The organism is Tabrizicola soli (assembly GCF_015999335.1).
Lineage (GTDB): Bacteria > Pseudomonadota > Alphaproteobacteria > Rhodobacterales > Rhodobacteraceae > Tabrizicola > Tabrizicola soli.
Genome location: NZ_JAEACP010000009.1, coordinates 55671 through 112247 on the forward strand (window position 1 = coordinate 55671; position 56577 = coordinate 112247).

Here is a 56577-nt window from a genome sequence, read left to right on the forward strand (position 1 = left end):
GCGGTGCCCGTCCTTGATGATCTCGGCGTCCAGCGTGTCCGGCACCGCATTGCGCGGCTTCGTCCGGTCATAGGTGATCGAGCGCGAGCCATCGACCGCGATCAGCAGCGGGTTCAGGTCGAGGTCGTCCAGGTTCGCCGCCCCGCGGCTGACCTGGGTCAGCAGGTCCGCCCGGCCGATGATCTCGTCCAGCGACCGCGCGCCGATCTGGGCGAGGATTTCCCGCACTTCCTGCGCGTAGAAGGTGATCAGGTTCACCACCTTGTCGGCGCTGCCGGAGAACTTGGCCCGCAGCTTCTCGTCCTGGGTGCAGACGCCCACCGGGCAGGTGTTCGACTGGCACTGCCGCACCATGATGCAGCCCATCGCGATCAGCGCGGCGGTGCCGATGCCGTATTCCTCGGCCCCCATCATCGCCGCCATCACGATATCCCGGCCCGTCCGCAGGCCGCCGTCGGTGCGCAAGGTCACCCGCTCGCGCAGGTTGTTCATCGCCAGCACCTGATGCGCTTCGGTCAGGCCCATCTCCCATGGCAGCCCGGCATATTTGATGCTGGTTCCGGGACTGGCCCCCGTCCCGCCGTTGTGGCCCGAGATCAGGATCACATCCGCCTTCGCCTTCGCCACCCCCGCCGCGATGGTGCCCACGCCGCTGGAGGACACCAGCTTCACCGTAACCTTGGCGCGCGGGTTGATCTGCTTCAGGTCGTAGATCAGCTGCGCCAGATCCTCGATGGAATAGATGTCGTGGTGCGGCGGCGGGCTGATCAGCGTCACCCCCGGCGTCGAATGGCGCAGCCGCGCGATCAGCGCCGTGACCTTCATCCCCGGCAACTGCCCGCCCTCACCCGGCTTGGCGCCCTGAGCGACCTTGATTTCCAGCTCCTCGCAGGCGTTCAGGTATTCCGCCGTCACGCCGAACCGCCCGCTTGCCACCTGCTTGATCTTCGCCGAGGGGTTGTCCCCGTTCGGCTCCGGCAGGAAATGCGCCGGGTCCTCGCCGCCCTCGCCGCTGTCCGACTTCGCCCCGATCCGGTTCATCGCCACGTTCAGCGTTTTGTGCGCCTCGGGCGACAGCGCGCCCAGCGACATGCCCGGCGTCACGAACCGCTTGCGGATCGAGGTGATGCTTTCGACCTCCTCGATGGGAACGGGTTTCCCCAGCGCCTTGATGTCCAGAAGGTCGCGCAGGTGGATCGGCGGATTGGCCCGCATCGCCGCACTGAACTGCTTCCAGATGTCATAGGACGCCCGCTCGCAGGCCGATTGCAGCATGTGCATCGTCTGCGCTTCCCAGGCGTGCTTCTCGCCCGACCGCCGCGCCTTGTAGAAGCCGCCGATGGGCAGCACATCCGCCCCGCCCAGCCAGCCGCGCTTGTGCACTTCCTCCAGCTTCTGCTCCACGCCCGTCAGGCCGATGCCCGAGATGCGCGACTGCATCCCCGGGAAATACTCCGCCACCATCGCGCGGCTCAGCCCCACCGCCTCGAAGTTCAACCCGCCGCGATAGGAGGAGATCACCGAGATCCCCATCTTCGACATGATCTTCAGAAGCCCCGCGTCGATGGCATCGCGATAGTGCCGCATTGCATCGGTCAGCGTGCCCTCGATCAGCCCCTTTTCGATCCGGTCCGCGATGGAATCCTGCGCCAGATAGGGGTTCACCGTCGTCGCCCCGCAGCCGATCAGCACCGCGAAGTAATGCGGGTCGATGCATTCCGCCGCACGCACGTTCACCGAACAGAAGGTCCGGAGGCCCTTGCGCGTCAGCCAGCTGTGCACCGCCGAAGTGGCCAGGATCATCGGCATCCCCACCTTCTCCGGCCCCTGATGCTCATCCGTCAGCACCAGCTGCCCCGCGCCCGAACGCACCGCATCCTCGGCCTCGGCCCGGATCCGCTCCAGCCCCAGCCGCAGGTCGTCCAGCCCCTCGCCCACCGGGAAGGTGCAGTCGATGAAGGCCACCTGGTCGCCGAAACGCTCCACCATCACCTCGAACTCGCGGTTGGCGATGAAGGGGCTTTCCAGCACCAGAATCTCGGTCTGGCTGTTGTTCTCGTCCAGCACGTTGCGCAGGTTGCCGAACCGCGTCTTCAAGGACATCACGCGCCCCTCGCGAAGCGAGTCGATGGGCGGGTTCGTCACCTGGCTGAAATTCTGCCGGAAGTAATGGCTCAGCGGCCGGTAGACCGAAGACAGCACCGCCGGCGGCGTGTCGTCGCCCATCGAGGCGACCATTTCCTTGCCGTCCTCGGCCATCGGCGCCAGCACCTGCTCCAGCTCCTCGACGGTGAACCCCGCCGCGATCTGCCGCTTGCGCAGGTCGGCGCCGCTATGGGTCCGCGTCTCGGGGATGTCGCGGAGCAGGCTGTTCAGGTCGACGATCTTTCCCACCCACTCGCCATAGGGCTGGCTCGCGGCAAGCCGGTCCTTCATCTCGGTGTCGCGGTAAAGCTTGCCCTCGGCCATGTCGACCGCGATCATCTGCCCCGGCCCGAGGGCCCCCTTCTCGCGCACCGTCGCCTCGTCCACCGGCACCATCCCGGCCTCGGAGCCCGCGATCAGCATGCCGTCGCCCGTCACCACAAAGCGCATCGGCCGCAGCCCGTTCCGGTCCAGCCCGCCGCAGACCCAGCGCCCGTCCGTCATCGCCAGCGCCGCCGGACCATCCCAGGGCTCGATGACCGAGTTGCAGTAGGAATACATGTCCGCCCAGGCCTTGGGCATGTTCACCGTCTGCTTCGACCAGGCCTCGGGCACCAGCATCGTCTTGGCCATCGGCGCCGAGCGGCCCGAGCGCACCAGCACCTCGAACACCGCATCCAGCGCGCCACTGTCGCTGGTCCCGCCCGGAATGATCGGCTTGATATCCTCGGCCGCCGCCCCGAAGGCCTCCGACGACATGCGGATCTCGTGGCTCTTCATCCAGTTGACGTTGCCCTTCAGCGTGTTGATCTCGCCGTTGTGGGCCAGCATCCGGAACGGCTGCGCCAGCCACCATTGCGGGAAGGTGTTGGTCGAATACCTCTGGTGATAGATCGCGAAGGCGGACTCGAACCGCTCGTCCGTCAGGTCGGGATAGAAGGTCGCCACCTGCTCGGCCAGCATCATCCCCTTGTAGATGATCGACCGGCAGGACAGCGAACACAGATACATCCCCTGGATGCCCGCCGCCGTCGCCGCCTTCTCGATCCGGCGGCGGATGATGTAGAGCTCGCGCTCGAACTGCTCCTGGTCGATGGATTTCTCGCAGCGGATCAGGATCTGCTCGATCTCGGGCCGGGTCGCATTGGCCTTGTCGCCCAGGACCGAGGTGTCCACCGGCACATGCCGCCAGCCATAGATGTAATGCCCCATCCGCAGCACTTCGGTCTCGACGATGGTCCGGCACCGCTCCTGCGCGCCGAAATCGGTCCGCGGCAGGAAGACCTGGCCCACGGCGATCAGCTTCTGCGCGTCCGGCTCATGCCCCGTCCGCCGCACCTGATCGTAGAAGAACTTGACCGGGATCTGCACATGGATCCCCGCCCCGTCGCCGGTCTTGCCGTCCGCGTCCACCGCGCCCCGGTGCCAGACCGCCTTCAGCGCGTTGATGCCGTTCTCCACCACCTTGCGGCTGGGCTTGCCGCTGATCGACACCACCAGCCCCACCCCGCAGGAGGAATGTTCGTCCTCGGCCTTGTAAAGCCCGTTGGCATCCAGCCAGGCGCGCTTTTCTTCCTCGGCCTTTACCCAGGCGGCATCATATTTGGTCATGGCTCACTCCTTCAGGCTGGCGGGAAGAATGTCGGCAAGGGGGCGCGCGGCCTCGGCCGTCAGCGCGTCGCAGTCATAGATCGGCTGGGTGGCAAGAAAGCCCTTGTCGCCGGGAAAGACGAAATCGACCGGGCTGCCGTCGATCGGCAGCCACTGGCCGTCGCCCAGATCGGTCTCGCCCGGCCCGGCGAAGAACAGCCGCCAGTCCGGGTGCAGGTATTCGTTGCCGCGCGAGCGGCGCAGGACGCTGCCCGCGCCGTCGTATTCGGTGAACTCCACCTCGGTCTGGCTTAGGGTCACGCCGTCGATCACCACGCTCTGCCCGGTCAGCCGGTCATAGCCCGTCGCCCGGCTGCCCTGCCCGTCGTCGCGGCTCAGCGTGAAGTCCCAGGTGTCGATCCCCTCGGCCAGAAGCTCCGAGAAGCTGGCGGCATCCGTCGCGCCGGGGTCCAAAGTCTGGCGCACCGGATCGAAGCTTTCGACCCATTGCCCCTCGCGGTCGATGCGCGAGAAGAAGAACGCCCCCTCCTGATCCATGTCCACCCGCCACTGGTCGCCGGGGGCATCCGCGCCGCATTTGTAATAATGCGAGACGCGGCAGGATTTCGACTGCACAGTCAGGAAGGCATCGCAGCCCGAAGGCGCGGTCCAGGTCCCGGCCAAGGCAGGGGCGGCGGGGGCGGTCAGGCAGGCAAGGATCAGAAACTTCCGCATCTTCGGTTCACCCTGAATCAGGTCATGGGTCCTGACGTTTCACTCTTTCGGGCCGGCCTGTCGCGCCAGACGCTTGCCGGACCGATGCCAGACATCTGCCAGACGCTTCACCAACCGTTCACTATTCCGCCGCGACGGCCTCGGTCTGGGCCAGATAGGACAGGATCGCCTCGGCCGCCTCGCGCCCGTCGCGGATCGCCCAGACCACCAGAGAGGCCCCTCGGACGATGTCGCCGGCGGCATAGACGCCCGCCAGGCTGGTCGCATGGCTGCGGAAATCGGCCTTGATCGTGCCCCAGCGGGTGACGGCCAGTTCCGGCACGCCCCAGAGGCCCGGCAGGTCCTCGGGCTCGAAGCCAAGGGCCTGGATCACCAGCTCGGCGGGTTCGACATAATCCGCGCCCTCGATCACTTCCGGCGCCTGGCGGCCGGTCGCATCCGGCGCGCCAAGGCGCATCTTCTGCACCATCACGCCCTCGACCTCGATCCCGCCCGTGAACGCCTTCGGAGCGGAAAGCCACAGGAATTCAACGCCTTCCTCCTCGGCGTTCTGCACCTCGCGCTGGCTGCCCGGCATGTTCGCCCGGTCGCGGCGATACAGGCACTTCACCGAAAGCGCGCCCTGCCGGATCGCCGTGCGCACGCAGTCCATCGCCGTATCGCCGCCGCCGATCACCACCACGCGCTTGCCCAACGCGTTCAGCTCGCCGCTGTCGAATTCGGGCACGTCATCGCCAAAACCCCTGCGGTTCGAGGCGGTCAGGTAATCCAGCGCCTTCACCACGCCGCGCGCGCCGATGCCGGGGGCTTCCATGTCCCGCGCCTTGTAGACGCCGGTGGCGATCAGCACCGCGTCATGCTGGCCGCGAATTGCATCGAAGGCGATATCCTCGCCCACGTTGCAGTTCAGCACGAATTCGACGCCAGCCTGTTCCAGCTGCGCATTTCGGCGTTCGACCACCTCCTTCTCCAGCTTGAAGCCGGGGATGCCATAGGTCATCAACCCGCCCGCGCGGTCGTGGCGGTCATAGACCGTGACCTGCACCCCCTGCCGCCGCAGCATGTCCGCCGCCGCAAGGCCCCCCGGCCCCGCGCCGATGATGCCGACGCTTTCCGGGCGTTCGGCATGGGGACGGATCGGCTTCACCCAGCCCTCCTCCCAGGCGGTGTCGGTCAGGTATTTCTCGACGCTGCCGATGGTGACAGTGCCGTGGCCGGATTGCTCGATCACGCAATTGCCTTCGCAGAGGCGGTCCTGCGGGCAGATCCGGCCGCAGATCTCGGGGAAGGTGTTGGTGGCCTGGCTGAGTTCATAGGCCTCCTGCAGGCGACCCTCGGCGGTCAGCTTCAGCCAGTCGGGGATGTTGTTGTGCAGCGGGCAATGCGACTGGCAATAGGGCACGCCGCACTGGCTGCAGCGGCTGGCCTGCTCGGCGGCCTTGCGGTCGGCGAACTCGCGATAAATCTCGTGGAAATCCTGAGAGCGTAGGGATGCCTCGCGCTTCTCGGGCATCTCGCGCCCGAGGGTGACGAATTTCAGCATCTTCTGCGTGGCCACGGCTGCGCCTCCCAACGATCCTCACGGGTTTCGATGGGTACAGCGGATCATTTCGTAATAAAAGTCAGTATGGTTTACCTAATTGCAGGTTTTTTCGCAGTTAGGGCAGAAAAGGTGACCATTAACTCTAAAAATAGGTCAGCATAATTTCCATATATCCCTAAAATCCTAGCCAAAGGGCCAGCAAAGCCGCTGTTCCGACGATGATTCGCCACCAGCCGAACAGGGCATAACCCCTGCGGCTGATGAAATTCAGCACCCACCGGACCACGAGGATCGCGGTCACGAAGGCCACGGCAAAGCCGATGGCGATCTCCCAGACCGCGCCGAAATCCAGCACCTCGCGGTTCTTGAACAGGTCATAGGCCACCGCCGCGCCCATGGTCGGCAGCGAGAGCAGGAAGGAAAACTCCGCCGCCGCCCGTTTCTCCACGCCCATCAGCAGCGCCCCCACGATGGTCGCACCCGAGCGCGAGACGCCCGGCACCATGGCAAGGCACTGGCAGACGCCGATGGCCAGCGACTTGCCGAAGGGCAGCGCCAGCGCGTCACGATGAACGGGCGTGGGCGCGATCCGGTCGATCACCAGCAGTACCACGCCGCCCAGAATCAGCATGACGGTGATCAGGGCCGGGGTTTCGAACAGGACCTCCTTGATGAAGTCATGCGCCAGCACGCCCACCACCACGGCCGGAAGGAAGGCCAGGAGGACCGAGACGATCGACCGCCGCGCCGCGTCGTCATGTCGCGCGCGCAGGAACAGACGCAGCACCAGCGCGGCATAGACCGAGGTCAGGGCCAGGATCGCGCCCAGCTGGATCACCACCTCGAAGGTCTTGCCCTTCGATTCGAAGCCCAGGAAATGCCCCGCCAGCAAGAGGTGCCCGGTCGAGGACACCGGCAGGAATTCGGTCAGCCCTTCGAGAAGGCCCAGAAAGGCGGCGATAAGCGTCTGGTTTTCCATGTCCTGCCCCACCGGCTCTCAGGCCGGGATCTGCCGCCGATGACAAGGATCACGCGGCAGTCGGCGGGCAGCGCGTCAGGGGTCCTGCGCGCCGGCAGGACCGGATGCATCAGGCTTTCTTCAGGTTCTTGGCCGAAGCCTTGATCGCCGCATATTGCCCCGAACGCCGGAAGCGCCAGAGATATTCCGGCAGCACGGCCTCCATCGCGACAGGGGCGATCCCCAACTCGGCAAAGCCCTTCGCGCCGGGCGAGACCACGTTGTCGCGCCGCAGGTTCCGCACCTGGTCGACGGTCAGCATCTTGTTCTCGACCAGGCCCAGCGTCACCGCCTGCACCGCGTCGAAGGCAAAACCGATGACGCTGGCGAGGAAGAAGGGGATGTTGACCACCGCCCGACGGCGCTGGATCACCTCGAGCATCCGGTCCATCAGGCCGCGGAACGTGTCGACCTCCGGCCCGCCAAGCTCATAGACGCCGGGAGCGGCCTCGCCCAGCACGCCCTTGACGGCCGCGCGGGCGACGTCATCGACATGGACCGGCTGGAACCGCGTATCCGCGCCGACGACCGGCAGGATCGGACCCACCCGGGTCATTCCGGCGAAACGGTTGAAGAACTGGTCCTCGGTCCCGAATATCACCGAGGGGCGCAGGATCACCGCATTGGGGAAAGCCGCCAGCACGGCCGCCTCGCCCTCGCCCTTGGTGCGGGCATAGGTGCTATCCGACCCCTTGTCGGCCCCGATGGCCGAGACATGGACCAGATCCCCCACCCCTTCCGCCGCGGCGATCCGGGCGATCCGGCCCGCGCCTTCGGTCTGCACCGCGGCAAAGGTGTTCTTGCCCGAGCGGACCATGACGCCGACGCAGTTCACCACCGCATCAGCGCCGCGCAGCGCCGCGCGGACGCTGGCATCGTCGCGGATGTTGCAGGCGATCGGCTCGACCTGGCCGACGACGCCGTAGGGGCGGACGAACAGGGCCTCGTTCGGCCGCCGCACCGCCACCCGCACCCGCCAGCCCTCTTTCGCCATGCGGCGCGCGATGTAGCGGCCGACAAAGCCCGAACCGCCGAAGATGGTGACAAGCTTGCTCATGTGCGCACCCCTGCGAAAGCGCCGAAAAGACACCGGAACCTTCCGGATCAATACCCCCGGCACCGGGGGCGGGCAAGGCGAAAGCGGCATTGCATTTTTTCCATTCGGGGGCCGTTGACTCTGCCGGAAGGGGCCGCTACATCGCCCTCACGACATCGCCCAGATGGCGGAATTGGTAGACGCGCTGGTTTCAGGTACCAGTGCCGCAAGGCGTGGAGGTTCGAGTCCTCTTCTGGGCACCACTACCCCAAGGCCGCGTTCCCGCAAGGGGCGCGGCCTTCGGTTTTCCGGGCCTATACAGCACCGCCGCTTTCGGATAGGTGCCCCGGACGGTCGAGATTCCACGACTGTGGGCGAGGAGGCCCACACCAGGGGGACAGGGGCCGTTTGGCTTATTCGGGCGCTGGCTTCGCCCCCCTTTGGAAAGACATCCATGACGATCGAGAACGTGGCCTCGCCGCTGGCGCAGGCTTTGGCAGACAAGGGCTATGAGACGCTGACCTCGGTGCAGGAGGCGGTGCTGGCGGACGGCGTCGCGGGCCGCGATGCGCTGGTCTCGGCGCAGACCGGCTCGGGCAAGACGGTGGCCTTCGGCCTGGCGATTGCGCCCGAGATCCTGGGCGGGCAGGACGTGCTGCTGTTCGCCGACAAGCCCATCGCGCTGGCCATCGCGCCGACGCGGGAATTGGCGCTGCAGGTCGCGCGCGAACTGGAATGGCTTTACGCTGGCGCCCAGGCCAGGCTGGCCACCTGCGTCGGCGGGATGGACTACCGGACCGAACGCCGCGCGCTGGAGCGCGGGGCGCATATCGTTGTCGGCACTCCCGGCCGGTTGCGCGACCATATCGAGCGCGGCAGCCTCGACCTGTCGGGTATTCGCGCCGTGGTTCTGGACGAGGCGGACGAGATGCTGGACCTGGGCTTTGCCGAGGACCTGGAGTTCATCCTGGCCGCCGCACCCGAGGACCGGCGGACGCTGATGTTCTCGGCCACTGTGCCGAAAGAAATCGAGAGGCTCGCCGGCGAGTTCCAGAAGGACGCGCTGCGGATCGTGGCGCAGGGCGAGGCGAAGCAGCATGTCGACATCGAATACCGCGCCTTCTCGGTCGCGGTGCGGGACCGGGAACATGCGATCTTCAACGTGCTGCGCTTCCATGAGGCGCGGACGGCAATCGTCTTCTGCAAGACGCGGGCAAACGTGAATCACCTTCTGGCGCGGATGGGCAACCGGGGCTTTCAGGTCGTGGCGCTCTCGGGCGAACTCAGCCAGCAGGAACGCACCCACGCCCTGCAGGCCCTGCGCGACGGTCGCGCACGGGTCTGCATCGCCACCGACGTGGCCGCGCGGGGCATCGACCTGCCGGGGCTGGAGCTGGTGATCCATGCCGACCTGCCCTCCAACTCGGAAACGCTGCTGCACCGTTCCGGCCGCACCGGGCGGGCGGGCAAGAAGGGCGTCTCGGCGCTGATCGTGACCCCGGCCGAGTTCAAGAAGGCCCAGCGCCTGCTGTCGGGCGCGAAGGTCGTGGCGGAATGGGGCGCGGCCCCCGGCGCGGACGACGTGCAGGCCAAGGATGACCTGCGGATTCTGGAGCATCCCGCCCTGACCGCCCCCATCGGCGACGAGGCCGGGATCGCGGGCGATCTCTTGCAGCAGTTCGGCGCCGAGGCCCTGGCCGCCGCCTTCGTCCGGCTGTGGCGCGAGGGTCGCTCGGCCCCCGAGGTCCTGTCCACCGACCTGCCGGTCCCGCCGCCCTCGGCCCCGCGCGAACGCGGCGAATTCGGGCCTTCGGTCTGGTTCCGGATCTCGGTCGGCCGCGCGGGCCGAGCCGAGGCGCGCTGGCTGCTGCCCAAGATCTGCGACGCGGGCAGCATCGCCAAGGACGGCATCGGCGCGATCCGGGTGCGCGAGGACGAGACCTTCGTGCAGATCGCCGAGGCGCTGGCCTCGCGCTTTGGCGGCGAGGTCGAGCTGGACAAGGGCCTGACGATGCAGCGGGTCGAGGGCGAGCCGGAATTCGACAAGCCCCGTTTCCCGCGCGCCGAGAAGCCCCGGTTCGAGCGTCCCGAACGGCGCGAGCGGGCCGAGAAACCCGCCTATACTCCGAAACCGCCGCGCGTGGTCGAGGAGGGGGACGAGGCCCCGTCCGAGTACCGGCCGAAGCCGAAGGCGAAATACGACGACCGTCCCCGCCCGTCCGAAGCGCGGCCCGAGTGGAAGGACCGCCCGGCGCGCGACGACGACCGCCCGGCGCGCAAGCCCTATGCCCCGCGTCCCGAGGGCGAGACCGAGGACCGCCCGCGCAAGCCGCGCTGGTCGCCGGACCAGAAATCCGCTCCGCGCGCGGCCGGCTACAAGAGCCATGGCGGCGCGTCCGACAGGCCCGCCCGCGCCGGCGGCTACAAGAGCCATGCCGCCGAAGGCACCGGCTTCAAGCGCCGCGACGAGGGCTACAAGCCGCGCGAGGAGGGCGACCGCCCGGCCCGCAAGCCCTATGCGCCGAAGCCCGAGGGATTCCGGCGTGACGAAGGCGACCGTCCGGCGCGGAAACCCTATGCCCCCAAGGGCGAGGGCTACCGCCCGCGTGAGGAGGGCGACCGGCCGAAAAAGACCTATGCGCCCAAGGGCGACGAGGCGCGGCCCTTCGTGAAACGTGAGGGTCCGGGCAAGCCCGGCGGGTTCAAGAGCCATGCGGCCGGGGGCAAGAAGCCGTTCGACAAACCCCGGGCCGAAAAGCCCCGGACCGATGCGCGCGATACCTCCAAGCGGTTCGTGCCGCCGAAGGGGCCGAAACGCTGATGCAGAGGGGCCGGGACTTCCCGGCCCTTTTCACATGGTCAGCCCAGCAACCGGCGCACCGCCTCGGCATGGGCGGCGGGCGGCAGGGCCAGCACCCCCTCGGCCATCGCGCCCGGCGTGTTGAAGTGCAGCGCCTCTCCCTTGCGATCCGAGACCACCGCCCCCGCCTTGGCCGCGATCAGGCTGCCCGCCGCGATGTCCCATTCCCAGGCATCGCGCAGGGTCAGCATCCCATCGAACCGCCCCTCGGCCGCAAGGCACAGCCGCCAGGCCAGCGAGGCGCGGAAATGCCGCTTCAGGTCGGGCACCCCGCCGGGCCATTTCTCGGGCAGCAGATTGGCCTTGGTCGTCAGCACATCCGAGCCCTCCAGCCGATCGCTACGACTGACAGAGATCGGCTGGCCGTCGCGCAAGGCGGGCGAGCTTTCCGAGGCGACGTAGATCCGGTCCATCGCGGGCAGGAAGACCACCCCGGCCGTCACCCGCCCCTGATGCGCCACGGCCAGCGAGTGCGAGAAGGATTCCTCTCCGGCGATGAAGGCGCGGGTGCCGTCGATCGGATCGATGATGAAGACCGTATCGCGCGACAGGCGGGCGGAATCGTCCGGCGTCTCCTCGCTGAGCCAGCCGTAGTCGGGCCGGGCGGCCAGCAGCCGGGCCTTCAGCATCTCGTTCACGGCAAGGTCGGCCTCGCTGACCGGGCCATGCTCGCCGCCCTTGTCCCAATGTTTCACGTCGCGCCGCCAGTGGCGCATGGCGATCCGCCCCGCCTCGCGCGCGGCGTCGGTCAGAAGCGCGAGGTCACGCGCCGGCAAGGGTCATTCCGTCGATCAGGATCGAGGGCACCCGCGTCGACAGATGCGCCCGCGCGTCATTGGCCGGAACCAGCCGCAGAAGCATGTCGCGCAGGTTGCCGGCGATGGTGCATTCGTGGACCGGATAGGCCAGCTGGCCATTCTCGACCCAGAACCCGGCCGCCCCGCGCGAATAATCGCCGGTCGTCGGGTTGATGGTCGAACCGATCATCGAGGTCACCAGGAGGCCCGTCCCCATCTCGCGGATCAGGTCGGCGCGGCTGCGCGCGCCCTGGGTCAGGTCGATGTTGGTGGTCGAGGGCGAGGGCGGCGCGCTGGTCCCCCGGAAGGCATTGGCGGTCGAGGGCATCCCCAGCTTGCGCCCGGTCGCAAGGTCCAGGACCCAGCCGGTCAGCACGCCATCGGCCACGATCTCGCGCCGGCGGGTCGCCAGCCCCTCGCCGTCGAAGGGGCGCGAGCTGCCGATGCGGGGACGGTGCGGGTCCTCGATCAGCGAGAGGCCAGCGGGCAGCACCGGCTTGCCCAGCAGATCGCGCGCCCAACTGGAGCCGCGCGCAATGGAGGTGCCGTTGATCGCCGACAGCAGATGCCCGACCAGCGAGGCCGCCACCCGTTCGTCATAGACCACCGGAAAGGTCCCGGTCCGGGGCTTCACCGAGCCGACGCGCTGCAGGGCCCGTTCCGCCGCCAGTCGCCCGATCTCCTCGGCCCCCGGCATGTCGGAGGCGTAGACCCGCCCCTCGCCCGCGTAATCGCGCTGCATTTCGTTGCCCTGGCCGGTGAAGGCCACCGCCGAGAGCGAAGTGGAACTGCGCCCGTAGCCGCCGGAAAAGCCGTTCGTCGCGGCCATGTGCAGGGAGCGGCGGCCATAGGCGGCGGCGGCCTCGACCTGGGTGATGCCCGGCGCCGCAAGCGCCGCGGTCTCGACGGCGCGGGCCTGCGCCTCCAGCGTGGCGGCGCCCGGCTCTCCGGCGGGATCGGCAAGCTCCAGCGCCGCAAGGTCCCAGCCCTGCGCCAGTTGATCCGGGTCGGCAAGGCCCGAGGTCGGATCCTCGGGCGCCTCGCGCGCCATCGCCACGGCGCGTTCCGCCAGCGCCCGGATCGTCGCCGCCGATGTGTCCGAGGCCGAGACGCAGGCCTGCCGCCGCCCGACCAGCACGCGCAGCCCGATCTCCACCCCTTCCGAGCGTTCGGCCTGTTCCAGCGCGCCCTTGCGGATCTCGATCGAGAGCGCGGCGCCCGCGACGGCCAGCGCATCGGCGCTCTCGGCGCCCGCCTTGCGCGCGGCGTCCAGAAGCGAATGGCTGAGGTCGGCAAGGCTGGGGGTCATGGTCGGCTTCCGTTGGGTCTCCCGCCATGAGGTAGCCCTGCCCGCCCCCCGCTGCAAGGCCGGGCTATCCGCGCAGGGGTCAGAGAAGCTGCATCCCGTTGGCGAAGACGCCGCCATCGCGGAATTCGATCTCGGAAACCAGCTCGTCCGGCCCGGCGGGACGGGCGAACATCGCCAGCCCCATGCGGAAGCCCGTCGCCTCGTCCTCGCCCAGCAACCCCAGGGCGATCAGATTCTCGACCAGCTTGTGCACGCCCCTGATCTTCACGTTGAACTTGCCATCCGGGCGCGGCACGCCGTCGAAGGTCACAAGGTCGGTGTTGTCGAAGGTGACCCCGCCGGTGGCCGAAACCTCGGCCCCCGCGCCCTTGGTCAGAAGCTCTGTCAGCTCCAGAGAATGCAGCTCGCCCGGTGGGGTCGGCGCGTCCAGATCGACCGCGGGATCCATGATGTCCCTGGTCCAGAGGCCGGTGCCCTTCGTGTCCAGCACGAAACTGGCCGGTTCGCGCGAGAGACGGGCGCCGGGGTCGAACAGGTCCCAGAGCTCCTCCGAGATGGTGAAATCGACCAGGCGGGTGAGGAAGGCGAAGTCCTGCGGCCTGTCGGACTTGCTGACCGGCATCACGAGATTGAACCCGCTTTCGGCAAAGGCCATCTCGACCTGCGGGAAGGGAAGGTCGTGCGACGACAGCGTGAACCTGGCCCCGGAGAGCGAGGTGCCGTAGTTCATCCGGCTCTTGTCCAACGCCAGGACAAGACTGCCGCCGGCGGCACGGGCGGCCATCTTCGTCGGGCCGGCCGCCTCGGTCAGGTCGAAGTCCAGGCTGGCCGCGCCGAAGGACAGGCTGGTGTCGACGCTGAAGCCGCCGTTCAGCGCCACGGCGAGGTTCGCCATCAGATCGGCGTTCAGCAGATTGCCCTTCGTCGCGCCGCCGATATCGGCCAGCGTGACCGCGACCCTGCCGTCCGAGCCGGTTTCGGGGTCCTTGCCCGCGATGTCCAGCGCCAGGTCTCTGGCGGCAAAGCTGGCGTCCAGCGCGGTCCGGTCGCCGTCCCGGGTCACCAGATAATGCCCCGTCGCCTCGGTCACGACCATCTCGGCCGTCGTGTCCAGGACCTTGCCGGTCTCGTCCGTCACCTCGTCCAGCGTCACCGTGACCTTCGGCGCGGTGAAGTCATAGCTGGTCTCGCTCGCGCTGCCGCCCGCGATGATCGCCATGCCCGGCTGGCTGATCGTCAGCTTCAGCGAGCCCGGCCCGTCCACCCGCTCGGGGAAGGCCATGGCCAGCGGATAGCTGTCCGGCAGAGTCACCGTCACCGTGCCGTCGCCATTGCCCGTGAACACCAGCCTGTCGAAGGTGGCCGAGGCGGTTCCGGCCAGCGGGTCCTTGTGGGTCAGGACGAGATCGGTCACCTCCAGCCGGTCGCCCTCCTGCGCCGTGCCGCCGACCGTCAGCTCTTGCCCGGCCGCGGTCGCCATCGCCTGCCAGCTTTCCCAGACCTCGGCCGGCGTCACGTCGGCCAGTGCGGCGGCGGGGGCCAGCACGAATGCCAGGGCCGTGGAACGGACAGCGCGGGACATGGAACCGGCCTTTCGGGTTGAAATCGCGTCGTTCAACCTTTCAATCTGATCCCCGAGGCGTCAAGGGATTCCGGGCGCGGGTCGGGAAAGCCGGAGGGATGGATGATCAGGGTGGAACAGATGGGCGGCGCTTGCACGATCAGGCTTTGCCGGCCCGAGAAGGCCAATGCCCTGACCGGGGCGATGCTGCGCGACATAGCCCAAGCCGCAGCGGGGGCAGCGGAGACGGCGCGAGTCCTGATCCTGACCGGCGAGGGCAAGGTCTTTTCCGCCGGAGCGGACCTGGAGGAGATGCAGGCCGGCCTTGGCCTGTCGCCGGCATGGGAGGCGGCCTCGGGAGCCATCGCCCGCTTCCCCGGCCTGAGCATCGCCGCGCTGAACGGCACGCTGGCGGGCGGCGCGATGGGCGTGGCGCTGGCCTGCGACCTGCGGATCGCGGTCCCCCCGGCCCAGTTCTTCTACCCTGTCATGCGGCTTGGCTACCGGCCGCAGCCCTCGGACCCGATCCGGCTGGCGGCGCTGGTCGGCCCGGCCCGCGCCAAGATGATCCTTCTGGCCGGGCAGAGGATCGCGGCCGAGGAGGCGCTGGCCTGGGGGCTGATCGACCGCGTCGTCCCGCCCGAGTCCCTGACCGACATGGCAATGTCGCTGGCCGAGCATGCACTTGCGGCCGATCCGGGGCATGTTGCCGCCCTGAAACGCATGAGCAACGGGGAACCAGCATGAGCAACGGATACGGAAGCGGCCGCCTGAACCTGCCCTTCGTGGGCATCTCGACCTTCGGCAAGAACCCCTACCAGCCCGACTGGTCGAAGATCGACGCCGACTTCGCCATCCTCGGCGCGCCCTTCGACTTCGGCACCCAGTTCCGCGCGGGCGCACGCTTTGGCCCGCGCTCGATCCGTGAGGCCTCGACCCTGTTCTCCTTCGGCCACGCCGGGGCCTATGACCACGAGGACGACGTGACCTATCTGGAGGGCGTCCGCATCCTGGATATCGGCGACGCCGACATCGTCCACACCGATACCGAAACCAGCCACGCCAACATCGAGACCGGCGTCCGCGCCATCCTCGCCGCCGGGGCCGTCCCCGTGGTCCTCGGCGGCGACCATTCCATCAACATCCCCTGCATCCGCGCCTTCACCGGCCGCCCGCTGCATATCGTCCAGATCGACGCGCATCTCGACTTCGTCGACGTGCGGCACGGCGTCCGCCACGGCCACGGCAACCCGATGCGCCGGGCCGCCGAACAGGACCACGTCAAGGGCATCACCGCGCTGGGCATTCGCAACGTCTCCTCCACCGCCAAGGACGGCTACGATGCCGCGCGCAGGATGGGCGACGACATCCTCTCCGTCCGCCAGATGCGCAAGCTGGGGGTCGAGGCGACGCTGGCCCGCATCCCCAAGGGCGTCGACTACTACCTGACGCTGGACATCGACGGCTTCGATCCCTCGATCGCGCCCGGCACCGGGACACCCTCGCATGGCGGTTTCCTGTATTACGAGGTGCTGGAGCTGATCGACGGGTTGACGAAACAGGGCAACATCATCGGCATCGACCTGGTGGAAGTGGCGCCCGACTACGACCACTCCGGCATGACCGCGATCCTTGCGGCGCAGATCCTGCTGAACACCATCGGGCGCATCGCCCATAACCGGAAGTAGGTCGCGGCGATGCCCGAGGTCCTGGTCATCGGCGCCGGTCCCGCCGGGTTGATGGCGGCCGAGGAACTGGCCCGTGCCGGGATCGGGGTCCTGGTCTGCGAGGCCAGGCCCTCGATCGGGCGCAAGTTCCTGATGGCCGGGAAGTCGGGGCTGAACGTCACCAAGGACGAGCCTTTCGCCAGCTTCGTCACCCGCTACGACGCCCCGGAACTCCGCCCGATCCTGGCCGGGTTCGGCCCCGGCGAAGTGCAGGACTGGTGCCGCGCCCTGGGGCAGGAGGTGTTCACCGGATCGTCGGGCCGGGTCTTTCCGGTGGCGATGAAGGCCTCTCCCCTGCTTCGCGCCTGGGTGCAGCGCCTTGCGGCGCAGGGCGTCGAGATCCGCACCCGCTGGCGCTGGACCGGGTTCGACGGCGGGGGCTACCGCTTCGACACCCCGGACGGGCCGCAGACGCTGCGCCCCGGCGTGACGGTCCTCGCCCTGGGCGGGGCAAGCTGGCAGCGCCTCGGCTCGGATGCCGCCTGGGTCCCCTGGCTGCGAGGAAAAGGGGTCGCCGTCGCGGAATGGAAGCCCGCGAACATGGGTTTCCGGGTGGACTGGTCGCCGAAGATGACGCCTTTCTTCGGCCATCCGGTGAAGGGCGTCACCCTGATGGCCTGCTCCTCGAGCACTTCGTGCACTCCTCGCGACGGCCGGCGACGAGTGCACGAAGTGCTCGAGGAGCATCGCGGAGAGTTCGTCCTGTCGGCGAGAGGCGTGGAAGGCGGCGGGATCTATGCGCTCAGCCGTCCGCTGCGCGAGGGCGCGACGCTGGCGCTCGACCTCTTGCCCGGCCTGTCGCAAACGGAGATCGACCGCCGCCTCGCAGGGATGCGGTCCGGCGAAAGCACGATGAACCGCCTGCGCAAGCTGGGCCTGGACCGCACGCAGGCCGCGCTGGTGATGGAATTCTCCCGCGCCGAGCCCTTGGCCCATCTCAAGCACCTGCCGATCCCGCTGCAGGGCCCCCGGCCGCTGGACGAGGCGATCTCGGTCGCGGGGGGCGTGGAATGGGGGTCGGTGACGCAGGACCTGGAGCTGAAGGCCCTGCCCGGCTGCTTCGTCGCCGGCGAGATGCTGGACTGGGAGGCCCCGACGGGCGGGTATCTTCTCACCGCCTGCTGGGCGACGGGGCGCTGGGCCGGGCAGGCGGCCGCGGCGGCGCTCAGTCGTGCAGGCGGTCCAGCCAGGGCAGCGCCTCAAGGGTGAGGATGTCGATCGTGCGCGACAGATACGCGGGCTTCTCCAGCACGTCCAGGAAGGCCAGCCGCCCCGGATCCTCGCCGCCGCCGCCGCCGAAACGCTCCATCGTCATCTCGTCCTCGTCCCATTCCGCCGGCGGCTCTCCCTCGGGCGTGACGAAGCGCAGGAGGATCTGCACCTCCCAGCCATAGCGATTGCGTTGCAGATGGACGGCGGACTTTCCGTGCGGGGAAGATCGGCTCCAGGTGCTGCCCCTCAGGACATAGCCAAAGGGCCGCAGCGCCCCGTCCAGCGCCGCGACGATGCGGGCATGGGCCTCTTCCCGCCGCGCCGGGAACGCCGGATCATGCGCGGCGTGGTGCTTGCGGGCGGAAAGATCCTCGTCCTCCATTCAGGCCGAGAGCCCGCCCGCCAGATCCGGCACGTCCAGCGCGGAAAAGCCGTAGTGCCGCAGCCAGCGCAGGTCGGCCTCGAAGAAGGCGCGCAGGTCGGGGATGCCGTATTTCAGCATCGCGATCCGGTCGATCCCCATGCCGAAGGCGAAGCCCTGCCATTGGTCAGGATCGATCCCGCCCGCCGCCAGCACCTTGGGGTGCATCATCCCCGAGCCGAGGATCTCCATCCACTTGTCGCCCTCGCCGATCTTCAGCTGGCCGCCGACGTTGGAATAGCGGATGTCGACCTCGGCCGAGGGTTCGGTGAAGGGGAAATGGCTGGCGCGGAAGCGCAGTTCCACCTTGTCCACCTCGAAGAAGGCGCGGCAGAACTCTTCCAGGGTCCACTTCAGGTTCGCCATCGAGATGTTGCGGTCGATGGCCATGCCTTCGACCTGGTGGAACATCGGGGTATGGGTCTGGTCCATGTCCATCCGGTAGACCCGCCCCGGCGCGATCACCCTGATCGGCGCGCCCTGGTCCATCATCGCGCGGATCTGCACCGGCGAGGTATGGGTGCGCAGTACATGCGGCGGGCGGTTGTCGCCCTCAGCCCGGTGCATGAAGAAGGTGTCATGCTCCTGCCGCGCGGGGTGTTCCGGCGGGATGTTCAGCGCGTCGAAATTGTACCAGTCGCTCTCCACCTGCGGCCCCTCGGCGACCGAGAAGCCCATGTCGGCGAAGATCGCCGTCAGCTCCTCCATGACCTGCGACACCGGATGGATCGTCCCGCGCGGGCGCGGCCGGCCCGGCAGGGTCACGTCCAGCCATTCCGTCTTCAGCCGCTCGTCCAGCGCGGCGTCGCCCAGCGCGACTTTGCGGGCGCGCAGCGCGGCGTCGATCTCGTCCTTCAGCGCGTTCAGGCTGGCCCCGGCGGCCTTGCGCGCCTCGGGCTCCATCTTGCCAAGACCGGCCATCAATCCGGAAATCTCGCCCTTCTTGCCCAGGGCGCCGACGCGGACCTCTTCCAACCCGGCCTCGTCCGCCGCATTGGCCACGGCGGCAAGGTATCTGGCCTTGAGCGTGTCGATCCCGTCCATCGTCCGTCTCCCGGTAAAACCGGCCTCTCTGCTAATGGCGAAGCCCCCGCGATGCAAGGCGATCCGCTTGTGTCCCCGGGTGCGGCGACTATGTATCGGTGCGACACGAAGGCTGGCAAGGAGGGGATCGGATGATCACCCGGCGGTTCACCAAGGGCGACGCAGAGTCCGAAGCGGTCTATTCCGACTGCGAGAACTATCGCTTCCTGCTGACCCGCAGCTGGGGTCCGGGGCCGCGCGCGCTGTTCGTGATGCTGAACCCCTCGACCGCGACCGAGGTGCAGAACGACCCCACCGTCGAACGCTGCGAGCGGCGGGCGCGGACGCTGGGCTTTGGCGCCTTCCGGGTGACCAACATCTTCGCCTGGCGTGCCACCGACCCCAGGGCGATGCGCGCGGTCCCCGATCCGGTGGGCGCCGAGAACGACCGGGCGATCCTGAACAGCCTGGACTGGGCGGATACGGTGGTCTGCGCCTGGGGCAATCACGGGCTGCACCTGAACCGGGGCCCAAGGGTCGAGGCCATGCTGCGCGAGGCGGGGGCCGAGTTGCACCATCTGGGCCTTACCGGCCGGGGCCAGCCGACCCATCCGCTGTATATCGCCTACGACCGCCAGCCCCAAAGCTGGCCGCGTTAGGTCGGGAAGGCGACCAGGCGCACGTCATCGGCATCGAGGGCGCTGCCCCGGACCAGCGCGACCGCCTTGCCGTTCAGCAGGATCGTGCTTTGCGTGGCATCCGGCGAAGTCTTGATGCCAAGCACGGGATCCGGGTGCTGGGCGGCGTCATACATCACCACCAGCTGATCCTGCAGGGCGTTGTAATCCGCGATTTCGGCCAGTTCGCCGTCCGGCCCGGTCCCGGCCAGCAGGAAGACATCCTCGCCCTCGCCCCCCGTGGCATGGTCGCCCGCGCCAAGGAAGATGCTGTCGTCCCCCGCGCCGCCGTTCAGGAAATCCTCGTCGAGGTCATCGGCATCGCCGTCAAACCCCGACAGCCAGTCATTGCCGCTGCCGCCGTCCAGGATGTCCACGCCGTCGCCGCCGGCCAGCCGGTCGTCGCCATCGCCGCTGGCCAGCCAGTCGTCGCCGGCGCCGCCCGACTGCGTGTCATCGCCCGCCCCGCCCAGAACAGTATCGTTCCCGGCATCCCCCGAGAGCGAATCCTCGCCCAGATCGCCCAGGATCGAATCGTCGCCGGCGCCGCCAAGGATCGTGTCATGGCCCGCCTGCCCGGTCAGGCTGTCATGCCCCTCGCCGCCCTGGAGCCGGTCGTCACCGCCGCCGCCCCAGCCCGCATCGTCGCCGGACCCCGCGTCGATCCAGTCGTCGCCGTCGCGCCCGTCGATCAGGTCGGCGCCATCCCCGGCCTCGATCCGGTCGTCGCCGGCGCCGCCGGAGAGCACCTCTCCGCGCGCGCTGCCGTGAAGCTGGCGCCCCGCCTCCGCCTCGCGGGGCAGGTCGTCGGAGTGGGGATCCATCTCCTCGAACAGGTCGAAGGCCGGCTCGTCCGGGTCTTCGGGAAGATCGGCGGGATCGCCGTCCTCCTCCGGCGGACGGCCGGACAAGGCTGCATCGGCGATCACCCCCGCCGCGAGGACACCCAGAACACCCAGTATCGTCAACACCACACCACTCCGACACAGTGTCGCCGCGCCCGCGTTAACCAATTTTCCGGCTAACTCTCTGGCGATACGACAAAAACCCGGGATCAGTCATATCACGAATCGCAGCCTGCCGATACGCACCGCCGCCCGGAATCTCCGCAGTCCCTTAACCGGGAGTTACCGCCACCCCCCGGCGATCGGGCTTTCCTTCCGCAGCGAATCCGCCTATACGCGCGCATCCGCCTGGTGGCGGAGCCTCCAAGGGCCCTGCTGGACGACATCCCGGCTTGCGCCATGACCTTCAGACACAGGAGACCACGATGTCGATCACCGTTGAAGAAAAAGCCCGCCTGATCAAGGAATACGCGACCAAGGAAGGCGACACCGGCTCGCCGGAAGTGCAGGTTGCGATCCTGTCCTCGCGGATTGCCACCCTGACCGAGCATTTCAAGGGCCACAAGAACGACAACCACTCGCGTCGCGGCCTGCTGATGCTGGTCGCCCAGCGCCGCAAGCTGCTGGACTACCTGAAGAAAAACGATGAGTCGCGGTATTCCACGCTCATCACCCGTCTGGGCCTGCGCCGCTGAGGCCAGGAACAAGGTTCCAGAACGCCCGCGCCCGCCAAGGCGCGGGCGTTTTGCTTTGCCTGACTTGAGAAGACCCTCCGCCCCGGCCATATAGGGCAAAACGGAGGCCCGGATGGCAGACGACAGATTTCCCGGCTGGCACGGCACCACGATCCTTGCGGTCCGGCGCGGCGGCGAGGTGGTGGTGGCGGGGGACGGCCAGGTCTCGCTTGGCCAGACCGTGATCAAGGGCACCGCGCGCAAGGTGCGCCGCCTGAATCCCGGCGGCCATGCGGTCGTCTGCGGCTTTGCCGGATCAACCGCCGATGCGTTCACCCTGCTGGACCGGCTGGAAAAGAAGCTGGAGGCCGCGCCCGGCCAGCTGGCCCGCGCCTGCGTCGATCTGGCGAAGGATTGGCGGATGGACAAGTACCTGCGCAACCTGGAAGCCATGCTGATCGTCACCGACGGGGCGGACCTGTTCGTGATCACCGGCGCCGGCGACGTGCTGGAGCCGGAGCATGACGTCGCCGCCATCGGCTCGGGCGGGAATTTCGCGCTGGCGGCCGCGCGGGGCCTGATGTCCACCGACCTGCCCGCCGAGGCCATTGCCCGCCAGGCCATGGCGATCGCGGCCGACATCTGCGTCTATACCAACGGCAACCTGACCGTGGAGACGATCCGCAAATGACGCCAGAGGACCTCCGCGCCGCCGTCGCCGCCGGGATCCTGACCGAGGCGCAGGCGGCATCGCTCACGGCCCTGGCCAACAACCGCCAGGGCCGCCGCGCCGCCCTGCCGGCCGAGGACGAGCCCTTCGAGTTCTTCCGGGGATTTTCGGAGATCTTCATCTCGATCGGGCTGGTGATCCTGCTGTCCGGCGTGGCCGCCCTGCTGACCGTGTTCGGCGGCTTTGCCCTGCTGACGCTGGTGCCTTTGGCCACCGCCGGGATTGCCTGGTGGTGGGCCGGGTATTTCACCCTGAGGCGGCGGATGACCCTGCCTTCGATGGTGCTGGCGACGGCCTATGGCACCGGGATCGTGATCTTCGCCTTCAGCCTGCTGGCCCGCTCCGGCTTTGACGACCGGGCCATCGCCATCGCGGGATTCTCGCTTTCCGCTGCGGCGATGATCCTGTGGTACCGGCATTTCCGGCTGCCCTTCTCGGCCTTCCTGGCCGGCGGAGCGATCCTGGGCGCGGTCTATTCCCTGACCGCCTCGGCCTCGAACCTGGTCGGGCTGGTCGGCGCGGGTGGATATCGCGCGCTGTTCGACCTTGGCGAAAGTCCGGCCTTCGCCACGGCGACGCTGGTCTTCGGGATCGGAGCCTTTCTGGTGGGCATGTGGTTCGACACCCGCGACCCGCACCGCCTCGGCCGCCATTCGGCGACGGCCTTCTGGTGCCACCTCCTCGCGGCCCCGGCGCTGGTGAACACGGTCGCCATGACCCTGCTGAACGGCGGCGGGATCGGGTTTCTGGCGATCGCGCTGGCGCTGGTCACGCTGCTTGCGCTGGTGATCGACCGCCGCAGCTTCCTGACCGCCGCCATCGCCTATATCGCCATCGTGATCGGCTGGGTGATGGGCGAAGGCGGCGGGACCAGCTGGATCTTCGTCCTGCTCCTTCTGGGGGCGTTCATCACCGCCATCGGCACCTGGTGGGTGCAGTTGCGCGCCGTGGTGATGCGCGCCCTGCCCGACTTTCCCGGCAAGTCCAGCCTTCCCCCATATGGATCGACCGAATGACCGACCTGACCCCGCGCGAGATCGTCTCCGAGCTTGACCGCTTCATCATCGGCCAGCGCGACGCCAAGCGCGCCGTGGCCGTCGCCCTGCGCAACCGCTGGCGCCGCAAGCGGCTGGCCGACGACCTGCGGGACGAGGTCTATCCGAAGAACATCCTGATGATCGGCCCGACCGGCGTCGGCAAGACCGAGATCAGCCGCCGCCTTGCCAAGCTGGCGAAAGCGCCCTTCCTGAAGGTCGAGGCGACCAAGTTCACCGAGGTCGGCTATGTCGGCCGCGACGTCGATTCAATCGTCCGCGATCTTGTCGACGTGGCGATCAACGACACCCGCGCCGCGATGCGCGAGGAGGTGAAGGCCCGTGCCCACAAGGCGGCCGAGGACCGGGTGATCGAGGCGCTGGCCGGCAAGGACGCCCGCGAGCAGACGCGCGAGATGTTCCGGGCGAAGCTGAAGCGCGGCGAGCTGGACGGCACGATGATCGAGATCGACGTCGCCGACTCCGCGCCGATGCCGATGGGCTTTGGCATGCCGGGGATGGAGCAGCAGATGCAGGGCTTGCAGGACCTGTTCAAGGCCTTCGGCGGCCGGACCTCGCGCAAGCGGATGACGGTGGCGCAAAGCTATGACGTGCTGATCGGACAGGAGGCCGACAAGCTTCTGGACGACGAAGCGGTGCGCACGGCGGCGCTGGAGGCGGTGCAGGAGAACGGGATCGTCTTTCTGGACGAGATCGACAAGATATGCGCCCGGTCGGACGCACGCGGGGCGGATGTTTCACGTGAAGGCGTGCAGCGCGACCTGCTGCCGCTGATCGAGGGGACGACGGTTTCCACCAAGCATGGGCCGGTGAAGACCGACCATATCCTGTTCATCGCCTCGGGCGCCTTCCATATCGCCAAACCCTCGGACCTGCTGCCCGAGTTGCAGGGCCGGCTGCCGATCCGGGTGGAACTCGCACCTTTGACCGAGGAGGACTTCGTCCGCATCCTGACCGAGACCGACAATGCTCTGACCCGGCAATACACCGCGCTGATGGAGACCGAGGAGGTCACGGTGACCTTCACCCCCGACGGCATCGCCGCCCTGGCCCGGATCGCCGCCGAGGTGAACCGCTCGGTCGAAAACATCGGCGCGCGGCGGCTTTACACGGTGATGGAGCGGGTGTTCGAGGAGCTGTCCTTTCACGCCCCCGACCGTTCCGGCCAGTCCGTCACCGTGGATGCCGGGTTTGTCGAGACCAACATCGGCGCGCTGGCGCGGTCGGCCGACATCTCGCGCTATGTGCTCTGATCGGCCAGCCGCTTGAGGTCGTAGACCAGCTTCAGCGCCTCGATGGGCGTCAACTCGTCGGGGTGGACCGCTTTCAGCCGGTCCTCCACTTCCGACGCCTTCACCACCCTGGGCGGTGGAGCAACCGGAGCGGCGCGGAACAGCGGCAGGTCGTCGATCAGGGTGGCCTGCTTGCCGCCCTCGCGGTCGCCCTTCTCCAGCGTGTCCAGCACGACCTTGGCCCGTTCGATCACGCTGTGCGGCAGGCCGGCCAGCCGGGCGACCTGCACGCCATAGCTGCGGTCGGCGGCACCTTCGCGGACCTCGTGCAGGAAGATCACCTCGCCTTCCCATTCCTTCACCGTGACGGTGGCGTTCTTCACCCCCGGCAACTTGCCCGCCAGCGCCGTCATCTCGTGGTAATGCGTGGCGAAAAGCGCGCGGCAGCGGTTGACCTCGTGCAGATGCTCCAGGGTGGCCCAGGCGATGGAGAGGCCGTCATAGGTCGCGGTGCCGCGCCCGATTTCGTCCAGGATCACCAGCGCGCGGTCGTCGGCCTGGTTCAGGATTGCGGCGGTCTCGACCATCTCGACCATGAAGGTCGACCGGCCGCGCGCCAGATCGTCCGAGGCGCCGACCCGGCTGAAAAGCTGGCTGACCAGCCCGATCCGGGCTTCGGCCGCCGGGACATGGCTACCCGCCTGCGCCAGCAGGGCAATCAGCGCGTTCTGGCGCAGGAAGGTGGATTTCCCGGCCATATTCGGCCCGGTCAAGAGCCAGATCGCGGGCGTCCCCTGATCGGTCAGCGCGCAGTCGTTAGCGACGAAGGGCGTCCCGCCGTGCTTCAGCGCCCGCTCCACCACCGGATGCCGCCCGCCGGTGATCAGGAAGGCGCGGGAGTCGTCCACCACCGGCTCGCACCAGTTCTCCTCGGCCGAAAGGTCGGCGAAACCGGCGGCGAGGTCGATCTCGGCCAGCGCCCGCGCAGCCTGGGCGATGGCGGCCGAGGCATCCAGGATCCCGGCCTTCAGCGCCACGTAATGCCGCTTTTCGATCTCGAGCGCGTGGTTCCCGGCGTTCAGGATGCGGGTTTCCAGCTCGGAAAGGGCCAGTGTGGTGAAGCGCACCTGCCCCGCCGTGGTCTGGCGGTGGATGAAGAGCTCGGGCATCGCGCGCATCCGGTCTTCGTGGGTCGTCGTCGTCTCGATGAAATAGCCCAGCACGTTGTTGTGCTTGATCTTCAGGCTGGCGACGCCGGTTCGCTCGACGTAATCCGCCTGCATCCGGCCGATCACGCCGCGCCCCTCGTCCCGCAGCGCGCGGGTCTCGTCCAGTTCCGCGTCGTAGCCGGGCGCGATATAGCCCCCGTCCCGCGTCAGAAGCGGCGGTTCGGCCACCAGCGCGCGCGTCAGGAGGTCCACCAGCGCGTCATGGCCGACCAGCGCCCGCGCCGCCTCGGCGAGCAGCGGCGGCGCATCGATAAGCATCCCGGCAATCACGCCAGCCTGCCCAAGCCCGGCGCGGATCGCGGCCATGTCGCGTGGGCCGTCGCGGTCCAGCGCCAGCCGGGACAGGGCGCGGTCCATGTCCGGCACGCGCCGCAGGCTTTCGCGCAGACGGTCGCGGAGGGCGGGCGCCTCCAGCAGGAAGCCCAAGGCCGCCTGCCGGGCGTGGATCACGCCGAGGTCCAGCGAGGGCGAGGAGAGCCGCCGCTCCAGCAGCCGCGCGCCGCCGGCGGTGACCGTCCGGTCGATGGCGGACAGAAGCGAACCCTCACGCCCGCCCGACAGCGCCTGCGTCACCTCGAGATTGCGGCGGGTCGCGGCGTCGATCTGCATCGTGCCGCCCAAAGCCTCGCGCACCGGGGGGCGGAGGAGCGGCATCCGGCCGCGCTGGGTCAAGTGCAGGTAATCCACCAGCGCGCCCATGGCCGAAACCTCGGCCCGGTCGAAACTGCCGAAGGCGTCCAGCGAGGCGACGCCGAACATCTCGCACAACCGCTTGTCGGCATTGGTGGAATCGAAACTGCCGCGCGACAGCGGCGTGATGGCGACGCCGGAGTCAGCCACGACATCCGCCGTCTCGCGCTCGCGCGCTTCGTTCATGAGAAGCTCACGCGGGGCGATGCGCGCCAGATCGGGGCCAAGCCGCACGAGGCTGGAGGGCATCACCCGGAACTCGCCGGTGGAAATGTCGGCCCAGGCCAGCGCGCCGGTCTCGCGCACCTCGGCGAAGGCGGCAAGGAAGTTGTGCCGTCGCGCCTCGAGCAGCGAATCCTCGGTCAGCGTGCCGGGGGTGACGAGGCGCACCACATCGCGCTTGACCACCGATTTGGAGCCGCGCTTCTTCGCCTCGGCCGGGTCCTCCAGCTGTTCGGCGATGGCGACGCGAAAGCCCTTGCGGATCAGCGTCAGCAGATAGCCCTCGGCGGCATGGACCGGCACGCCGCACATGGCGATCGGTTCGCCCAGATGAAATCCGCGCTTGGTCAGGGCGATGTCCAGCGCGGCGGCCGCAGCCACCGCGTCGTCGAAGAACATCTCGTAGAAATCGCCCATCCGGTAGAACAGGAGGGCGCCGGGATTCTGCGCCCTGATCTCCAGATATTGCGCCATCATCGGCGTGACGGTGTCGTCGCTCACTTCGGTCCCCCAAGATCCGGCGGAGACTACAAGGGCACCGCCGGAGGGGAAAGCCCGCGCGTCAACCCGGAGTCGAGGAAACCCCCACCTGCGCCGGACGCAGCAGCCGGTCGTGCAGCAGGAAGCCTTCGGTCAGGACCTGGATGATCTGGCCCGCCTTGGTGCCGGGCAGCGGCGCCTCGAACATCGCCTCGTGCAGCTGGGGATCGAACTGGTCGCCCGCCGCCGGAGAAACCTTGGTGATGCCGTGCTTGCCCATCACATTGGTCAGCTCGCGCAGGGTCAGCTCCACCCCCTCGATCAGCGCGCCCGAAGCCTGGCGGCTGTCGTCGGGGATCGCCTGCAGCGCCCGGTTCAGGTTGTCGTAGACCGGCAGCAGGTCGCGGGCCAGCCGCGTGCCGCCATACATCTCGGCTTCCTTCCGGTCACGCTCGGCCCGCTTGCGCGAATTCTCGGCATCCGCGAGGACGCGCATGAACTTGTCGCGCAGCTCGTCGCGCTCGGCCCGAAGGGCCTCCAGCTCACCGGCGTCCTGGGTTTCAAACTCTTCCAGCTCCACCTGCGACGAGGTGGTTTCTTCCTGCGACATCCGTCACACCCTTCTGTCAGCCCTTGCCGCGGTCCGAAACCAGGCGGCCCACCAGCTGGGCGGTGTAATCGACGATCGGGACGATCCGGCCATAGTTCAGCCGGGTCGGACCGATGACGCCCACCGCGCCGATGATCTTTCGATCAGCGTTCATATAGGGAGAAACAACCAGACTTGAACCGGAAAGTGAGAAAAGCTTGTTCTCCGATCCGATAAAAATGCGCACACCTTCGCCCGCCTCGGTCAGGTTCAGGAATTCGGCGATGTCCCGCTTGCGCTCGAGGTCGTCGAACAGCACCCGGATGCGCTCGATCTCGGTCTGGTCCGAGACGCTGTCGATCAGGTTCGACCGGCCGCGCACGATCAGCCGCTCCGAGGCTTCGCCGGCGTTTTCCCAAAGCGCCAGCCCGCTTTCCACCAGATCGCGGGCCAGCGAGTCGATCTCTTGCCGCCGATGGGCGATCTCGCGCGTCATGTTGGCGCGCAGTTCCGAGAGCGTGCGCCCCTCGGCCAGCGCGTTCAGGAAATTCGCGGCCTCGCGCATCGAGGCGGGAGTCTGACCCGGCGGTGGCACGAAAACCCGGTTCTCGACCTGACCATCGGCGAAGACCAGCACCACGAGCGCCCGGTCGGCGGCCAGGCTGACGAACTCGATGTGCCGGATCGCCGCCTCGCGCTTCGGGGCCAGCACCACGCTTGCGCCCCGGGTGATCACCGACAGGGCCGCCCCCACCTCGTCCAGCAGGCTGGCCACGTCCTGGTCGTTGGTTCCGAGCGTGGCGTCGATCCGCTCCTGATCCTCATGCGCGACGGTTCCCACCTCCAAGAGGCTGTCGACGAACATCCGCAGCCCCATCTGCGTCGGGATCCGCCCGGCCGAGACATGCGGGCTGTCCAGAAGGCCCAGATATTCCAGATCCTGCATCACATTCCGCACCGTCGCGGCCGAGACCTTCTCGGACAGGCTGCGCGTCAGCGTGCGCGAACCCACCGGCTCGCCCGAGGTCAGATAGCCCTCGACCACCCGGCGAAACACCTCGCGCGTGCGGTCGTTCATGTCGGAAAGCATGGCTTTCGGCGTGCTCATCGTCCTGGCAATCGGGGTTGCATCCCTGGCCTCTGGTTGCGTATGTGGCCGCATCCCAGTGAAAGGTCCGGCAATGCGTCCGTCAGGCAGGAAATTAAGCGATCTTCGGGCGGTTTCAATCGAAACCGGCGTGATGAAACATGCCGAAGGCTCGTGCCTGATCAAGATGGGAGAGACGCATGTCCTGTGCTCGGCCACCATCGAGGACAAGGCGCCCCCCTTCCTGAAGAACACCGGACAGGGCTGGGTGACGGCGGAATACGGAATGCTGCCCCGCGCCACCAATTCGCGCACCCGGCGTGAGGCGGCGGCTGGCAAGCAATCCGGAAGAACTCAAGAAATCCAAAGGCTTATCGGACGATCTCTGCGCGCCGGAGTCGACCGTCAGGCCCTGGGCGAGCGGCAGATCGTCGTGGACTGCGACGTGATCCAGGCCGATGGCGGCACCCGCTGCGCCTCGATCACCGGCGGCTGGGTCGCGCTGCGGCTGGCGGTGAACAGGCTTCTCGCCTCGGGCGTGATCAGCAGCGACCCGATCATGGATCACGTTTCCGCCGTGTCCTGCGGCATCTACGCCGGCCAGCCGGTGCTGGACCTCGACTATATCGAGGATTCGGCTGCCGGAACCGATGGCAACTTCGTGATGACCGGCGCAGGCAAGCTGATCGAGGTGCAGATGTCGGCCGAGGGGTCCGCCTTCAGCCAGGAGGAGCTTCTGGGCCTTCTCGACCTTGCCCGGCAGGGCAATGCCGCGCTGGTTGCGGCGCAACGGACGGCGCTGGGGGTCTGATGCTGAAACGCGGGGATCGCCTGCTGGTCGCCACGCACAATCGTGGCAAGCTGGAAGAGATCGCCGATCTTCTGGCCCCCTACGGCGTGACCGTCGTCGGTGCCGGAGAGCTTGGCCTGCCCGAGCCCGAGGAGACCGAGACCACATTCGTCGGCAATGCGCGCCTCAAGGCCCATGCGGCGGCGAAAGCCTCGGGCCTCGTGGCGCTGGCCGATGATTCGGGGCTTGCCGTGGATGCGCTAGGCGGCGCGCCGGGGGTCTTCACCGCCGACTGGGCCACCACATCGAAAGGCCGCGACTTCCGGGTCGGGATGGACCGTGTCTGGCGCGAGCTGGAGGCGATCCACGCCCCCGAACCGCGCAGGGCGCAGTTCTGCTGCACGCTGGTCCTTGCCTCTCCCGATGGTCAGGACCTTGTCTTTGAAGGAAAATCCCCCGGCCGCCTGGTCTGGCCCGGCCGCGGCGAGCAGGGCCACGGCTTCGATCCGATCTTCCTGCCCGACGGCCATGCCCAGACCTTCGGCGAGATGGACCGCTGGGAGAAGAACCGCCTCTCCCACCGCGCCGACGCCTTCGCCAGGCTGGTCGCGGCGCTGTTCCCCTGATGGAGGCCCCGATTTACGAAGATTGGCGCCATGCCGGCTTCGGCCTCTATCTCCACTGGCCCTTCTGCCAGTCGAAATGCCCCTACTGCGACTTCAACAGCCATGTCGCGGCGCGGGTGGACCAATCGCGCTGGCTGACCGCGTTCGAGGCCGAGATCGACCGCATCGGCGCCCTCACCCAGGGCCGCATCCTGAACAGCGTCTTCTTCGGCGGCGGCACCCCATCCCTGATGGAGGCCGGCACCGTCCAGGGCATCCTTGACCGCGTCCGCGCCACCTGGACCCTGGCGAACGATGTCGAGATCACGCTGGAGGCGAACCCCGGCTCGGTCGAGGCCGCCCGATTCGAGGGTTACGCCAAGGCAGGAGTCAACCGGGTTTCCCTCGGGATTCAATCGCTTGACCCGGAGGATCTGCGACGCCTCGGCCGGATGCACTCGGTCGACGAGGCGAGGGCCGCCATCGCCATCGCGCAATCCACCTTCCAGCGCGTCTCGATCGACCTGATCTACGCCCGCCAGAACCAGTCCCTCGCCGCCTGGCGCGACGAGTTGAACCGCGCCCTCGACTTCGAGACCTCGCATCTCTCGCTTTACCAGCTGACCATCGAGGACGGCACCGTCTTCGGCCAGATGCAGGCCAAGAACCTGCTGCGCGGCCTGCCCGAAGAAGACCTGTCCGCCGACATGTTCGAACTGACGCAGGAAATCACCTCGCAGGCCGGGCGACCGGCCTATGAGGTGTCGAATCATGCCCGGCCCGGCGACGAATCGCGGCACAACCTGATCTACTGGCGCATGGGCGACTATGCCGGCATCGGCCCCGGCGCGCATGGCCGGCTCACCCTTGAGTCGACCCGATTCGCGACCGAGGCCGAGCGGATGCCGACCGCATGGCTCGACCGGACCCTCGCCCGCCCCGGCTCTGCCGAAGCAAGCACGCGGTTGGCGCCCGAAGATCGCGCCACCGAATATCTGATGTTCGCCTTGCGGCTGAAGGAAGGCGCCTCCCTGGGCCGCTTCGCCGCGCTTTCGGGCAGGCCCTTGGCGGAGGCCCGGCTGACCGAGATGCTCGACCTCGGCCTGCTTCACCGCGAGGGCGACCTCATCCGCACGACCGAAACCGGGGTGATGATGCTGAACGGCATCCTGCGCGCCCTGCTGGCGGACCGGCAGAGCGCAGGCTGATCAATCTTCGTCTGGTAGCTGAGAAAGAACCCGGCACAACCTGTCGAGGTCATCCAGCGAGGCATAGCGGATCGTCAGCTCTCCGCTTTCGCCGCCCGCCGCATGGTCGATCCGCACCGGCAGCTTCAGATTGGCCGAAAGATCCGCCTCGAGCGCGCGGGTGTCGGCATCCTTTTCCGGGCTTCTCCGGGTCTTGCCCGCAGCGGGTTTTTCGTCCTGCGCCTTGACCAGCCGCTCGGTCTCGCGCACCGACAGGCCTTTGGCGACGATCTGCGCAGCAAGCTCCGCAGCCCTGGGATGCCCGATCAGCGCCCGCGCGTGACCCGCCGAAAGCGCCCCGTCGCGCACCATGTCCTGCACCTCGGGCGGCAGGCTCAGCAGACGCAGAAGGTTCGCCACGTGGCTGCGGCTCCGGCTCAGCGCCTCGGCCAGTTTCTCCTGCGTGTGACCGAATCGGGTCATCAGCTGGCGGAAGCCCAGCGCCTCCTCGATGGCGTTCAGGTCGGCGCGCTGGATATTCTCGATGATCGCGACTTCCAGCACTTCGGTATCGCTAAGGTCCCGGACCACAACGGGAACTTCGTGCAATTGCGCCAACTGCGCCGCCCGCCAGCGCCGCTCGCCGGCCACGATCTCATAGGCATCCCGGCCGGGTTTCCGGCGCACGATCAGCGGCTGGATCACGCCCTTCTGCCGGATCGAATCAGCCAGGCTCTCAAGCTCCTCCTGCTTGAAATCCAGACGCGGCTGCTGCGGATTGGGCTCCAGCTTGTCCACCGGCAGGTGCAATTCCGCCTTCCGCGCCTGGATCTGATCCGGCCCCGCCAGGTGCACATCCGCCATCAGCGCCGACAACCCGCGTCCAAGTCCGCGCTTTTCCGTCTTCGTCATGGTCAGGCCTCTGCTGTTGCGGGAGTCTTGCGGCGATCGGCGATTTCCCTGGCCAGGGCCCTGTAGGCCTCGGCGCCCTTGGAGGCCGGGTCGTAGCTCAGCACGGGCAAGGCATGGGACGGCGCCTCGCTGATTCGCACGTTGCGCGGGATCGTGGTCCGCATGACCAGTTCCCCCATGTTCGCGCGCGCATCCGCTTCGACCTGCGCCGTCAACCTGTTGCGGCGGTCATGCATGGTCAACACTATACCTTCGATCCGCAGGTCGGGATTCGCCGAGCGGCGCACGTCGCGAATCGTCAACATCAACTGGGATAGGCCTTCAAGCGCGAAGAACTCGCATTGCAGCGGGACAAGGACCGAATCGCTTGCGACCAGGGCATTGATGGTCAACAGGCTGAGGGCCGGGGGGCAATCGATCAGGATGTAGTCGAAGCCATAACCGTCGATTTCCGGCCGATGCAGCGCGTCATGCAACAAGTAGCTGCGCCGTTCGTTGGACACGATTTCCAGATCGGCCGAGGAGAGATCCGCATTCGCCGGAATGATGGAGATCTGTTCCATCGATGTCGGCATCACCACATCTTGTATGCTTGCGCCATCGACGATCAAGTCGTAGCTCGTCCGCTTCCGGTCATCCGGGCGAATTCCCATGCCGGTGGAAGAGTTTCCTTGCGGATCTATGTCCACCAGAAGCACGCGCTTGCCAAGTTCCGCAAGGCCTGCGGCCAGATTGATCGCAGTTGTCGTCTTGCCGACTCCGCCCTTCTGATTGGCCAGGGCAAGGATATGCGGCTTTGCTTCAGGCTTGGGCAGCACGATGTATATTCCTGATCACGAGAATCGCCGCACCTGGATCGGAGCAGCTCGGCTTGATTTCGACATCGAAGTCCCAAGTGGACCGGGCCTCTGCCAATTCCTCATTGTAACGCGCACCCTTCGGAAAAATCGCGACGCCCGCGGGGTGGAGATGTGTGCTGGCATGAGACAGCAGGTCGGAGAGCGGCGATAGCGCGCGGGCTGACAGCACATCTGCCGCCTGCGGCGGAATCGATTCGATTCGTTTATCGAGGACCACGACGTCCAATCCAAACTGTTGTGCGGCCTGCCGAAGAAATGTCGCTTTACGTCTATCGGATTCGACAAGCGTCACGCGCAGCCCAGGAGCCAGTTCACGCGCCAGAATCGAGACAACGATTCCCGGAAAACCGCCGCCCGACCCGAGGTCGAGCCAGTTTTTCGCCCCCGCTGGAAAATACTGGAAGATCTGCGCCGAATCGGAGATGTGTCTTTGCCAGATCTCGGAAACTGTCGACTTGCTCACGAGATTGATCGCTGTCGTCCATTTTCGGACGAGCATTTCGAAATCCAGAAGAGTCTGGACTGTTTCACGTGAAACATCGACGCCGGGAAGGCCCACAGCTGTCATGCCCGGACAGGCTCCGCCTTCGGTTTGCGAAGATGGGCGAGAATCAGGACGAGAGCCGCAGGTGTCACGCCTTCGATTCGCGACGCCTGCAGGATCGTTTCCGGGCGGTCGCGCATCAATTTCAGCCGAAGTTCCGTCGAAAGTCCCGAAATACCACAATAATCAAAAGACTCCGGGATCAGCTGCGTCTCCTGCCGACGCAAGTCGGAGACTTCCCGCGCCTGCCGATCCGCATATTGGTCATACATCGAATCAATCTGGAGCTGTTCCAGCAGCTCCGATGACACAGTCCCGAACACATCCACCACGCTGGCCAGCACGCCAAGATCCGCGCCAGGCAGAGCCAGTGCCGCATAAGCGCTCCGCTTGTTCCCGTCTCGGCTGATGTTCACACCTGCTTCCGCAAGCACCTTCGCGCCGACCATCACGGCGGACAGAGCATCGCGACTGGTTTCAAGAGCCTCTCGCTTGGCCAGGAAAGCAGCCCGGCGGGCGTCGCTTACGCAGCCTGCCGCGATGCCAAGAGGAGTCAGCCGGCGGTCCGCATTGTCCGCCCGAACAGTCAGCCGGAATTCCGCGCGCGAGGTGAACATCCGATACGGCTCGGTAACGCCGCGGGAGATGAGATCGTCCAGCATCACGCCGATGTAGCTGTCGGTCCGGCTGAATTCGATCGGGACCATACCCCTTGATGCTGCGGCGGCATTCAGGCCAGCCACAAGACCTTGCGCCCCCGCCTCCTCATAGCCCGTGGTCCCGTTGATCTGGCCGGCAAAATACAGGCCCTTCACCGCACGGGTTTCCAGGGTACGGTACAGCCCGCGCGGGTCGAAGTAGTCGTATTCGATCGCGTAACCCGGTTGCAGGATCTCGGTCCGCTCAAGGCCGGGGATCGTCCGGATATAGGCAGACTGCACTTCCTCTGGCAGCGAGGTCGAGAGCCCGTTAGGATAGACGGTGTGGTCATCCAGACCCTCGGGCTCCAGGAAGACCTGATGCGAGGTCTTCTCGGCAAAGCGTACGACCTTGTCCTCGATCGAGGGGCAGTAGCGCGGACCCACGCCTTCGATATGCCCCCCATACATTGCGGATCGGGAGAGGTTGTCCCGCACGATCTGGTGTGTTGCCTCGGAAGTATGCGTGATGCCGCAGGAGATCTGCTGTGCTTCCGGCGCCCGGTTCAGGAAGGAAAACACAACCGGAACCTCATCTCCAGCCTGGTGCTCAAGCCGCGACCATTCGATCGTGCGACCGTCCAGCCGCGGCGGGGTGCCCGTCTTCAGCCGTCCAACGGGCAAGGCCAGTTCGGCCAGTTGCGCCGCCAGCAGGCGCGAGGGCGAATCCCCCATCCGCCCGCCCGACATCCGCCGGTCGCCGATATGGATCACCCCATTCAGGAAAGTCCCGGCCGTCAGCACGATCCGGCCCGATGCAAGCTCCAGGCCGGACGCCAGCACGACTCCGGCGACAGCGCCGCCGGTCAGGCGGAAACCCGCCACTTCGCCCTCGATCACCTCCAGCCCCGGCGTCGCCAGGAGCTCGGCTCGCATCGCGTCCCGATAGAGGCGTCGGTCGATCTGGGCGCGCGGCCCCTGCACGGCAGGACCCTTCCGCCGGTTCAGCAAGCGGAACTGGATGCCTGCCCGGTCCGCCATCCGTCCCATCAAACCATCCAGCGCGTCGATCTCGCGCACCAGATGCCCCTTGCCCAGGCCTCCGATCGCCGGATTGCACGACATCGCGCCCAAAGTCTCGATCCGCAGCGTCACCAGGGCCGTTGAGACGCCCATCCGGGCCGCTGCAGCAGCCGCTTCAGCGCCCGCATGGCCGCCGCCGATCACGATGACATCGTAGTGTTTCACGTGGAACACCCTTCACTTGCCGATGCAGAAGCTGGCGAAAATCTCGCCGAGGAGGTCGTCGACATCCACTCGCCCGACCAGCGCGTCCAGCGCGCGGACAGCCTGCCGCAGATGCTCCGCCGCCAATTCGACGCGCGAGTCATCTCTTACCACTTCCACCCGTGACTCGGCCAGAGCGGCAATCGCGGTTGTAACAGCCACGCGATGCCGTTCGCGCACCAAAGCGCCGGCGGAACCGACGCGTTCGCCCAGGATTTCGCCGATCCGGGCCATCAGTTCTGGCACTCCGGCCCCCGTCTTTCCCGAGACCGACAGTTCAGCGCCACCTGATCTTGTGTCAGCCTTACCAAGAACCACAAGATCATTGCCAACAGGCTCCAACCCCGGCACGGCGGATCCATCCGTCAGGAACAGGCGCAAATCCGCCGCTTGCGCCCGGGCCAGGGCGCGGTCGATGCCTGCCTGCTCCAGCCGATCCTCGGTTTCCCGCAGGCCGGCGGTATCCAGGAAGGTAACCGGCAGCCCGGCGATCTCCATCCGCACCTCGATCACGTCGCGCGTCGTCCCGGCAATCTCGGAAGTAATCGCGGCCTCGCGCCCCGCGAGCTGGTTCAGCAGCGTCGACTTCCCGGCGTTCGGCGCCCCGACGATGGCGACCTCGAACCCATCCCGGATCCGCTCCGCCGCCGCCACCCCCGCCGCCTCGTGCCCGAGGTCGGCCATCAGCCCGTCGATCAGCGCCAGCACCTCGGGCGAGACATCCACCGGCACATCTTCATCGGCGAAGTCGATGGTCGCCTCCAGAAGCGCCCCGGCCCGGATCAGGTCGCGCCGCCAGCCCTCGACCTTGTGGCCCACCGAGCCGGACAGCACCCGCACCGCCTGCCGTCGCTGCGCCTCGGTCTCAGCGTCGATCAGGTCGGCCAGACCTTCGACCTGCGCCAGGTCCAGAACGCCGTTTTCCAGCGCGCGGCGGGTGAACTCCCCCGGCTCGGCCAACCGCAAGCCGGGTTGCCCTGCCAGCGCCCGCAGCACCGCGCCCACCACCGCCGGGCCGCCGTGGCAGTGCAGTTCCACCACCGCCTCGCCGGTAAAGCTCGCGCCCTCGGAAAAGGACAGAACCAAGGCCTCGTCCAGCAGCTCTCCACCCCAGATCAGCCGCCGCAGCCCCGCCACCCGCGCATCTGGAAGCGAGCCGCACAGCGCAAGACCGGCCGCAAAAGCCGCCGGTCCCGATACACGAACCACGGCGAGGCCCGACCGACCCCGCGCCGTGGCGAGGGCATAGATCGTGTCCATCGCCAGCCGCCTGTCAGGTGTTCATCGACTCGAAGAATTCCGAGTTCGACTTCGTCTGCTTCAGCTTCGAGATCAGGAACTCGATCGCATCCGTAGTGCCCATCGGGTTCAGGATGCGGCGCAGGACGTAGGTCTTCTGCAGGTCGGTCTTGTCGACCAGCAGGTCCTCTTTCCGGGTGCCGGACTTGAGGATGTCCATCGCCGGGAAGACGCGCTTGTCGGCCACCTTGCGGTCCAGCACGATCTCGGAGTTGCCGGTGCCCTTGAATTCTTCGAAGATCACCTCGTCCATCCGGCTGCCGGTATCGATCAGCGCCGTCGCGATGATGGTCAGCGACCCGCCCTCCTCGATGTTCCGCGCCGCGCCGAAGAAGCGTTTCGGGCGTTGCAGCGCGTTGGCATCGACACCGCCGGTCAGCACCTTGCCCGAGGACGGAACCACGGTGTTGAAAGCCCGGCCCAGGCGGGTGATCGAGTCGAGCAGGATCACCACGTCGCGCTTGTGCTCGACCAGGCGCTTGGCCTTTTCGATCACCATTTCCGCCACCGCGACGTGCCGCGTCGCCGGTTCGTCGAAGGTCGAGGCCACGACCTCGCCCTTCACCGTGCGCTGCATGTCGGTGACTTCCTCGGGGCGTTCGTCGATCAGAAGGACGATCAGATAGCACTCCGGATGGTTGGTCGCGATGGAATGCGCGATGTTCTGCAGCAGCACCGTCTTGCCCGTCCGCGGCGGCGCCACGATCAGCCCGCGCTGGCCCTTGCCGATGGGCGAGACCAGGTCGATGATCCGGGCCGAGCGGTCCTTGATCATCGGATCCTCGACTTCCATCTTCAAACGCTCGTCGGGATACAGCGGCGTGAGGTTGTCGAAATGGACCTTGTGCTTGGCCTTCTCTGGGTCGTCGAAATTGATCTTGGTGGCCTTGGTCAGGCTGAAATAACGCTCGGTCTCGGACGGGGCCTTGATCACCCCTTCGATGGAATCCCCGGTCCGCAGCGAGAACTGGCGGATCATCTCGGGCGAGACGTAGATGTCATCCGGCCCCGGCAGGTAGTTGGCCTCGGGCGAGCGCAGGAAGCCGAACCCGTCCTGCAAGACCTCCAGCACGCCGTCGCCGCCGATTTCCCAGCCTTCCTCGGCATGTTCCTTCAGAAGCGAGAACATCATCTCGCCCTTGCGCATCGAGGGCGCGTTCTCGATCTCCCATTCCTCGGCCATGGCCAGAAGGTCGGCCGGGGTCTTGGCCTTGAGTTGTGCGAGATTCAAGCGTTCGACGGACATGGACAGACCTTTGGCGGATCGGCCCGGAAAGGGGCGGATCGTCACAAGTGGAGGACGGGAGATGCCTTGGGCCGGACAGCCCTGCGAAGCCGCACCTAATGCGCGGGGCCGCAAAAGTCAATCAATCAGAATGGGCAATCAGAACCGGGTGATCACCGAAAAGACGATGATGACCATCAGGACGGTCGGCACCTCGTTCATCATCCGGTAGGTCCGCCCGCTGCGGGTGTTGGTCCCCTTGGCAAACTCCCTGCGCCTGGCGGACAGCCAGCCGTGGAACCAGCTCATCGCCAGCACCGCGCCTGCCTTCACCCAGGGCCAGGTGAAGGACCAGTCCACCACACCGGGGGTAAACACCAGCGCCAGCCCGAAGGTCCAGGTCGCCGCCATCGCCGGGTTGATGATCGCGCGCAGCAACCGCCGCTCCATGGTCTGGAACATCCTGTCGGTCGCCGAACCCGGCTCCACCTGCTCCACATGATAAACGTAGAGCCGGGGCAGGTAGAACATCCCCGCCATCCAGGCGATCACCGAGATGACGTGCAGCGACTTCGTGACCAGGTACCAGTCGGCCAGAAGATCCGTGATCCAGTCCATCGTCACCTTCCCGTTTCCTGCGGTCCTCCTTCTATAAAGAAAAGAATGAAGAAGGAATGTTGATGATGCAGGGCCTGTGAAGAACGGGATTAGCGGGTTGATCCCCGGCTTCTTCCACAGGGGCCAGGCTGGGGACAAGATCGGTAAAAGCCGGGACCGTCGGGCATGTCCTGGATGAAAATAATTTGATTTCAACGCATTGCGGAATTTCATGGCGCCAGGTCATCCACAGGCACACGGCGCGGGGGCCACAGGCACAACCTGTTTTCCGCAAGTGCGTGGCAATCCCCTGCACAGCGGGATATCTCTGGCCCGGGCGGCCCGGACTGCGACAGAAGCCCACAGGCGGCCCGCCGGCATCACTTTCACCCCCGCAGAGGGCCCAGGAACAAACCGCGGATATCCACAGGATCCTCCATGCATCTCATCCTCGCTTCCACCTCGCCCACCCGGCTGCAGATGCTTCGCGCCGCCGGTCTTGCGGTCGAAGCCGTCGCCCCCCGCGTCGATGAGGCGGCGGTCCGCGACGCGCTGGTCGCCGAGGGCGCGCATCCCCGCGACATTGCTGATGCGCTGGCCGAGATGAAGGCGCGCAAGGTGGCCGAGAAACGGCCCGAGGCCATCGTCCTTGGCTGCGACCAGGTCCTGGCGCTGGACCGCGAGACCTTCGCCAAGCCCGAAACGCCGCAGGATGCCCGCAACCAGCTGCTGCGCCTGCGCGCAAGGTCGCACAAGCTCCTCTCCGCCATCGTGGCCTATGAGAAGGGCGAGCCCGTCTGGCGCCATGTCGCCGAGGCGCGGCTGACCATGCACGCCTTCAGCGACGCCTATCTGGACGATTATCTGGCCCGGAACTGGGACAGCATCCGCCACTCGGTCGGCTGCTACAGGATCGAGGAGGAGGGCGTCCGGCTGTTTTCCGCCATTTCCGGCGACCATTTCACCATTCTCGGCCTGCCGCTGCTGCCCCTGTTGGCTTGGGCGGGAACAAAGGGCATGATCGCCAGATGACCGACCATCCCCGCATCCCGCTTGCCGCCGTCATCGGCCATCCCATCGCCCACAGCCGCAGCCCCGCCCTGCACAGCTACTGGCTGAAGCGGTACGGCCTGCCGGGGCATTACATCCCGATCGACATCGCCCCCACCGACCTGGCCGAGTTGATCCGCACCCTGCCGCGCCTCGGCTTCGTCGGGGCGAACATCACGATTCCGCACAAGGAGGCGATCCTGCATATCGCCGACATCGTGACCGACCGCGCCGCGCTGATCGGGGCGGCGAATACGCTGATCTTCCGCAAGGACGGCAAGATCCAGGCCGACAACACCGACGGCTCCGGCTTCATCGCCAACCTGCGGCAGAACGCGCCGAACTGGGCCCCCGCCGCCGGTCCCGCCATGGTGCTGGGCGCGGGCGGCGCCGCGCGCGCCGTGGTCGCCGCGCTGATCGAGGTCGGCGTGCCGGAAATCCGCATCTGCAACCGCACCCGCCCCCGCGCCGATGCGCTGCGCTCGGACTTCGGGGCCAAGGTGCAGGTGCATGAATGGGTGCAGGCCGGGAACCTCCTGGGTGACGTGGCGACGCTGGTCAACACCACCTCGCTGGGCATGACCGGCAAGCCGGATTTCCGGGTGTCGCTGGACGGGCTGAACCCCCGCGCGCTGGTCACCGATCTGGTCTATACGCCCCTGCAGACCCAGCTGCTGATCGAGGCCGAGGCGCGCGGCTGCACCGTTGTCGACGGGCTGGGGATGCTTCTGCACCAGGCGGTCCCCGCCTTCGAACGATGGTTCGGCGTCCGGCCCGAGGTCGACGAGGCCACCCGCAAGGCCGTGCTGGCCGCATGAGCTTCAAGCTGGGCCTCACCGGCGGGATCGGCATGGGCAAGTCCACCACCGCGCAGATGTTCGCAGCCGAGGGGATTCCGGTCTGGGATGCCGACGCCGCCGTCCATCGTCTTTACGGCGCCGGGCAGCCGGCCGCGCTGGCCATCGCCGCGCTGTTCCCGCAGGCGATCGAGGGTGGCGCCGTCAGCCGTCCCCGCCTGCGTCAAATCATTCAGCACGACCCTTCTGCGCTGGACCGGATCAACGCCGCCGTACATCCGCTGGTGGCCCAGGATCGCGCGCAGTTCCTTGCCGACCACCACGATGCCCCCATCGTGCTCCTCGACGTGCCGCTTCTCTACGAGACCGGCCTCGACTCTGCCTGCGACGCCGTGGCGGTGGTCTCGGTCCCCCCCGAGGTGCAGCGCGAGCGTGTGCTGGCGCGCGGCACCTCCGAGGCGGATTTCCAGCTGATCCTCTCGCGCCAGATGCCCGATGCCGAAAAACGCGTGCGGGCGGATTACATCATCCCCACCACCAGCCTTGCATCCGCCGAGACGGCGGTGAAAGAGGTGTTGGAAACCATCCGGCGGACCCTTGATGCGTGAGATCGTCCTCGACACCGAAACCACCGGCTTCGAACCCTCGGAAGGCCACCGCATCGTCGAAATCGGCGCGGTGGAACTGTTCAACCACCTGCCCACCGGCCGGACCTACCACCAGTACATCAACCCCGAGCGCGGGATGCCGCGCGAGGCGTTCGAGGTGCATGGCATCGGCCACGACATCCTTGAAACCCCCGGCCAGCCCGTCCCCGGCAGCGTGACCCTGCGCGACAAGCCGGTCTTTGCCCGCATCGGCCGCGCCTTCCTGGATTTCGTCGGCGAGGCGCAGCTGGTGATCCACAACGCCGCCTTCGACATGAAATTCCTGAACTTCGAGCTGGAACGGTGCGGCCTGCCGGGCCTGCCCTTCGCGCGCGCGACCGACACGCTGATGATGGCGCGGACCAAGTTCCCCGGTTCTCCCGCCTCGCTGGATGCCTTGTGCCGCCGCTTCGGGGTGGACAACACCATGCGCGAAAAGCACGGCGCGCTGCTCGACAGCGAGATCCTGGCCGAGGTCTATCTCGAGCTGATCGGCGGCCGTCAGCCCGATCTGGTGCTGGGCAGCGCGACGCCGGCCGCCAACCGGGGCCAGGGCGGCGAGACCGGCTGGCGCCCCCGTCCCCGGCCGGTGCCCCTGCCCCCCCTGATCACGCCCGAGGAGATCGCGGCGCATGAGGCGATGGTCGCAAAGCTGGGCGATGCGGCCATCTGGAAGAAACCGGCCTGAAGCCTCAGTTCACCTTTTCCGGTGCCTGGGCCTGCGCACGCCGCGCCAGTTCCTGACGATACAGCGACAGGAAATCCACCTGATCCACGTTCAACGCCGGGAAGCCGCCGTCGCGCGTCACGTCCGAGATGATCCGACGCACGAAGGGGAACAGCATGCGCGGGCATTCGATCAGCAGGAAGGGATGCAGCTGCTCGTCCGCGACGCCCTCGATCAGGAAGGTGCCGCCGTATTCCAGTTCAAGCAGGAACAGCGTGTCGCCGTTGGCCTTGTTCTTCGAGGTCACCTTGAACTTGGTGATCACTTCGAACTGGTTCGCTGCCGGCCGCTTGCGCGCGTCCAGGCTGACGGCGACCTGAATGTCGGGCTGGACCTCGCCCGCGCTCAGGCCCTTCTGGACGACGACATTCTCGAACGACAGGTCGCGCACATATTGCGCCAGCACCTGCATGCGGACCTGTTGCGGCTGGGCCGGCGCGGCGGCGCCGTTGCCGTTTTCTGCCGGGGTTTCTTCGGCCATTCCTGATACTCCTTCGCGGGACTGCCGCGTTCCTATCAGGTCAGGCCCGCGCCCTCAATGCCGCGTCCATTGCGAGGGCGGCGCCGAGGAATTGCCCTGACCGGGGGGCGGAACCTCATGCCATTCGCCCTCGATCACCGTGGACTGCACCACCACCCCGCGCTTGGCCAGCCTGCGCCCGACCAGCCGGATCACCAGTGTCCGCAGCGGCGGGATCAGAAGCAGGATGCCCAGCGCATCGGTGAAGAAGCCCGGCAGCAGCAGAAGGCCCCCGGCCATCACCACCATCACCCGATGCGCGATCGGCGACAGCGGATCGGCCAGCTCGTGCATGTCGCGGCCCAGCGTGACCGAGCCCGTGGTCGCGATCCCCTTCAGCACCACCAGCCCCAGCGCGGCCGAGATCAGCACCCAGGCCAGCGTCGCCCACAGTCCGATCGCCCCGCCGAGGGTCACGAAAAGCCCGATCTCGATCAGCGGAACGGCAAGAATTGCCAGCAGAATCCACATCTCACTCACCCTCTTGCCACTCTGGCCGGTCGCCTGTGGTAGACTTCGCCCATGCCCGCCCCTACATAGGGTCAAGCAGTGCAAAATCCAAACGGAACTACAAGCCTTCAGAGGTCAACGCATGAACGGGTCCCTGATCCAACTCCTGGTCCTTGCCGGGATCGCGATCTTTCTCATCCTCAAGCTGCGCTCGGTCCTGGGCACCCGTGACGGTTTCGAGAAACCCCCCGTCCCGCTGGAAGACGTGAAACCCCGTGTGCGCCGCGACTTCGAGGTGATCGAGGGCGGCCCTGACCGCGACATCACCGACCATGTGCCCGAAGGCTCGGACAGCGCCCGCGCCCTGGCCGAGATGAAGCGGGCCGAACCCTCCTTCGTCGTGCGCCCCTTCCTGGAAGGTGCGCGCGGGGCCTACGAGATGATCCTGATGGCCTTCGAGAAGGGCGAGCTCGACCGTATCCGCCCCTTCCTGTCGGATGACGTCGAGGCCAGCTTCGCCGAAGCCATCGCCCAGCGCGAGGCCGAGGGCCTTACGGTCGAGGCCAGTTTCGTCGGCATGAAGGAGCTGGAACTGCAGGACGCGACCTTCAACAAGGACAGCGGATTCGCGGAAATCTCGGTCCGCTTCGTCGGCGAACAGACCTATGTCGTGCGCAACAAGGCCGGCGAGATCGTCGAGGGCTCCCCGCGCGAGATCAAGAAGTCGCGCGACATCTGGACCTTCGCCCGCCAGATGGGTTCGGCCGATCCGAACTGGCAGCTGGTCGCGACCGGCGACTGATGCGATGCGGGCGCGCCTTGGCATCCTTGCGGCGGCCCTGATGGCCGCCCAGCCCGCCCCGGCCGAGATGCTGGATTTCGACGCGCTGGACGGCTGGTATGACGACAACCATGTCGAGGCGCTGGCCAGTTTCCTGCGCACTTGCGACCTGATCGACGATTCCGACTGGAAGCCGGTCTGCGCCCTTGCCGCCGACGTGCCGCAGGACGACGCCTCGGCCCGCAGCTTCTTCGAGCTGTTCTTCAAGCCGGTCGTCGTCGGCGATCCCCCCGCCCTCTTCACCGGCTATTTCGAGCCCGAGCTCGACGGCTCGCCGGTGCCGACCGGGCGCTTCCGCTTTCCGCTCTATCGCCGCCCGCCCGAATTGCAGGAGGGGATGGCCTACCACACCCGCGCCGCGATCGAGGGCGGGGCCATCGCCGGGCGCGGGCTGGAGCTTGCCTGGCTGGACGACGCGGTGGACGTCTATTTCCTGCAGGTCCAGGGCTCGGGCCGGATCCGCATGACCGACGGCACGGTGGTGCGCGTGGGCTATGCCGGGTCGAACGGCCATTCCTACCGCTCGGTCGGGCAGGAAATGATCCGGCGCGGCACGCATACGCTGGACCAGGTCTCGGCGCAGGAGATCGCGGCCCATGTCCGCGCCGAACCGACCGCGGGGCGGGAATTGCTGGACACCAACCCGTCCTACGTCTTCTTCCGCAAGATCGGCACGCTCGACCCGAAAGACGGCCCGATCGGCGCGATGGGCCGGTCGATCACCACCCTGCGCTCCATCGCCATCGACCCGCGCTACACCCCGCTCGGCGCCCCGGTCTGGATCGAGAAGGATGGCCGCGCGCCGATCCGCAGCCTGATGGTCGCGCAGGACACCGGCGGCGCGATCAAGGGGATGCAGCGCGCCGACATCTTCTACGGCACCGGCTCCGGGGCGGGAAATGCCGCCGGGACGGTCCGGGGCGGCGGGCGGATGGTCCTCCTCCTTCCCATCGACCGCGCCTTCGCCATGCTGGACCAGTGACATGGCCCGCCGCCGCCATCTGACGCCCGAGGAGGCCGACCTCTGGCGCAGCGTCGCCAGCACCGCGCGCCCGATGCATGCCGCCCCCCGGCTTTTGCCCGAACCCGCCGAGCTGCCGCCTGCGCCCGAACCCCTGCCGCCTGCGCGGCCCCGCCTCTCGCCCTTCGCGCTGGGCGAAAAGACCCGCCTGCCCGAGCGCCGCGACCTTGCGCCCACGCTGCCCCAGATTCTCGCGCCGCTGCAGATGGATGCCCGCACCCACGGCAAGATGACCCGCGGCAAGCTTGCCCCCGAGGCGCGGATCGACCTGCATGGCCTGACGCTCTCCGAGGCGCATCCCGAGCTGATCCGCTTCATCCTGAACGCCCAGTCGCAGGGGATGCGGCTGGTCCTCGTCATCACCGGCAAGGGCAAGCAGCGCGAGGATCTGGGCCCGATCCCGCAGCGCATGGGCGCGTTGCGCCATCAGGTCCCGCACTGGCTGCGACTGCCGCCCCTCGGCCCGGCGGTGCTTCAGGTCAGCGAGGCGCATCTGAAACACGGCGGCTCGGGCGCCTATTATGTCTACCTCCGCCGCCGGGGCTGATCGCTGAAGGATTGGCCTCGGGGCTGTTCAACCCTCGCATCTGGCCTATTCTGCATGCAAAGGGGCAAGCCCATGACCTACCAGATCGACGACCCCCGCTTTCGCGACCTGATCATCGGCTCGGCCCGGCTGGACCACCTCGCCACCGGCTGCCGCTGGGCCGAGGGGCCGGTCTGGTTCGCAGACCAGTCCTGCCTGCTGTTCTCGGACATCCCGAACCAGCGCATCCTGCGCTGGTCGCAGGACGCCGCCGGGGGGCCGGGCGCCATCACCACCTTCCGCCAGCCCTCCGGCTTTGCCAACGGCCAGACCCGCGACCGGCAGGGCCGGCTTGTCACCTGCCAGCACGGAAGCCGCAGCGTGACCCGGACCGAGATCGACGGCAGCATCACCACCCTTGCCGACAGCTACCAGGGCCGCCGCCTCAACTCGCCCAATGACGTGATCGTGGATTCGCACGGCGCGATCTGGTTCACCGACCCGACCTATGGCATCCGCTCGGATTACGAGGGCTACCACGCCGAGCCGGAACAGCCCGTGCGCGGCGTCTACCGCCTTGGCCCCACCGGCCAGCTCGACTGCGTGGCCGGGGATTTCCTGCAACCGAACGGCCTTTGTCTCTCCCCGGACGAGCGTATTCTCTACGTTGCCGACAGCGGCACCAGCCCGCAGCATGAGACGCCGCGCCATATCCTCGCCTTCGACCTGGCCGAGGGGAAGCTCTCCAACCAGCGCGTCTTTGCCCGGATCGACGCCGGGGTCCCGGACGGGATCCGGGTCGATGTCCAGGGCAATCTCTGGTCCTCGGCCGCCGACGGAGTGCATTGCTTCGCCCCCGACGGCACCCGCCTCGGCAAGATCCTGGTGCCCGAGACGGTGGCCAACCTTGCCTTCGGCGGCGCGCGGCGGAACCGGCTGTTCCTCACCGCCACCACCTCGCTCTACGCCGTCTACCTGGCCACCAACGGCGCCCAGCGGCCATAGACCTAGCGACCCGCCCGTACCTCGCCCAATTCGCCGATCGGGGACAGGATCACCTCGGTCGCGTTGCGCACCGTCAGGACCAGCCCCGGAAGCAGGCCGACCCGCGCCCTGGCATCGGCCCGGAACGCCTCGTCTATTCCCACCAGCCCCGCGAACAGGCTGAGAAGCGCGGCATTCTCGCCCAGGTTCAGATGCCCGTCCCCGGTATTGTAGGCCGCCGTGTCGAGGTAGATGATCTTCTGGTCCGCAATTGCCGAGACATCCTCCAGATTGCCCAGGCGCTCGCCCGTGCCGGACAGCGTCGCGGACAGGCCCAGCACGCGGTCGCGCGAGTTGCCGAAGACCAGGAAGGGCTCGGGCAACTTGCCGATGTCCTTGGCCTGGCTGCGGAACACGTCCAGGTCCAGGTCGGGCGAGATCAGGATCACCCCCGCCACCCGGTCCAGCGCATTGGAGCGGTGGCGCAGGGCCATCTGCCGCAGCGTCTCCATTGTCAGGGCCGCGCCCATCGAATGCGCGACGACGATGATGTCCTTTGCCCCGGCGCCGGCCACCTCGTTCAGCAGGTCTTCGAACCCGCTGCGGGAATACAGCATCGAGTCGCGGTCGTAGACATAGCCCAGCGCCGACCCGCGCGAGGGCCAGGCGTAATGCACCGCCACGCCCGGCACCTTCAGGTCATGGTGCATCTGCGCCACCCGGTAGACGCCCTCGGCCATCCGGGTGTTGAACCCGTGCACATAGACCACGGCGCTGGTCTGCTTGCGGATGCGCATCGCCTCGCGCAGGCTGTTGCGAAAGGAATCCGATCCGTCGAACAGCAGCGCGTTCTGGGTCAGGAAGTGTTTCGCCACGTCGGGCTTGCCTACCGTGGGCGGCCAGGTCAGTTCTCCCGGATCGCGGTCCACCGGGATCGCGATGTCATAACGCAGGAAATGCGCATCGTCCGAGCGTTCGCGGCCAAAGCCGCCTGCATCGCCCGCTTTGCGTGTGGTGCCGACGAAGATCGCCTCGGTCGCCTCGACCTTTGCCCCTTGGGGGACCGAGGCGAAATTGCCCCTCGGCGCACAGGCCGCGAGCGCCATGACCACCACCACGATAATGCGCCGCACGCCATGCCCCCCGCCGCTTCCCGGAAACGATCCTCGCCCCCGGACGCCAAGGCTTCAACCCCCGATCGCGCCGGTCGGTTCCGACTTGCCCTTGTCGCGGCGGGCGTCCACCCTTGGCCGCACAGCAAGCGGAGGACTCCATGACCCTTTCCGGCAAGACCGCCCTCGTCACCGGCGGCAATCGCGGCATCGGCCTCGCCACCGTCCGCGCTTTGGCCGAGGCCGGGGCGACCGTCCATTTCACCACCCGCAGCGCCGCCAACCTCGCCGCCGCCCGGCGCGAGCTTGGCCCCGTCGCCGCCACCGGCCATGTCGCCAACATGACCGACCGGCTTGCGATGACCACGCTTTTCGAGCAGCCGTTCGATATCCTGGTCAACAACGCCGCCGTGATCGGCCCCATCGGCCGCATCCTGGACGTCCAGGTCGAGGATTGGGCGACGAACATCGACACCAACCTCACCGGAGCCTTCCATGTCGTGCAACTGGCGCTGCGCCACATGGTCGCGCAGGGCGCAGGCACCATCGTCAACCTCTCCTCCGGCGCCGCACACCGCCCCCAGGAGGGGTGGAGCGCCTATTGCGCCGGCAAGGCGGGCCTCGCCATGCTGACCCGCTCGGTCCATCTGGAATATGGCGCAGAGGGCATCCGCATCTTCGGCTTCGCGCCCGGCGTGGTGGATACCAACATGCAGGGCACGATCCGGGCCTCGGGGATCAACCCGGTCTCGAAACTGCCGCGCGCCAGCCTTGCCCCGGCGGAAGAACCGGCCCGCGCCATCGCCTGGCTCTGCACCCCGGCCGCCGATGCGCTGGCCGGGCAAGAGCTTGACGTCCGCTCGCCCGAGCTTCGCGCCGCCGCCGGGCTTCCACCCTTGGCGTAAGGCGGCTAGCATGTCGGCAAAACCAACAGGGATCATCAGATGAAACTTCTTCGCTACGGGCCGCAGGGCCAGGAAAAACCCGGTCTCCTCGACGCCGAAGGCGCGATCCGTGACCTCTCGGCCCATGTGCCCGACCTTGCCGGCTCCGTGCTGGGCGACCTTGGCCGCCTTGCCGGCATCGACCCCGAGAGCCTGCCCCTCGTCCCCGGCGCCCCGCGCATCGGCCCCTGTGTCGCGGGCACCGGCAAGTTCATCTGCATCGGCCTGAACTATGCCGACCACGCCGCCGAAAGCGGCCTCAAGGTCCCGCCCGAGCCGGTGGTCTTCCTGAAGGCCACCTCGGCCATCTGCGGCCCGGACGACCCTATCCTGATTCCCCGGGGATCGGAAAAGACCGACTGGGAGGTCGAGCTTGGCATCGTCATCGGCAAACCGGGCAAATACCTGACCGAGGCGCAGGCGCTGGACCATGTCGCCGGTTACTGCGTGGTCAACGACGTCTCCGAGCGCGCCTTCCAGACCGAACGCTCGGGCCAGTGGACCAAGGGCAAAAGCTGCGACAACTTCGGCCAGACCGGCCCCTGGCTCGTCACCCCCGACGAGGTGCCGGACCCGCAGGACCTGGACATGTGGCTGAAGGTCAACGGCGAGACGATGCAGAGCGGCTCGACCCGGACCATGGTCTACGGGGTGGCCTTTCTCGTTTCCTATCTCTCGCAGTTCTTCACCCTGCAGCCCGGCGACATCATCTCGACCGGCACCCCGCCCGGCGTCGGCATGGGAAAGAAGCCGCCCCAATACCTCAAGGCCGGGGATGTGGTGGAACTCGGGGTCGAGGGGCTGGGCACCCAGCGCCAGACCTGCCTGCAGGACTGACATGGCCCGCTGGGGTTGCCTGGACCCCGGCGCCGCTACGGCCGGCCGCCTAACGTCCCGATCGGAAGCACATGACACCGCAGATGGTCCCCGCCGCCATGTCCCGCGACCGCCGCGCGGGGCTTGCCCGGTGATGCGCGCGCTGGCCCTTGCCCTCGGCCTTGCCGCCCCCGCCGGGGCGCAATCGCTGTACGAGGCGAGTTCGGCCCTCGACCTGCACCCTTGCGAGCTTTCCGCCCTCTCCTGCACCACGCTCACACTGCCGCTCGACCATCGCGCCAACGATCCGTCGCGCACCATCGACATCACCTTCGCCCTTTCCTTCGCCAATGTCGAAAGCCGGGGCATCCTGTTCTACGTCGTCGGCGGGCCGGGGGCCTCGGGCCTCGCCTCGGCGGAAGGCTACCTGTCTTCCTTCGACCGGGAGCTGACCGACTACATGGACATCGTCTTTGTCGACCAGCGCGGCACCGGCCCCGACCATGGCCTCGCCTGTCCCGCAGCGCAGGGCCGCTTCGACGCCGCCGACTTCTCGATCCGCGATCCGCAGGCCGCCAAGGCCGCCGCCCACGCCTATGTCGCCGATTGCACCGCCGAGATGGACCGGCCCGGCCTTCTGCCCTTCGTCGCCTCGGACCAGGCGATCCGCGATACCGAGGCTTTCCGCCAGAAGATCGGCGCACCGAAGGTCTGGCTTTACGGCGAAAGCTACGGCACCCAGTTCGTCCAGGCCTATGCCACCGCCTTCCCCCAGGCGGTCAGGGGCGTGATCCTGGACGGTGTGGTGGACCTTTCGCTGGACGCGCCCGGCTTCTACGCCGGCTTCACCACCGCGGCCGAGGGCATCCTGGCCCGCACCCTTGCCGCCTGCGCCGAGATCGCGTCCTGTGCCCGCGACACCGGCGGCGATCCCGCCGCGCTGTACGACCGCCTCGCCGCGCGCCTCGACCGCGAAGCGATCCCGGTGGCCCTCACCCTTTCCGACGGCAGGACCGAGAAGCGCCGGTTGACCCGCGGCCTGTTCGAGGCCAGCGCCTTCTTCGCCCTCTACGCGCCCGAGGGCAGGGCCGAGTTCCTGCGTGCCCTCGCCGCCGCCGGCCGCGACAATTTCGTGCCGCTCTTGCAGCTGGGCTATGCCAACATGTTCATCGACCCGGAAACCGGTCTGGGGATGGAGGATCCCGGCTGGTTCGGCGCCGCCTTCTACGCGATCACCTGCACCGATTACGACAGCGGCCCCGGCACGCCCGACGAACGCGCCGACCGGATCCTGTCCCGCGCGACCGCCCTTGCCCCAGAGGCACCGCGCCTTCTGCGGGCCTATTTCCCGGAACAGCTCGCCTGCGCTTACTGGCCGCACCAGGGTCCGCCGACCCGGCCCGCACCCTATGCCGGGGGCGACTGGCCGACGCTGGTCCTGAACGGCGACGCCGATCCGATCACTCCGGTCGCCATGGCCCAGGACGTGCTGGACCGCGCCGCCAATGCCTTCGGCATCTTCATGCAGGGCGGCCCGCATGTGATCTGGGGCCGGGGCCATGCCTGCCCCGACGGCATCGTCCGGGCCGCGCTGATGGACGGCATCCTGCCCTCGGCGCGCGAACAGCACTGCCGCGAGGATCTGGTGCAGGACTACACGCCGCTTACCCTTACCGATCCGGCCCAGCTTGGCGACCCGCTCGCCATCGCCCAGGCCGTGGATACCGAGCTCTACCAGAGCATCGCGTTTTCGGTCTGGGACGGGGTGCATCCGGTGAGCATCGGCTGCGACCATGGCGGACTTTTCACTGCCCTGCCCACCGACCGGGGCACCGACTACGATTTCCGGGCCTGCAGCTTCTGGCCCGGACTCGCCGTCACCGGCACCGGGGTCGAGAGCAACCTGGGCGAGGCTGACGACCGCATCACCCTGGCCTTGACCATCGCCGGCGACGGACGTGGCGAAATTCGTTACACTTACCGCCTCGCAGATGAGGCCTGGTCGATCTCGGGCAGCTGGAACGGCCAGCCCGTGCACCTGCCGCGCCTGCCCTGACCGCAACGGGTTCCCCAAATGGTCGACCTTGCCGCACTCCCGGACGACCCCGACGCGGTGGCGCGGGCCGTGCGGGCGCTGATGCCCGCCTTTCGGCGCCAGGCCCGGCTTGCCCTTGCCGTCATGGCCCTGTCGGCCGCCTTCGCGGCGACCGCCGTCCTGGTGGCGCTGGGGTCGGGGCTGGAGACCAGGGCCCTCCTGAAGGTGGTGATGGTCGGCGTGATCGGCCTCGGCCTCGTCGTCGTCGCCGCCCGGCGATGGGCCGTCCGCCGGCAAGAGGTGGCGGTGATGTCCATCCTTGCCCGATCCATCGGCCTGACCCATGCCAAGGACGCCAGCGCCTTCGTCCGGTCCCTGCCGAAACGCCTCCTGCCCGAGCGCTCCTTGCGGAAGGGAGAGGACCACATCCACGGCACACTGGGCGCACATGCGATCGAGATGGCCGAGGTCACGGCCGAAACCGGCGGCAAAAGCTCCCGCATCCTCTTCCGGGGCATTGTCGCCCGGTTCCCGAACCGGACGGCGATGCCCGCCTTCTTCATCGCGCTGGCGGATGACACCCGCTCGGGCCTGTTCTCCGGCGCAAATCTCTCGACCGAGGGCCTGCATCACCGGCGCGACGTTGCTGTCGGCCAGCGGAGCTATGGCATCTGGACCTCATCGAAGGACGGCCCCGAGCCGCCAGCCCTGTCGGCGGTGATCGGGATTCTGACGGGGTTGGAGACCGTCGTGCCGGGCGCGCAACTCTACGCCGCCACCTCGAACGGAGAGGTCATCCATGTCGCCCTGACCCACGGCCGCAACCTGTTCCGGGTCGGGGGGCTTTTCCCTGGCGAGGACCGCATCTTCGCCGATGTGCAGGCCGCGCTGCGCGACCTGGCGGCGCCCCTGTCGCTGGCGAACGCCTTGATCCAGGCCGAAGCGGCCGCCGCGCAAAAGTTAAGGGGGCGTGAATCGCCCCCTGCAACCCCTTGATGTTCCTGGTGGACGAGACCTGCCCACGCTGGACGGCTATTTCTTCGCCACCCGCGCGTTCCGGCTCGCGATCAGCCGCAGCCGCAGCCCGTTCAGCCGGATGAAGCCTTCCGCATCCTTCTGGTCGTAGGCCCCCGCGTCCTCCTCGAAGGTCACGTGCTTCTCGCTGTACAGCGAATGCTCCGACCAGCGCGCCACGGTCGCCGCCCGACCCTTGTAGAGCTTGACCCGCACCGTGCCCGAGACATGCTCCTGCGTCTTGTCGATCAGCGCCTGCAGCGCCTCGCGCTCGGGCGAGAACCAGAAGCCGTTGTAGATCAGTTCCGCATAACGCGGCATGATGCTGTCCTTCAGGTGGCCGGCGCCGGCATCCAGCGTGATCTGCTCGATCCCGCGATGCGCTTCCAGAAGGATCGTGCCGCCGGGGGTCTCGTAGATCCCGCGCGACTTCATGCCGACGAAACGGTTCTCGACCAGGTCCAGCACGCCGACGCCATGCTTGCCGCCCAGTTCGTTCAGCTTGGTCAGGATCGTGGCCGGGCTCATCGCCTCGCCGTTGATCGCCACTGCGTCGCCCTTCTCGAAGGTGATCTCCACCATCTCGGCCTGGTCGGGGGCCTCTTCCACCGGCACGACGCGCTGGAGCACATAGTTCGGGAATTCCTCGGCCGGGTTCTCCAGCACGCGGCCCTCGGACGAGGTGTGCAAGAGGTTCGCATCGACCGAGAACGGTGCCTCGCCGCGCTTGTCCTTGGCGATCGGGATCTGGTTCGCCTCGGCGAATTCCAGCAGCTTCGTCCGGCTGGTCAGGTCCCACAGCCGCCAGGGCGCGATCACCTTGATCGCCGGGTCCAGCGCGGCGGCCGAAAGCTCGAACCGGACCTGGTCGTTGCCCTTGCCGGTCGCGCCATGCGCCACCGCATCTGCGCCCGTCTCATGCGCGATCCGCACCAGATGCTGGCTGATCAGCGGCCGCGCGATCGAGGTGCCGAGGAGATACAGCCCCTCATACAACGCATTGGCCCGGAACATCGGGAAGACGAAATCGCGCACGAATTCCTCGCGCACGTCGACGATATGGATGTTCTCGGGCTTGATCCCCAAGAGGATCGCCTTCTGCCGCGCCGGTTCCAGCTCCTCGCCCTGGCCCAGGTCGGCGGTGAAGGTCACCACCTCGCAGCCGTATTCGGTCTGCAGCCACTTCAGGATGATCGAGGTATCGAGACCGCCCGAATAGGCAAGGACGACTTTCTTGGGCTTCAGCATCGGGAAGGCTCCATCGCGGGTTTTGCTGGCGATTAAAGCCAAACCGCCGCCTTAGCAAGGTCACCGGCGGCCCGGACATGGAACGGCCCGCCACCTGGGCGGGCCGTTCCGGATCGCGCGTGCCGGATCGGTCACTCGACCACGACGACGACTTCACCTTCCGGGACGACCTCTTCCTCGGGGACCACCGCCGCCATATCGTCCTCGGCCTGGGTTTCTTCGATCGCGGCGTCGATGGCCTCCTGGTCGGTCGCCAGCCGCTCCCGCAGCTGACCCAGCAGCGTGTCGAGGTCGCCGTCCTTGTTCCAGGCGTCGCCGATCGCGGTTTCCGCATCGGTCACGCCCTGCTCGGCTTCCAGCGCGGCCGCTTCGGCGGCGGCGATCTCCTCTTCGGTCGGGCGGGTCTTGCCGTCGACGGCCGCGATCAGACCGTCGAGATCCTGGTTGGCAAGCGTGGGATCCAAGTCCTTCGCCGCGACGTAATCCTCGACCGTGGCATAGCCGCTTTCCGCAAGCGCGGCGTCAAGCGCGTCGAACTCTGCTTCGATCTCGGCCATCTCGGTGGCGGCGCCGGCAGCCTCGGCCGCGGCGGAATCGGCGATGGCGAGGCCCGCCAGCAGGCCGACCGGGCCGTTGGTGGTCTGGCCGTTGCGGATATGCGCCAGGACCGCGTTGATGTTGGCGTGCAGCGCGCCGTTCATCTTGCCCAGTTCGTTCGGGGCAAGTTCACCCTCGACCGTGGTCTTCGTCTTGGCCTTGGAGGCCTTCACCTTGGTCGCGGCGGGGTTCGCCTTCTCGGTCTTGGCGGCCTTGCCCTTTGCTTCCGCCTTGCCCTTTCCTTCGGACTTGCCGTTGCCACCGCCGTTGCCGCCACCATTACCACCGCCTTTACCGCCGCCGTTGCCGCCCTTTTCGGCATAGGCGGCACCGCCGTCGCCCAGATCGAAGACCGGCAGGACCGGAGTGAAGGTCAGGGCGGACACCGCCAGGGTGAGAGCCAAAGGTTTCAGGTTCATAGTTTTGTTTCCTTCGCATATGGCTGGGAATGTCATGGATGGACCACAGGGTCACTCGATGGCAAAAATATGACGAGGCCAATAAACCGGGCATAAACCGAGGGTATAGAGCTTTGAAAACCGGCAAGATTCTGCCAGCGCGTGTGACGAGCGAGGCCCTGCGCGAACTTTTTCCCGCAACGCCCCTGCAGCGCAACGATCATCTCTCGGCGCGGTATGGCGCCGAAATCCTGCTGAAACGCGAGGATCTCACCCCCGTCCGCAGCTACAAGATTCGCGGCGCCTTCAACGCGATGCGCAAGATGCGGCTGCGCGATCCCGGTCAGCGGCAGTTCGTCTGCGCCAGCGCGGGCAATCATGCCCAGGGGGTCGCCTTCGCCTGCCGCCACTTCGGGGTCGAGGGCGTGATCTTCATGCCCGTGACCACGCCGCAGCAGAAGATCGACAAGACCCGGATCTTCGGCGGCGACCAGGTGCAGATCCGGCTGACCGGCGACTATTTCGACCAGACCCTCGCCGCGGCGCAGGCCTTCTGCGCCGAGCGCGGGGCGCATTTCCTTTCCCCCTTCGACGATCCCGACGTGATCGAGGGCCAGGCCTCGGTCGCGGTCGAGATTCTGGACCAGCTGGGGCGCGCGCCGGATATGGTGGTCCTGCCGGTGGGCGGCGGCGGTCTGGCTTCGGGGGTGACCAGCTATCTGCGCGAGGTCGCGCCCGAGGTGGAGTTCCGTTTCGTCGAGCCGCTTGGCGGGGCCAGCCTGACCGCCGCGCTGCGCGAGGGCGGGCCGGTGAAGCTCCCGCGCGTGAACAGCTTCGTCGACGGTGCGGCCGTGGCGCGGATGGGCGACCGGACCTTTGCCATGCTCGACTGGGTCAGGCGCGAGCATGTCCATCTCGCGCCCGAGGACCGGATCTGCGTCACCATGCTGGAGATGCTGAACGTCGAGGGCATCGTGCTGGAACCCGCCGGGGCCTTGGCCGTGGACGTGCTGCCGGAGCTGGCCGGGGAGATCGCGGGCAAGACCGTGGTCTGTGTCACCTCGGGCGGCAACTTCGACTTCGAGCGCCTGCCCGAGGTCAAGGAACGTGCCCAAAGGTTCTCGGGGCTGAAGAAATATTTCATCCTGCGGATGCCGCAGCGGCCCGGTGCGCTGCGCGAGTTCCTGAACATGCTGGGTCCCGACGACGACATCACGCGCTTTGAGTATCTGAAGAAATCCGCCCGCAACTTCGGCTCGGTCCTGATCGGGATCGAGACGAAGGACGCCGGGCATTTCCGCCAGTTCACCGACCGGATGGACGCCGCGGGCCTGGCGTTCCGCGATATCACCAGCGACGAGGCCCTGTCGGAATTCCTCATCTAGGCTGCCGAATCGGTGGCGAGACGCCGCACCAGCTGGCTACGCGAGTCGCGGTAGACCGCCGCCACCTGACCGATGTCGATCGCCCCGCCCTCGCCCGTGGCGGCCTTGCGCTCGCCCTCCTGGCAGATCGCGGCCAGGTCCGAGAGCCCGAGGTTCAGCGCGCTGCCCTTCAGGAAATGCAGCTGCGCCGCGATGTCGCCTGCGGCCAGGCCGGACTGCAACGCCCGCACGGCCTGTTCCGCCTCGTCCAGGAACATGTCGGCGACCTCGGAAAATCCGTCGGCGCCAATCTCTTCCCGCAATTCCTCAACCCTGCGCCAGTCGATCATGGCCCGCCTCATCCGTACTCACCGTCCCAGCCTGGCGGGTCCGGCCTTAACAATTCGTGGCCCCGAGCCCGCGAAACAGGCACAATTTTAGCTTTCACCGCACGTTAAGGGGGCGGGCGGCAGGCTGGTGCCGATGGATTCGGAGAGGACGACGTGTCAGCCAGCCCCAGCCTTGCCGAAACGCCCGGCCTCCAGACCGGCCCGCGCCATGTCCTGGTGGTCGATGACAGCCGGGCGCAGCGCCATGTCGTCTCGATGCAGCTGCGCCGCTGGGGCTATCTCGTGACCGAGGCCGGGTCGGCCGAAGCCGGGCTGGAGATCTGCGCCCGCGAGGATGTCGATATCATCATCAGCGACTGGATGATGCCCGGCATGTCCGGTCTCGATTTCTGCCACCGCTTCCGCCGCCTCGGGCGCGAGAACTACGGTTATTTCGTGCTGCTCACCGCGAAATCCGAGACGGCCGAGATTGCCGACGGGCTGGAAGCCGGGGCCGACGACTTCCTGACCAAGCCCGTCGCCAGCAACGAGTTGCGGGCCCGGCTCCGGGCGGGGGAGCGGATGCTGGCCACCCAAGCCGAGCTTCTGGCCAAGAACCGGGTCATCGCCAGCACGCTCTCGGAGCTGCAGAAGCTCTACGATTCGCTCGACCGCGACCTGATCGAGGCGCGGAAGCTGCAGCAAACCCTGATCCGCGACCGGGTG

General features: G+C 67.5%; 53 protein-coding genes and 1 tRNA gene (2 of these 54 running past the window's edge). 27 read left to right on the top strand and 27 right to left on the bottom strand.

Annotation, left to right across the window (positions count from 1 at the left end; genetic code table 11):
* The 5 genes from gltB to I7S92_RS09785 all read right to left on the bottom strand — a co-directional run.
* On the bottom strand, positions 1-3756 hold the 5' portion of the coding sequence (gene gltB, locus I7S92_RS09765; RefSeq protein WP_197643418.1) for a glutamate synthase large subunit. 783 nt of this gene lie to the left of the window's left edge; 3756 of the gene's 4539 nt are visible here — the first part of the coding sequence; its start codon is at positions 3754-3756; the stop codon falls past the left edge of the window.
* A 3-nt stretch (positions 3757-3759) separates the two neighbouring features.
* The gene (locus I7S92_RS09770) at positions 3760-4470 is read right to left on the bottom strand and encodes a hypothetical protein (RefSeq protein ID WP_197643420.1); all 711 of its coding nucleotides are present in this window, start codon (positions 4468-4470) and stop codon (positions 3760-3762) included.
* A gap of 121 nt (positions 4471-4591) precedes the next feature.
* Complete coding sequence (locus I7S92_RS09775) at positions 4592-6028, bottom strand: NAD(P)-dependent oxidoreductase (RefSeq protein ID WP_197643422.1); 1437 nt, start codon at positions 6026-6028, stop codon at positions 4592-4594.
* Between the two features lie 160 nt (positions 6029-6188).
* On the bottom strand, positions 6189-6992 hold the full coding sequence (locus I7S92_RS09780; RefSeq protein WP_197643424.1) for an undecaprenyl-diphosphate phosphatase: 804 nt from the start codon (positions 6990-6992) through the stop codon (positions 6189-6191).
* A gap of 109 nt (positions 6993-7101) precedes the next feature.
* Complete coding sequence (locus I7S92_RS09785) at positions 7102-8088, bottom strand: complex I NDUFA9 subunit family protein (RefSeq protein WP_197643426.1); 987 nt, start codon at positions 8086-8088, stop codon at positions 7102-7104.
* A gap of 157 nt (positions 8089-8245) precedes the next feature.
* On the opposite strand from I7S92_RS09785, the gene I7S92_RS09790 reads away from it, so the two are divergent.
* Positions 8246-8330: transfer RNA gene (locus tag I7S92_RS09790), tRNA-Leu, on the top strand.
* Between the two features lie 191 nt (positions 8331-8521).
* Positions 8522-10888: a DEAD/DEAH box helicase gene (locus I7S92_RS09795; RefSeq protein WP_197643428.1), complete on the top strand. Its 2367-nt coding sequence runs from the start codon at positions 8522-8524 to the stop codon at positions 10886-10888.
* A gap of 38 nt (positions 10889-10926) precedes the next feature.
* Here the strand turns inward: I7S92_RS09795 and I7S92_RS09800 are convergent, their stop codons facing one another.
* The 3 genes from I7S92_RS09800 to I7S92_RS09810 form a co-directional block, all read right to left on the bottom strand.
* The gene (locus tag I7S92_RS09800; protein ID WP_197643430.1) at positions 10927-11703 is read right to left on the bottom strand and encodes a 3'(2'),5'-bisphosphate nucleotidase CysQ; all 777 of its coding nucleotides are present in this window, start codon (positions 11701-11703) and stop codon (positions 10927-10929) included.
* Positions 11690-13033, bottom strand: coding sequence for a TldD/PmbA family protein (locus I7S92_RS09805; protein ID WP_197643431.1), 1344 nt, complete (start codon positions 13031-13033; stop codon positions 11690-11692). The genes I7S92_RS09800 and I7S92_RS09805 overlap by 14 nt, the downstream gene beginning before the upstream one ends.
* Before the next feature lie 79 nt (positions 13034-13112).
* A complete protein-coding gene (locus I7S92_RS09810; protein ID WP_197643433.1) occupies positions 13113-14615 on the bottom strand; it encodes a DUF2125 domain-containing protein in 1503 nt (500 codons plus the stop codon).
* Between the two features lie 102 nt (positions 14616-14717).
* On the opposite strand from I7S92_RS09810, the gene I7S92_RS09815 reads away from it, so the two are divergent.
* From I7S92_RS09815 to I7S92_RS09825, 3 genes are read left to right on the top strand one after another with little or no spacing between them, the layout of a single operon-like run.
* A complete protein-coding gene (locus I7S92_RS09815; RefSeq protein ID WP_197643435.1) occupies positions 14718-15341 on the top strand; it encodes an enoyl-CoA hydratase/isomerase family protein in 624 nt (207 codons plus the stop codon).
* The gene (speB, locus tag I7S92_RS09820; RefSeq protein WP_197643437.1) at positions 15338-16282 is read left to right on the top strand and encodes an agmatinase; all 945 of its coding nucleotides are present in this window, start codon (positions 15338-15340) and stop codon (positions 16280-16282) included. Before I7S92_RS09815 ends, speB begins: the two co-directional genes overlap by 4 nt.
* Positions 16283-16291: 9 nt before the next feature.
* Positions 16292-17530 (top strand): TIGR03862 family flavoprotein, encoded by a 1239-nt coding sequence (locus I7S92_RS09825; protein ID WP_197643439.1) that lies wholly within the window; start codon positions 16292-16294, stop codon positions 17528-17530.
* Here the strand turns inward: I7S92_RS09825 and I7S92_RS09830 are convergent.
* A complete protein-coding gene (locus I7S92_RS09830; protein WP_197643441.1) occupies positions 17487-17915 on the bottom strand; it encodes a hypothetical protein in 429 nt (142 codons plus the stop codon). The genes I7S92_RS09825 and I7S92_RS09830 overlap by 44 nt on opposite strands.
* Complete coding sequence (gene pheS, locus I7S92_RS09835; RefSeq protein WP_197643672.1) at positions 17916-18989, bottom strand: phenylalanine--tRNA ligase subunit alpha; 1074 nt, start codon at positions 18987-18989, stop codon at positions 17916-17918.
* A 140-nt stretch (positions 18990-19129) separates the two neighbouring features.
* Between pheS and I7S92_RS09840 the strand changes: the two genes are divergently transcribed.
* A complete protein-coding gene (locus I7S92_RS09840) occupies positions 19130-19636 on the top strand; it encodes a DUF1643 domain-containing protein (RefSeq protein ID WP_197643443.1) in 507 nt (168 codons plus the stop codon).
* Here I7S92_RS09840 and I7S92_RS09845 read toward each other — a convergent pair.
* A complete protein-coding gene (locus I7S92_RS09845) occupies positions 19633-20625 on the bottom strand; it encodes a calcium-binding protein (protein WP_197643445.1) in 993 nt (330 codons plus the stop codon). The two genes, I7S92_RS09840 and I7S92_RS09845, sit on opposite strands and share 4 nt — an antisense overlap.
* Before the next feature lie 299 nt (positions 20626-20924).
* On the opposite strand from I7S92_RS09845, the gene rpsO reads away from it, so the two are divergent.
* The 4 genes from rpsO to hslU all read left to right on the top strand — a co-directional run bounded on the left by rpsO (position 20925) and on the right by hslU (position 24211).
* Positions 20925-21194: a 30S ribosomal protein S15 gene (gene rpsO, locus I7S92_RS09850; RefSeq protein ID WP_197643447.1), complete on the top strand. Its 270-nt coding sequence runs from the start codon at positions 20925-20927 to the stop codon at positions 21192-21194.
* A 112-nt stretch (positions 21195-21306) separates the two neighbouring features.
* The gene (hslV, locus tag I7S92_RS09855) at positions 21307-21864 is read left to right on the top strand and encodes an ATP-dependent protease subunit HslV (RefSeq protein ID WP_197643449.1); all 558 of its coding nucleotides are present in this window, start codon (positions 21307-21309) and stop codon (positions 21862-21864) included.
* Positions 21861-22919 carry a hypothetical protein gene (locus I7S92_RS09860; protein WP_242070143.1) on the top strand — a complete coding sequence of 353 codons (1059 nt, stop codon included), beginning with the start codon at positions 21861-21863 and terminating at the stop codon, positions 22917-22919. The genes hslV and I7S92_RS09860 overlap by 4 nt, the downstream gene beginning before the upstream one ends.
* Positions 22916-24211, top strand: a complete 1296-nt coding sequence (gene hslU, locus I7S92_RS09865; RefSeq protein WP_197643451.1) for an ATP-dependent protease ATPase subunit HslU — start codon at positions 22916-22918, stop codon at positions 24209-24211. Before I7S92_RS09860 ends, hslU begins: the two co-directional genes overlap by 4 nt.
* Here hslU and mutS read toward each other — a convergent pair.
* The 3 genes from mutS to hrcA all read right to left on the bottom strand — a co-directional run bounded on the left by mutS (position 24199) and on the right by hrcA (position 28508).
* Entirely contained in the window at positions 24199-26832 is a 2634-nt protein-coding gene (gene mutS, locus I7S92_RS09870) for a DNA mismatch repair protein MutS (RefSeq protein ID WP_354001320.1), read from the bottom strand. The two genes, hslU and mutS, sit on opposite strands and share 13 nt — an antisense overlap.
* Before the next feature lie 61 nt (positions 26833-26893).
* Positions 26894-27421 (bottom strand): nucleotide exchange factor GrpE, encoded by a 528-nt coding sequence (locus I7S92_RS09875; protein ID WP_197643453.1) that lies wholly within the window; start codon positions 27419-27421, stop codon positions 26894-26896.
* A 16-nt stretch (positions 27422-27437) separates the two neighbouring features.
* Positions 27438-28508: a heat-inducible transcriptional repressor HrcA gene (hrcA, locus tag I7S92_RS09880; RefSeq protein ID WP_197643455.1), complete on the bottom strand. Its 1071-nt coding sequence runs from the start codon at positions 28506-28508 to the stop codon at positions 27438-27440.
* 73 nt (positions 28509-28581) lie between these two features.
* Here hrcA and rph point away from each other — a divergent pair, with 73 nt between their 5' ends.
* Genes rph through hemW form a run of 3 tightly spaced genes read left to right on the top strand, consistent with a single transcriptional unit; the run spans position 28582 to position 31090 of the window.
* Positions 28582-29298, top strand: a complete 717-nt coding sequence (rph, locus tag I7S92_RS09885) for a ribonuclease PH (protein WP_197643457.1) — start codon at positions 28582-28584, stop codon at positions 29296-29298.
* The gene (rdgB, locus tag I7S92_RS09890) at positions 29298-29903 is read left to right on the top strand and encodes an RdgB/HAM1 family non-canonical purine NTP pyrophosphatase (RefSeq protein WP_197643460.1); all 606 of its coding nucleotides are present in this window, start codon (positions 29298-29300) and stop codon (positions 29901-29903) included. Before rph ends, rdgB begins: the two co-directional genes overlap by 1 nt.
* Positions 29903-31090 carry a radical SAM family heme chaperone HemW gene (hemW, locus tag I7S92_RS09895; RefSeq protein WP_197643462.1) on the top strand — a complete coding sequence of 396 codons (1188 nt, stop codon included), beginning with the start codon at positions 29903-29905 and terminating at the stop codon, positions 31088-31090. Before rdgB ends, hemW begins: the two co-directional genes overlap by 1 nt.
* Here hemW and I7S92_RS09900 read toward each other — a convergent pair whose 3' ends face one another.
* From I7S92_RS09900 to I7S92_RS09930, 7 genes are all read right to left on the bottom strand, one after another.
* Positions 31091-31981, bottom strand: coding sequence for a ParB/RepB/Spo0J family partition protein (locus I7S92_RS09900; protein WP_197643464.1), 891 nt, complete (start codon positions 31979-31981; stop codon positions 31091-31093).
* A 2-nt stretch (positions 31982-31983) separates the two neighbouring features.
* The gene (locus I7S92_RS09905; RefSeq protein WP_197643678.1) at positions 31984-32796 is read right to left on the bottom strand and encodes a ParA family protein; all 813 of its coding nucleotides are present in this window, start codon (positions 32794-32796) and stop codon (positions 31984-31986) included.
* Positions 32783-33409 (bottom strand): 16S rRNA (guanine(527)-N(7))-methyltransferase RsmG, encoded by a 627-nt coding sequence (rsmG, locus tag I7S92_RS09910; protein WP_197643466.1) that lies wholly within the window; start codon positions 33407-33409, stop codon positions 32783-32785. The genes I7S92_RS09905 and rsmG overlap by 14 nt, the downstream gene beginning before the upstream one ends.
* Positions 33406-35271, bottom strand: a complete 1866-nt coding sequence (gene mnmG / locus I7S92_RS09915; protein WP_197643468.1) for a tRNA uridine-5-carboxymethylaminomethyl(34) synthesis enzyme MnmG — start codon at positions 35269-35271, stop codon at positions 33406-33408. Before mnmG ends, rsmG begins: the two co-directional genes overlap by 4 nt.
* A gap of 12 nt (positions 35272-35283) precedes the next feature.
* Positions 35284-36570 (bottom strand): tRNA uridine-5-carboxymethylaminomethyl(34) synthesis GTPase MnmE, encoded by a 1287-nt coding sequence (gene mnmE / locus I7S92_RS09920; RefSeq protein ID WP_197643470.1) that lies wholly within the window; start codon positions 36568-36570, stop codon positions 35284-35286.
* Between the two features lie 13 nt (positions 36571-36583).
* A complete protein-coding gene (gene rho, locus I7S92_RS09925) occupies positions 36584-37855 on the bottom strand; it encodes a transcription termination factor Rho (protein WP_197643472.1) in 1272 nt (423 codons plus the stop codon).
* A gap of 138 nt (positions 37856-37993) precedes the next feature.
* On the bottom strand, positions 37994-38452 hold the full coding sequence (locus I7S92_RS09930; RefSeq protein ID WP_197643473.1) for a CopD family protein: 459 nt from the start codon (positions 38450-38452) through the stop codon (positions 37994-37996).
* A gap of 417 nt (positions 38453-38869) precedes the next feature.
* On the opposite strand from I7S92_RS09930, the gene I7S92_RS09935 reads away from it, so the two are divergent.
* The 4 genes from I7S92_RS09935 to dnaQ are packed head-to-tail and all read left to right on the top strand — an operon-like array spanning position 38870 to position 41613.
* Positions 38870-39463, top strand: a complete 594-nt coding sequence (locus I7S92_RS09935) for a Maf family protein (RefSeq protein ID WP_197643474.1) — start codon at positions 38870-38872, stop codon at positions 39461-39463.
* Complete coding sequence (locus I7S92_RS09940; protein ID WP_197643475.1) at positions 39460-40299, top strand: shikimate dehydrogenase; 840 nt, start codon at positions 39460-39462, stop codon at positions 40297-40299. Before I7S92_RS09935 ends, I7S92_RS09940 begins: the two co-directional genes overlap by 4 nt.
* On the top strand, positions 40296-40886 hold the full coding sequence (gene coaE, locus I7S92_RS09945; protein ID WP_197643476.1) for a dephospho-CoA kinase: 591 nt from the start codon (positions 40296-40298) through the stop codon (positions 40884-40886). The genes I7S92_RS09940 and coaE overlap by 4 nt, the downstream gene beginning before the upstream one ends.
* A complete protein-coding gene (dnaQ, locus tag I7S92_RS09950) occupies positions 40879-41613 on the top strand; it encodes a DNA polymerase III subunit epsilon (protein ID WP_197643477.1) in 735 nt (244 codons plus the stop codon). The genes coaE and dnaQ overlap by 8 nt, the downstream gene beginning before the upstream one ends.
* A gap of 4 nt (positions 41614-41617) precedes the next feature.
* Here dnaQ and secB read toward each other — a convergent pair whose 3' ends face one another.
* Positions 41618-42133, bottom strand: a complete 516-nt coding sequence (gene secB, locus I7S92_RS09955; RefSeq protein WP_197643478.1) for a protein-export chaperone SecB — start codon at positions 42131-42133, stop codon at positions 41618-41620.
* Positions 42134-42187: 54 nt separating this feature from the next.
* Positions 42188-42643 (bottom strand): FxsA family protein, encoded by a 456-nt coding sequence (locus I7S92_RS09960; protein ID WP_197643480.1) that lies wholly within the window; start codon positions 42641-42643, stop codon positions 42188-42190.
* A gap of 121 nt (positions 42644-42764) precedes the next feature.
* Between I7S92_RS09960 and I7S92_RS09965 the strand changes: the two genes are divergently transcribed.
* The 4 genes from I7S92_RS09965 (at position 42765) to I7S92_RS09980 (ending at position 46015) form a co-directional block, all read left to right on the top strand.
* Positions 42765-43424, top strand: coding sequence for a Tim44/TimA family putative adaptor protein (locus I7S92_RS09965; protein ID WP_197643482.1), 660 nt, complete (start codon positions 42765-42767; stop codon positions 43422-43424).
* A 4-nt stretch (positions 43425-43428) separates the two neighbouring features.
* Positions 43429-44445: a murein transglycosylase A gene (gene mltA, locus I7S92_RS09970; RefSeq protein ID WP_197643484.1), complete on the top strand. Its 1017-nt coding sequence runs from the start codon at positions 43429-43431 to the stop codon at positions 44443-44445.
* Between the two features lies 1 nt (position 44446).
* Complete coding sequence (locus I7S92_RS09975) at positions 44447-45031, top strand: Smr/MutS family protein (RefSeq protein ID WP_197643487.1); 585 nt, start codon at positions 44447-44449, stop codon at positions 45029-45031.
* 72 nt (positions 45032-45103) lie between these two features.
* Entirely contained in the window at positions 45104-46015 is a 912-nt protein-coding gene (locus I7S92_RS09980) for an SMP-30/gluconolactonase/LRE family protein (protein WP_197643489.1), read from the top strand.
* Between the two features lie 2 nt (positions 46016-46017).
* Here I7S92_RS09980 and I7S92_RS09985 read toward each other — a convergent pair whose 3' ends face one another.
* Positions 46018-47127, bottom strand: coding sequence for an alpha/beta hydrolase (locus tag I7S92_RS09985; protein ID WP_197643491.1), 1110 nt, complete (start codon positions 47125-47127; stop codon positions 46018-46020).
* A 140-nt stretch (positions 47128-47267) separates the two neighbouring features.
* Between I7S92_RS09985 and I7S92_RS09990 the strand changes: the two genes are divergently transcribed.
* The 4 genes from I7S92_RS09990 to I7S92_RS10005 all read left to right on the top strand — a co-directional run bounded on the left by I7S92_RS09990 (position 47268) and on the right by I7S92_RS10005 (position 51897).
* Positions 47268-48011, top strand: a complete 744-nt coding sequence (locus I7S92_RS09990; RefSeq protein WP_197643493.1) for an SDR family NAD(P)-dependent oxidoreductase — start codon at positions 47268-47270, stop codon at positions 48009-48011.
* A gap of 39 nt (positions 48012-48050) precedes the next feature.
* Positions 48051-48887 (top strand): ureidoglycolate lyase, encoded by an 837-nt coding sequence (locus I7S92_RS09995; RefSeq protein ID WP_197643495.1) that lies wholly within the window; start codon positions 48051-48053, stop codon positions 48885-48887.
* 133 nt (positions 48888-49020) lie between these two features.
* Positions 49021-50922: an alpha/beta hydrolase gene (locus tag I7S92_RS23345; RefSeq protein ID WP_197643497.1), complete on the top strand. Its 1902-nt coding sequence runs from the start codon at positions 49021-49023 to the stop codon at positions 50920-50922.
* An 18-nt stretch (positions 50923-50940) separates the two neighbouring features.
* Positions 50941-51897 carry a hypothetical protein gene (locus tag I7S92_RS10005; protein ID WP_197643500.1) on the top strand — a complete coding sequence of 319 codons (957 nt, stop codon included), beginning with the start codon at positions 50941-50943 and terminating at the stop codon, positions 51895-51897.
* 36 nt (positions 51898-51933) lie between these two features.
* Here the strand turns inward: I7S92_RS10005 and I7S92_RS10010 are convergent, their stop codons facing one another.
* Positions 51934-53163 carry an argininosuccinate synthase gene (locus tag I7S92_RS10010; RefSeq protein WP_197643502.1) on the bottom strand — a complete coding sequence of 410 codons (1230 nt, stop codon included), beginning with the start codon at positions 53161-53163 and terminating at the stop codon, positions 51934-51936.
* Positions 53164-53294: 131 nt separating this feature from the next.
* The gene (locus I7S92_RS10015; protein ID WP_197643505.1) at positions 53295-54179 is read right to left on the bottom strand and encodes a hypothetical protein; all 885 of its coding nucleotides are present in this window, start codon (positions 54177-54179) and stop codon (positions 53295-53297) included.
* A gap of 143 nt (positions 54180-54322) precedes the next feature.
* On the opposite strand from I7S92_RS10015, the gene ilvA reads away from it, so the two are divergent.
* Positions 54323-55543, top strand: coding sequence for a threonine ammonia-lyase IlvA (gene ilvA, locus I7S92_RS10020; RefSeq protein WP_287872787.1), 1221 nt, complete (start codon positions 54323-54325; stop codon positions 55541-55543).
* Here ilvA and I7S92_RS10025 read toward each other — a convergent pair.
* Entirely contained in the window at positions 55540-55884 is a 345-nt protein-coding gene (locus I7S92_RS10025; protein ID WP_242070144.1) for an Hpt domain-containing protein, read from the bottom strand. The two genes, ilvA and I7S92_RS10025, sit on opposite strands and share 4 nt — an antisense overlap.
* A gap of 141 nt (positions 55885-56025) precedes the next feature.
* On the opposite strand from I7S92_RS10025, the gene I7S92_RS10030 reads away from it, so the two are divergent.
* Positions 56026-56577, top strand: partial view of a PP2C family protein-serine/threonine phosphatase gene (locus tag I7S92_RS10030; RefSeq protein WP_354001321.1) — the 5' end (the start) only. Its footprint extends 711 nt past the window's final position; 552 of the gene's 1263 nt are visible here — the first part of the coding sequence; its start codon is at positions 56026-56028; the stop codon falls past the right edge of the window.

Coding starts and splice junctions, on each gene's coding strand:
- I7S92_RS09795 (WP_197643428.1), top strand. CDS start 8,522: ATGACGATCGAGAACGTGGCCTCGCCGCTGGCGCAGGCTTTGGCAGAC.
- I7S92_RS09805 (WP_197643431.1), bottom strand. CDS start 13,033: ATGACCCCCAGCCTTGCCGACCTCAGCCATTCGCTTCTGGACGCCGCG.
- I7S92_RS09960 (WP_197643480.1), bottom strand. CDS start 42,643: ATGTGGATTCTGCTGGCAATTCTTGCCGTTCCGCTGATCGAGATCGGG.
- hrcA (WP_197643455.1), bottom strand. CDS start 28,508: ATGAGCACGCCGAAAGCCATGCTTTCCGACATGAACGACCGCACGCGC.
- hslU (WP_197643451.1), top strand. CDS start 22,916: ATGACCGACCTGACCCCGCGCGAGATCGTCTCCGAGCTTGACCGCTTC.
- I7S92_RS10010 (WP_197643502.1), bottom strand. CDS start 53,163: ATGCTGAAGCCCAAGAAAGTCGTCCTTGCCTATTCGGGCGGTCTCGAT.
- rdgB (WP_197643460.1), top strand. CDS start 29,298: ATGCTGAAACGCGGGGATCGCCTGCTGGTCGCCACGCACAATCGTGGC.
- I7S92_RS09935 (WP_197643474.1), top strand. CDS start 38,870: ATGCATCTCATCCTCGCTTCCACCTCGCCCACCCGGCTGCAGATGCTT.
- I7S92_RS09780 (WP_197643424.1), bottom strand. CDS start 6,992: ATGGAAAACCAGACGCTTATCGCCGCCTTTCTGGGCCTTCTCGAAGGG.
- I7S92_RS09860 (WP_242070143.1), top strand. CDS start 21,861: ATGACGCCAGAGGACCTCCGCGCCGCCGTCGCCGCCGGGATCCTGACC.
- I7S92_RS09810 (WP_197643433.1), bottom strand. CDS start 14,615: ATGTCCCGCGCTGTCCGTTCCACGGCCCTGGCATTCGTGCTGGCCCCC.
- I7S92_RS09975 (WP_197643487.1), top strand. CDS start 44,447: ATGGCCCGCCGCCGCCATCTGACGCCCGAGGAGGCCGACCTCTGGCGC.
- I7S92_RS10025 (WP_242070144.1), bottom strand. CDS start 55,884: ATGAGGCGGGCCATGATCGACTGGCGCAGGGTTGAGGAATTGCGGGAA.
- rsmG (WP_197643466.1), bottom strand. CDS start 33,409: ATGACAGCTGTGGGCCTTCCCGGCGTCGATGTTTCACGTGAAACAGTC.
- I7S92_RS23345 (WP_197643497.1), top strand. CDS start 49,021: ATGCGCGCGCTGGCCCTTGCCCTCGGCCTTGCCGCCCCCGCCGGGGCG.
- I7S92_RS10015 (WP_197643505.1), bottom strand. CDS start 54,179: ATGAACCTGAAACCTTTGGCTCTCACCCTGGCGGTGTCCGCCCTGACC.
- speB (WP_197643437.1), top strand. CDS start 15,338: ATGAGCAACGGATACGGAAGCGGCCGCCTGAACCTGCCCTTCGTGGGC.
- I7S92_RS09830 (WP_197643441.1), bottom strand. CDS start 17,915: ATGGAGGACGAGGATCTTTCCGCCCGCAAGCACCACGCCGCGCATGAT.
- I7S92_RS09825 (WP_197643439.1), top strand. CDS start 16,292: ATGCCCGAGGTCCTGGTCATCGGCGCCGGTCCCGCCGGGTTGATGGCG.
- rph (WP_197643457.1), top strand. CDS start 28,582: ATGCGTCCGTCAGGCAGGAAATTAAGCGATCTTCGGGCGGTTTCAATC.
- I7S92_RS09840 (WP_197643443.1), top strand. CDS start 19,130: ATGATCACCCGGCGGTTCACCAAGGGCGACGCAGAGTCCGAAGCGGTC.
- coaE (WP_197643476.1), top strand. CDS start 40,296: ATGAGCTTCAAGCTGGGCCTCACCGGCGGGATCGGCATGGGCAAGTCC.
- I7S92_RS09770 (WP_197643420.1), bottom strand. CDS start 4,470: ATGCGGAAGTTTCTGATCCTTGCCTGCCTGACCGCCCCCGCCGCCCCT.
- I7S92_RS10005 (WP_197643500.1), top strand. CDS start 50,941: ATGGTCGACCTTGCCGCACTCCCGGACGACCCCGACGCGGTGGCGCGG.
- rho (WP_197643472.1), bottom strand. CDS start 37,855: ATGTCCGTCGAACGCTTGAATCTCGCACAACTCAAGGCCAAGACCCCG.
- mnmE (WP_197643470.1), bottom strand. CDS start 36,570: ATGGACACGATCTATGCCCTCGCCACGGCGCGGGGTCGGTCGGGCCTC.
- I7S92_RS09940 (WP_197643475.1), top strand. CDS start 39,460: ATGACCGACCATCCCCGCATCCCGCTTGCCGCCGTCATCGGCCATCCC.
- I7S92_RS09875 (WP_197643453.1), bottom strand. CDS start 27,421: ATGTCGCAGGAAGAAACCACCTCGTCGCAGGTGGAGCTGGAAGAGTTT.
- I7S92_RS09995 (WP_197643495.1), top strand. CDS start 48,051: ATGAAACTTCTTCGCTACGGGCCGCAGGGCCAGGAAAAACCCGGTCTC.
- I7S92_RS09990 (WP_197643493.1), top strand. CDS start 47,268: ATGACCCTTTCCGGCAAGACCGCCCTCGTCACCGGCGGCAATCGCGGC.
- rpsO (WP_197643447.1), top strand. CDS start 20,925: ATGTCGATCACCGTTGAAGAAAAAGCCCGCCTGATCAAGGAATACGCG.
- hslV (WP_197643449.1), top strand. CDS start 21,307: ATGGCAGACGACAGATTTCCCGGCTGGCACGGCACCACGATCCTTGCG.
- I7S92_RS09980 (WP_197643489.1), top strand. CDS start 45,104: ATGACCTACCAGATCGACGACCCCCGCTTTCGCGACCTGATCATCGGC.
- hemW (WP_197643462.1), top strand. CDS start 29,903: ATGGAGGCCCCGATTTACGAAGATTGGCGCCATGCCGGCTTCGGCCTC.
- I7S92_RS09930 (WP_197643473.1), bottom strand. CDS start 38,452: ATGGACTGGATCACGGATCTTCTGGCCGACTGGTACCTGGTCACGAAG.
- mltA (WP_197643484.1), top strand. CDS start 43,429: ATGCGGGCGCGCCTTGGCATCCTTGCGGCGGCCCTGATGGCCGCCCAG.
- I7S92_RS09815 (WP_197643435.1), top strand. CDS start 14,718: ATGATCAGGGTGGAACAGATGGGCGGCGCTTGCACGATCAGGCTTTGC.
- I7S92_RS09965 (WP_197643482.1), top strand. CDS start 42,765: ATGAACGGGTCCCTGATCCAACTCCTGGTCCTTGCCGGGATCGCGATC.
- dnaQ (WP_197643477.1), top strand. CDS start 40,879: ATGCGTGAGATCGTCCTCGACACCGAAACCACCGGCTTCGAACCCTCG.
- I7S92_RS09785 (WP_197643426.1), bottom strand. CDS start 8,088: ATGAGCAAGCTTGTCACCATCTTCGGCGGTTCGGGCTTTGTCGGCCGC.
- I7S92_RS09900 (WP_197643464.1), bottom strand. CDS start 31,981: ATGACGAAGACGGAAAAGCGCGGACTTGGACGCGGGTTGTCGGCGCTG.
- secB (WP_197643478.1), bottom strand. CDS start 42,133: ATGGCCGAAGAAACCCCGGCAGAAAACGGCAACGGCGCCGCCGCGCCG.